We start from the raw sequence: 56753 nt of genomic DNA, 5'->3' as shown, positions 1-56753 counted from the left end.
GACAGCCCGTTCGTCAACGAGATCTTCAGCCCCGAATTCACCGATGTCGTCTATGCGCAGCCGCATGACGCGCGCCGCGCGCTGCTCGACCGCTATCGCGACACGAACTACGCGGTGGTCGACCGGCCGCTGATCGAACAGATCTACGAAATGCTGTACCTGCAGCGCATCGACGGCACGCCGCGTCATGCGCTGCTCGCGAACAGCGCGATCGAGGCCGCGGTGCGCACCGCCGACGGCCGCGTCGAGCTGACGGTGCGCGACCGGATGAGCGGCGCGACGCGCGTCGAGCGCTTCGACGCGCTCGTGCTCGCGACCGGCTATCGCCGCGACACCCATTCGGCGCTGCTCGAAGGGCTCGCGCCGCACCTGGGCGATGCGCTCGCGCGTGGCGACGTGACGCGCGACTACCTGCTCGCGACGCCCGCGCACTTCGCGCCGCGCATCTACCTGCAAGGCTGCTGCGAAGACAGCCACGGTTTGTCCGACACGCTGCTGTCGGTGCTGGCACGCCGCGCGGACGAAATCTGCGCGTCGCTCGAAGACGGGATCGCGCCCGCCCATGACGAAGGCGCGGCCAAGGCAAGACAGGAAAACGGGGTGAGCGCGGGCCGGATGGCTTTCGCTCTTTGACAAAGGCGCGGTCGGAGACCGCATGAAAAAAGTGGAGCAGAGAAAGATGGAGTGGGCAACAGGCACGCGTTTGCGTGCGATCGCAGCCGCGGCAAGCGTGGCGTTCGGTGCGGCGGCGGGGCAGGCATATGCCCAGACGGCGCCGGCCGTGAACGCAGGCGCCGCGGCGTCGGCCAGCAGTGCGCAGGGCGGTGCGGCGGCCAGTGCGTCGACCGGTACGCTGCCGACGATCAACGTCAACGCGGCCTCGGAAGGGGACGGCACGGTCGGGCTCGTCGCGAAGCGCAGCCGGACCGGCACGAAGACCGATACACCGATCAACGAGATCCCGCAGACGATCAACGTCGTCACCGCGCAGCAGATCGAGATGACCGGCGCGACCGACGTGAACGCGGCACTGCGCTACGTGCCGGGTTTCTCGTCGTACGGTTCGGACAACCGTTCCGACTGGTACGCGGCACTGCGCGGCTTCACGCCGACCGCCTACGTGAACGGGCTGCAGGTGCCGAACACGATCAACCTTGCGAGCTGGCGCGTCGATCCGTACATGATCGACAGCATCACCGTGCTGCGCGGGCCGACCTCGGTGCTGTACGGCGCGGGCGATCCCGGCGCGATCGTCGACGTGCAGACCAAGCTCGCCGACGGCGAGCGCGTGCGGGAGGCCGGCGTGCAGATCGGCAACTACGCGCGCAAGCAGTTCATGATCGACGTGGGCGACAAGCTCGACCCGGATGGCAAGTACGCGTACCGGTTCGTCGGCGTCGCGCGTGACGGCAATGCGCTGACGGGCCCGAACAACGACCAGCGCGTCGCGCTCGCGCCGTCGTTCCGCTGGCGCCCGAACGCGGATACGTCGCTGACGCTGTCCGCGACGTACCTGCAGGACTGGGGCGACATCTCGTCGAACTTCCTGCCCGCGCAAGGCACGGTGCTCCCGAACCCGAGCGGCCAGATCAACAAGGACGTGTACGAAGGCGACCCGAACTTCAACTACTACCGCAAGAAGCAGTGGTCGGTCGGCTACCAGTTCGAGCAGAACCTGACTTCGGCGTGGAAGTTCCGGCAGAACGTCCGCCTGATGCACCTGTCGCTCGACAACGGTTCGGTGTGGGGCAACGGCTTCGTCGACGGCAGCACGACCGATGTCAGCCGCTGGGCCGGCGTGTTCCAGATGAACTACAGCCGCTTCGACATCGACAACAACGTCGAAGGCCGCTTCGCGACGGGCCCGCTCCAGCACACGCTGCTGCTCGGCTTCCAGTACAACCGGCAGACCGCAACCGACAGCGAGTGGATTGCCGCCGCGCCGCCGCTGAACATCTACAACCCGGTGTACACGCCCGTGACCACGTCGGTGTTCTCCAATCCGGAGACCACGGGTCGCACCAACACGTACACGGCGATGAACACGTTCGGCCTGTACGCGCAGGACCAGATCAAGTGGAACCGCTGGACGCTGACGCTCGGCGGCCGCGAGGACTGGGTCAACATGCGCCAGGACGACCGCGCGGGCGGCACGTCGACGAAGGCGGACGTCACGGCGTTCACCGGCCGCGTCGGCCTCACGTACCAGGGCGACTACGGGCTGTCGCCGTACGTCAGCTACGCGACGTCGTTCAACCCGCTGATCGGCGTGAACCTGCTCGGCGGCGGGCTGCCGCAGCCGACGCGCGGCAAGCAGATCGAGGCCGGCCTGCGCTGGCAGCCGCCCGGCAAGAACCTGATGCTGAACGCGGCGATCTACCAGATCAACCAGACCAACGGCATCACGCCGGCGCTGCCGAGCCAGGACGACAGCGGCACCAAGTCGGTACAGTCCGGCGAGGTGCGTTCGCGCGGGATCGAGCTGAGTGCGACCGGCAAGGTCACACCGAACCTGTCGATGATCGCTTCGTACGTCTACCAGGACGTGAAGGTCATCAAGGCGAACGACAACTCGCTGAACAACTGGCCGGTCGACATTCCGCGTCCGCGCCAGATGGCGTCGCTGTGGGCCGACTGGACGTGGCATACGGGGGCGCTCGCGGGGCTGGGCTTCGGCGGCGGCGTTCGCTACCAGAGCGCGTCGGCCGGTGGGTCCGACAACTCGCTGACGGTGTCGAGCGTCACGCTGTTCGACGCGGGCGTGCATTACGACACGCGCAACTGGCGCTTCGCCGTGAACGGGACGAACCTGGCCAACCGCCACTACATCAGCGGCTGCCAGTCGGTAAACGTCTGCGTGTTCGGCACCGACCGCACGGTGATCGCGACCGCGAAATACAACTGGTGACGATGCGCGCCGCGGCCCGCCGGCCGGCCTTCGTGGCCGGCACGGGCCGGCCGCGGCGCCTTCGTCCGCTTTTCCACGACGCATCCATGCCGAAGAAAAATCTCGTCTACATCCAGTCGCTGCGCAACGGCGCGGCCGATCGCGCCGGCCAGCCGGTCGCTTATCAGGGCGGCACGCGCTACATGAAGGCGCCGCTCGAATTCCTCGTCGAGCGCCTGAACGACTCGCCGCTCGGCGAGCGTTACACGCTCAAGGGCGTGATCGTCGACGACGACGACGGTTCGCCGGCCGACCGCGCGAAGGTGGCCGACTACGGTTTCGCGCGCACGCCGGGCCGCCCGTGGATCCTGCCGGAAGGGTTGACGGTGCAGGGCCGGCCGGTCGACGAACTGTTCTGCACGATTGCGTCGACGTACCGGCGGCTGCCGCGCGACGCACGCGAGCGTGCAGCCGGCAAACAGGCGTTCGAGCGCCGCCTGCTCGAGCGCCTGCTCGAACTCGAAGCCGATGTCGTCGTGCTCGACGGGCTGCTCGTGATCCTCGACGAGCTCGTGCGGCCCGGCGCGCGCTTTCACCGGCGCATCGCCAACATCCACCCGGGCATCACCGCCGACGGTTCGCCGTACCAGCGGCGCGGCGCATGGGCGACGCTCGACGCGCTGCACGGCGCGCGCGGCGAACGGGTCGACTGGGCGAGCGGCGCGACGTCGTCCGTCGAGCCCGTGATGATGACGGGCGCGTCGTTCCACTACGTCGACAACGGCATCGATTCCGGCGAGGTGATCTGCGACGTGCTCGACACGCCGATCGCACCGGACGACACGATTCTCGAACTGCGCTGGAACAACTTCCAGCGCAGCCTGTTTCCGGCGCTCGAGCGGGGGCTGCACGTTCTCGCCGATCGCCACGACGCGGGAGCACTGTGATGCAAGACACGCTGACGAAACCGGCCGGCGCCGCCGACGCCGTCGAAGGTGAAGTGGCCGCGGCGCTCGACGGCGCCGCGCACGGGCCGGCGATGACGGTCGCCGAGCGCTCGCTCGACGCGTGGCGGCCCGACGATTCGCCGGAGACACTGCTCGCGGCGTTCGTCGCGCTCTTCAACACCGACACGCGATACGACGCGGCGACGATCACGGTGCCGCTCGGCGGCGCCGATGCGGCGGCCGTTGCGTCGTACGTGGCGCGCGCGGTGCGCGAGGGCGTGATCGACGGCGCGCAGGCCGAGGGCGACACGCTGCGGTTCACCGTATCGCGCACGACCTTCTGGCAGAACCCGCGACCGTGGCTGAAGGCGCCCGCGTCGGGCGGGATGCCGCTGCGCCATGCGATCACGAACGGGCACCGGCACCCGGTGCGGCCGCCGTCGCCGGCCGGCGAGATCTATGCACGCCATATGCCGCAGGTCGGGATGACGTTCAGCCTGCGCACCGTCGACATCGACGCGCATGCGGACCTGTTCAGCGGCTGGATGAACCTCGATCGCGTCGCGCATTTCTGGGACCAGCGCGGCACGCGCGACGAGCACGCGGCGTATCTTGCCGAGCGGCTCGCCGATCCGCACATGCACCCGATGATCGGCTATTTCGACGACACGCCGTTCGGCTATTTCGAGTTCTACTGGGCGAAGGAGGATCGTCTCGCGCCGTTCTACGATGCGCACGACTACGATCGCGGGCTGCACCTGCTGATCGGCGATTCGCGGTTCCAGAGCGCCGGCAAGCTGCATGCATGGTGGAGCGGGGTGCTGCACTACATGTTCGTTGACGAACCGCGCACGCAGCGGCTCGTCGGCGAGCCGCGCGTCGATCACGTGCGGCACATCGCGTACATGCACCGGCTCGGGTTCCACACGCTGAAGGAGTTCGATTTCCCGCACAAGCGCGCGGCGCTCACCGTGATCGAGCGAGACACATTCTTCGACACTTTCCGGTTGCCGTGACGGCGCGGGTGCGCAGCGTCGGTGCGACGTTGCGCGCGGTGCGGTGCCGCACCGGCATCGGCCGTTCGGGATATGGACCGCGTGTCCTGCGTCGTGAAGAATGGATCGCTCTCCTCATCGACGACAGGCCGGCAACATGACAAAAACACCCGTGGCAGCGTGGGGCGCGACGTCCGATTTGCGTTCCCTCAATTTGACATATGCTAGCATATGTCTAGAATGGGCGCATCGTACTCCCATGGAGTGGCTCATGCGCACCGTTTCCATTTTCAAGAACGCCCGTAACCAGGCAATCCGCATCCCGAAGGACATGGAGTTCGAGGGGGTGACGGAACTCGAGATCCGTCGCGAGGGCGACACGCTGCTGCTGCGGCCCGTGCGGCCCACGTGGCTCTCGTTTGCGAGCGAACCGCTGGCCGACGCCGATTTCCTCGCCGAACGCCCGGCCGTGATCGAGTCCGGCCGCTTCGACCTTTCCGGCGGCGCCGCGCCGACGGAGTCCGGCCAGTGACCACGCTCTACATGCTCGATACGAACATCTGTTCGTTCATCATGCGCGAGCGGTCGCCGGTAGTGCTTTCGCGGCTGCAATCGTGCGTCAATGCGCAGCACCGGATCGTCGTGTCGGCCATCACTTATGCCGAAATGCGGTTCGGCGCAGTCGGCAGGAAGGCTTCGCCGAAGCATGCGGAACTCGTGACGGCCTTTGTCTCGCGGCTCGATGGCGTGCTGTCGTGGGATACGGCGGCCGTCGATGCAACGGCCGCGATTCGTGCCGATCTCGCCGCGCGCGGCATGCCGATCGGCGCGAACGATGCGTCGATCGCCGGGCATGCGATCGCGGCCGGTGCGGTGCTCGTCACGAACAACGGGCGGGAGTTCGGCCGGGTGGCCGGGTTGTCGCTCGAAGACTGGGCAGCCTGAGCGCGGCAGTGCGAAAGCGGGATGACGCGGCGGCGCCACAGCGTCGTGTCATGCGTGCGGTGCGGGTGAATCCTCGAGAAAGGCGTCGCGAAATGCGTCGAGATACCGGTTGGCGTCATCGCTGAATTCACCCGGCAACAGCGCGAACGCACGTGCCAGCAGATCCTGGCCGAGCGTGGCATAGGTCGCTTCGTCGGACAACAGCACGCGGATCGCGTCGCGCGTGTGCGGCGAGGCAATCCGTTTCGCGTCTCGCGCGAGCAGCGCGGCGGCGGCAAGGCCGGGCTGGAACGCATGCCGTTCCAGCAGGTCGGGGGCGGCATCCCAGATGCGCTCGCGATTGCTAGCATCGTGAAAATTCCGCAGCAGGAACAGCAGGTCGTACGCATCGCTGTTCTGGCGTGCACGCCGGTCCTTCCAGGCGAGCAGCTTCAGCAGCGCGAGCGCCGGCAGGCTGGCCACCGGCACGACGGTGCGTGCGTCGATCGACACCGGCTGCGCGGTGTCCACCGCTTCCTGGAAGCCGAGCACATTCAGCACGAATTCGCCGCCCGGCGGCCACGCGATCTCGCCCGGCGGCGTTTCGAGCGGCCCGAACGGCACGAGATCGAGTTCGGTGCGAAAACCGTGCGTGCCGCTGTCGAACAGCAGTTTCTGCTGTTGTTTCGGTGCGCGCGTGAATTGCCCGGTCGCAACGAGCGCATCGACGAGCTGCGCGTGAAACGGCCAGCTCACCGCGCACACCGCGACGTCGACGTCCCGTGTCGCACGCACCGGCCGGATGCCGTGGACGTGCCACATCAGGATGTCGCGCGCGGTTGCGCCGGCGACGACGAAGGCCGCCTCGACGCGCGCGCAGGCATGGCTCACCGCTTGCAAGAGCGCGACCGCCGCCGGGTCGAGCGGCCGGCGCGCGTCGACTTCAAGCGGGCGGATGGGCGAGGTATCGGTCATGGATCCGTTCGGCGGCGGCAAGGTTGCGGCTGTCCCCGGAGGAGACGAGATCCGCATAGATCAGGAGCGGCGGTACGAGCGGCACGCGCGGCTCGTGCCAGTCGAGCGCGGGCGAGTGCGGCCAGAATGCTTCGACGATTTCGACGTCGCCGTGGTCGTCCGGGCGCAGGCGGGCCTGGAGCAGCAGGCGATTCGATGCCGCGCCGTGCGTATAGACGGTGATTTCGGCCGGCTTCAGGTCGTGCGTCAGCAGGTCGGCCGCCGGTTCGCCGCCGAGCCGCGCATCGAACGACGCGAAATCGAAATCGCGCCACCAGTCGGGCGCGAGGCTGGCATAACGACGGCTCGGCAGTTTCGCGCGCAGGCGGCTCGGGTACAGCGCAACCCATTCGTGCACGAAGCGCGGCCAGTCGGGTATCAGGCGTTCGCCATTGCGGCGCTGCCCGACGAGGCCGCGCGCGATCAGGTCGTCCATCGCGAGGTTGACCGTGCCGAGCGCGACACCCGACGCGGCCGCAATCGTCCGATAAGGCTGTGCGACGAGGCCCGGCTGTGTCGCGACCGCGAACATCACGGCCAGCCCCTTCGGCGTCGTCGCGCGCGATGCCTGCCGGCGCGGCGTGCGTGCGGGTTTCGGCCGGCCCGCGATCATCACGGTCGCCTCCGGCTGAATCAGGCATGCGTTGCCCGCGGTGTCGAGAAACGGGATGCCCTGGTCGGTCAGGCCGGCGGCCAGTTCGGCCGAAAGATAGGGGGCGATCAGCATCAGCGGCCGCTCGCCGGGTGTCGCGATCGCGACGCCGCGGCGGCGCAGTGCCGCGAGTGCGCCCGGCAGCGATTCGACGCGCAGGCTCACGGCGGCCGGCATCTCGAACACCTGCCCGGCAACGTCGAAGCGGATCATCGCGTCGGTTTGCCCGGCATACGCGGCCGGCACGCGCACGGGCCGCGCGCCGAAGCGCCGGGTCGCGCGTTCGAACGCGGCGCAGGCTTCGTCGAGCACGTGCTGTTCCGACATCGGAAGGGGGGCGTTCTCGGGCATCGGAGGCGATTGCTTGTTCACTTCCTCATCAGCGTACACAAAAAATGTACATGTGTCAAAAAGTGAACAATTACCTGTAACACGTTGATGTGTCGGCATTATTCCGGATGCTTGAACGGTCATCGTCGAATCCTGGCGCTCGTCAAATCGCTGTCAAGCCCACAGTCTCGCTCGCCCGAACCGTGTGTGGCAGTCATCCGGATGGCCGGTCAGCTCATATCGTGTGCGGTACCAGATACGGCAACCGTCGGTTGCTACCGCGACGACTTTTCGTCTGTCCGGTTGCTGGCGAACCGACTATCCTTGCCTGCACATTCCCCGCAGAAACAGGAGACGACACCGTGACGCACAGCGTGATTCCCGCAGGCCTCGCCGACGAAATGATCGAGATCCGGCACCGCATCCATGCCCACCCCGAGCTTGGCTTCGAGGAATTCGCGACGAGCGACCTCGTCGCCGAGCAACTGCAGTCGTGGGGCTACACGGTGCATCGCGGGCTGGGCGGCACTGGCGTCGTCGCGCAGCTGAAGGTCGGCAACGGCACGCAGCGCCTCGGCCTGCGCGCCGACATGGATGCGTTGCCGATCCACGAGGCCACGGGCCTGCCGTACGAGAGCAGGATCGCCGGCAAGATGCATGCATGCGGTCACGACGGCCACACGGCGATGCTGCTCGCCGCCGCGAAGCATCTTGCGCGCGAGCGCCGCTTCTCGGGCACGCTGAACCTGATTTTCCAGCCGGCCGAGGAAGGGCTCGGCGGCGCGAAGAAGATGCTCGACGAAGGGCTGTTCGAGCTGTTCCCGTGCGACGCGATCTTCGCGATGCACAACATGCCGGGCTTCCCCACGGGCAAATTCGGCTTCCTGCCGGGGCCGTTCATGGCGTCGTCCGATACCGTCGTCATCGACGTGCAGGGCCGCGGCGGCCACGGCGCGGTGCCGCACAAGGCGGTCGATTCGGTGGTCGTGTGCGCGCAGATCGTCATTGCGCTGCAGACGATCGTGTCGCGCAACGTGTCGCCGCTCGACATGGCGATCGTCACGGTCGGCGCGATCCACGCGGGCGAGGCGCCGAACGTGATTCCCGATCGCGCGCAGATGCGCCTGTCGGTGCGCGCGCTGAAGCCGGAGGTGCGCGACCTGCTCGAGACGCGCATCAAGGAAGTCGTGCATGCGCAGGCCGCCGTGTTCGGCGCGACCGCGACGATCGACTACCAGCGCCGCTACCCGGTGCTCGTCAACGACACGGACATGACCGCGTTCGCGCGCGGCGTCGCGTGCGAGTGGGTGGGCGAAGCGAACCTGATCGACGGGATGGTGCCGCTCACCGGCAGCGAGGATTTCGCGTTCCTGCTCGAGAAGCGGCCGGGCTGCTACCTGATCATCGGCAACGGCGACGGAGAGGGCGGCTGCATGGTGCACAACCCCGGCTACGACTTCAACGACGCGGCACTGCCTACCGGCGCGTCGTACTGGGTCAAGCTGGCCGAGGCGTTCCTGGTGTGATGCGGCGGCGCGGCGGCGTGCGAGCTGCCGCGCCTGCAAGGCCGGAGCCGACACAACAGGCTCATTCGCATTGGAAACGCGCCAAAGGCGCTACGCACGAGCCGGCGCAGATCCCCGCCCAGGCTCATGTTCCACTGGAAAGCGCGCCGTGACCGCATTTGACGCTCCTTGACATCGACGGAACAGGTCGCGTGCTACGCTGCGCGCGACGCCGGACCGGCACGATGAATACAGGTGTGGATGAAATGCGAAAACAGCTTCTGACCGTGCTGACCGCCGGTGCGGTCGCCATTCTGGCAGCCGGGTGCGACGACCAGAAAGTGGCTGACGCGGTGAATGCGATCAAGCCCGATCCGATGGCGTTCGGCAATCTGCAGCCGGGCGTGTCGACGACCGAGGACGTGCTCCGCCAGGCGGGCAAGCCGGAAATGGTCAGGCAGGGCGACGACGGCTCGCAGCGGTTCGAATATCCGCGCGGCCCGTACGGCACGAGCACCTACATGCTCGATTTCGGGCCCGACGGCCGGCTCGTGTCGATCACGCAGGCGCTGACGGCGGCGAACATCGCGAAGGTCGTGCCCGGGATGTCGAAGGACGACGTGCGCCAACTGCTCGGCAAGCCGACCGAGATCGCGCAATACGCGCTGAGCCACGAAGAGGTGTGGAGCTGGCACTGGGCCGAGGGCGGCGTATCGGGCGACGCGATGTTCAACGCGCATTTCTCGCCCGACGGCACCGTGATCCGCACTTCGCGCTCGGAAGCGCCGGGCCGCGAAAAACCCTGACATCGCGGCGCCTCGCCGTTTTTTCGGTCAGAACGCCGTGCCGCCGAACAGCGCCACGACCGCCTCCGGATTCGACGGCCAGTACAGGTGCATGTACGTCGCGACGATCGCGCCGTGGCGATAGACGGCTTCGCCGCTGCCCGGCTTGCCGTCGGGGCGCGCCGCGTTCGCGACCGGTTCCAGCGGCGTCGCGAGCGTCGAATAATGAAACGTATGGCCGCGCATCGGCCCGGTACGCGTATCGAGCTGCTGCATGCCGAGCGCCGCGAACCGGCGCTGCATCGTCGCCCGCCCCGGCAACAGCCCGAGCATCGATGTCGTGACACCGTCGACGTCGGTCAGCGATTCACACAGATACACCATCCCCCCGCATTCCGCGACGATCGGCCGGCGAGCCGCCGCATGTGCGCGAATGGTGCGTGCGGCGGCGTCATTCGCCGCGAGCGTCGCCGCATGCAGTTCCGGATAGCCGCCCGGCAGGAACAGCGCGTCGCAATCGGCCGGCACGGGTTCGTCGGCGAGCGGCGAGAAGAAGCGCAACTGCGCTCCAAGTGCGTCGAGCAGCGCGAGATTCGCCGGATAGATGAACGAAAACGCCGCGTCGCGCGCAATCGCGATCCGCTTGCCGGCGAGCGCACGCGGCAGCGGCGCCGCGGCGTCCGGTTCGGCGAACGCGACGGCGGGCGGCAATTCGGCGAGCGCCGTCTGCGCGAGCACGTCGGCCGCGCGATCGAGCCGTGCGTTGAGATCGCCGATGTCGGCCGGCTGGTGCAGGCCGAGATGCCGCTCCGGCAGCGCGATGCCCGCATCGGCCGGCACGTGCCCGAGCCAGCGCAGGTCGTCGGGCAGCGCCTGTTGCAGCAGTTCCGCGTGCCGGGCCGAGCCGACGCGGTTCGCGAGCACGCCGTGAAACGGCAGCCCCGGCCGGAACCGGGCGAGCCCGAACGCGATCGCCGCGAACGTCTGCGCCATCGCCTTCGCGGAAATCACCGCGACGACCGGCACGCCGAACGCAGCCGCGAGGTCGGCACTGCTCGGCGTGCCGTCGAACAGCCCCATCACGCCTTCGATCAGGATCAGGTCGGCATCGCGTGCGGCATCGGCAAGCAACGCGCGGCAGCCGGCCTCGCCGACCATCCCGAGATCGAGCGCATGCACGGGGGCGCCGCTCGCGCGTTCGAGCAGCATCGGATCGAGAAAGTCGGGCCCGGTCTTGAACACGCGCACACGGCGGCCGAGCCGGCGGTGCAGCCGCGCGAGGCCGGCCGTCACCGACGTCTTGCCCTGGCCCGACGCGGGCGCACTGACGAACAGCGCGGGGCAGGCGGGCATGCTCAGAACTCCACGCCGCGCTGCGCCTTCACGCCTTGCTCCTTGTACGGATGCTTGACGAGCCGCATCTCGGTGACGAGGTCGGCCGCGTCGATCAGCGCATCGGGCGCATGCCGCCCGGTCACGACGACGTGGACCGAATCGGGACGCGCGGCGAGCGTCGCGAGCACTTCGTCGAGCGGCAGGTATTCGTACTTCAGCACCGTGTTCAACTCGTCGAGGATCACCATCCGGTAATCGCCGCTTTCGATCATCCGGCGCGCCTCGTCCCAGCCCTTGCGCGCGGTCGCGATGTCGGCGTCGCGGTTCTGCGTGTTCCACGTGTAGCCGTCGCCCATCGTCACGAAATCGCATTCGGCAACCGCGCCGAGGAAGTCGCGCTCGGACGTGTGCAGCGCGCCCTTGATGAACTGCACGACACCGAGCCGCATGCCGTGGCCGAGCACGCGCACGGCCATGCCGAACGCGGCCGTGCTCTTGCCCTTGCCGTTGCCGGTGTTGACGATCAGCAGGCCCTTTTCGTTGACGGCGGCGGCCTGCTTCTTCTCGTGGCCCGCGCGGCGGCGTTCGGTCATCCGTTGATGGGATTCGGCGTCGGTTTTCATCGGATTCGTCCTGTCGAAAGAAAGCGAAACAAAGGGTTCAGAGCGGGCCGGCGAGTGCGACCGTCACACCGTCCCGGATGGATTTGGGGCCCAGCAGCCGGCCGTGCGGCGCCGCGAGCTGCGCGCACGCCTCGGCCACGCCCGCGACGCCGAAGCGGGCGAGCGCGGCATCCGACGGGCCGCTCACGGCCAGTTCGGGGCGGCTCGCGAGCTGTGCCGCGTCGAACGCGACGAGCGGCCAGCCGCGTCTCGCGCACAGCGTGCGCAGCGCGCGTGCGCGCGCCTTGTCGGCGAGCGTGGCGACGAGCGCCGGTTCGGCAGCCGGGTACCGCATCAGCGCGACGCGGATCGCGGCATCGAGTTGCGCGGCCGTCACGTCCGCGCGGAAACCGACACCGATCGCGACGCGCATCATGCGCGGCTGCCGAGTGCGGCGCGCACCGCGGGATCGTCGGCGAACGCCGCGACGCGGCCGATCACGACGATGGCCGGTGAACCGATGCCGGTCGCGCCGACCTGTTCGACGAGCGTGTCGAGCGTCGCGAGCACGTGCCGCTGTTCGGGGCGCGTCGCATTCTCGATCGCCGCGCACGGCGTGTCGCCGGGCAGGCCGCCTTCGCGCAGCGCGGCTGCAATCGTGTCGAGCCGGCGGATGCCCATGTAGACGACGATCGTCATGCGCGTGGCCGCGAGCGCGCGCCAGTCGGGTTCGTCGGCGCCCGCACCGTGGCCCGTGACGAAGATCACGCCCTGCGCGTCGCCGCGCTGCGTGACCGGAATGCCGAGCGCGGCCGGCGCGGCGATGCCCGCCGTGACGCCGCTCACGACCTCGACTCGAAATCCCGCGGCGCCGAGCGCGGCCAGTTCCTCGCCGCCGCGGCCGAACACGAACGGGTCGCCGCCCTTGAGCCGTGCGACGCTGCGGCCCGCGCGCAGATGCGCGAGCATCGCCGCGACGATCGCCTCCTGCGGCGTCGAGGCATGGCCGCCGCGCTTGCCGACGTGCTCGATGTGCGCGTCGGCGCGCGCATGGCGCAGCACGTCGGGGTTCACGAGATCGTCGACGAGCAGCACGTCGGCCGAGCCGATCGCGTGGACGGCCTTGAGCGTCAGCAGGTCGGCGTCGCCGGGGCCGGCGCCGATGAGCCAGGCGCGGCTCATTGGACGCGGCACGGCGCGCACCGTGTCGAAACAGTGGAAAGGGGAAGGCGGGCGGCACATCGGCGGCCGGCAGACAGGCAACGCATAACGGATCGGGCGAAGCCCGCGCGAACGCGGGCGGAATGCGCACCCGGTCCGTCCCCCGCGGATCGGGCGTTCGGCGAGCATCGGGCTCGCCCCTTGCGTCGGCCGGTATCCGGGCTGGCCGCTTGCCAGGCCGCAGCCTTCCCGCCCGGTGGAAGGGCAGTGGCATCGTGGGCGGCATGGGCGCGTGCGCGGGGAAGCGCGTCGCGCGGGCGGCGTACCGTTGCGGGGACAGCACAGGCAGGGCGGCAATCCACCTCCTGTTTCCCGTTTAACTGCATGCGCGGAATGCGCATGCGAGCACCGAACGCGGCGCATACGATAGCACAGCGCACCGGCGCAAACGCATGCGGGGTGGGCGCTTACCCGTCGTCGGTCTTTGCGACGCTCGGCGAACATGTCGCCGAGCAAATGAAGGCCATGCCCCGATCCCGGAAAGCGCGGCGGCGCACAGTCGCCACGTGTTTCAAGTAAGGCTTCAGCAACCGCCCGCGCCGCAGGATCCACTGCCGCCTGAACCTCCGGACGAGCCGGAACTGCCGCCGATGCCGCCGCGATTCGGGCCACAGACCGCGGCACCGGCGAGTGCGCCGACGGCCGAGGCGGCTCGATGCCGATTGCGAAACAGGTGCGATATACGCGATCGGCTCTTTGTCGCAGCGGGCTGCTTCACAAGCACCGCTTCGATTCCCGTAGCGTTTGCAGAATGCAGTACGACCACATCAGTACTTTCGCGACCGTTGCAAGAGGGGAATCCATCCCCTTCAGGGCAAACGGAAACAAGAGCGCCATCGACAGCCATACGACGATGGCCACATACAACCGGGCAATATTCATGGTCTGAACGAATGTGTCGCAGTGGTTTATCCCGATCATCGAAAACCGGCTGAAGCGGACAATCGAATACCGGCCGCGCGACGTCAATCATCCGAATCTCCAAGGAGCATGAACGTTTCCGCGCCCAACCCACGCTGCACCTGCTGCGGCGCGGGCCTTGCTATTACGGACAACGTGTACAACCGTCAATTCTGAAAAACCGCTTCGGATGGCGAGTTGTACTACTTCGCGTTCGATCCCGCACGGGGTTGTCGGGTGCGCCAGGCAGTCGAACGATTTCCCCGGCATACCCGCGCCGGATCGCTGCCCGCCGGTTCATCCGGCCGGCCTGGCCACCCGCCGCCTTGACGCTCCCGCCCCCGGCGCCTACACTCGCACGCGTTTTGGTGCTCGCGCGCGCCGCTCCGGCGCGCGCAGTTAAACGGGAAACAGGGAGCCTGCCTGCGTCGCAGTCGAGCCAACCTGTGCTGCCCCCGCAACGGTAAGCGAACGCATCGTGCCCGCCGCGATGCAGCGCCGCTTCGCCGCATGCCGCGCGCATGCGGACGACCGCCACTGGATGCCTTGCGCATCCGGGAAGGCGAAGCGGCGTGTTCGTCAGCCCGGATACCGGCCTAAACGTTGGGGTTCAGCGCCGCGGGGAGGCGGCGCATCGTCCACGGCCGCAGCGTGCCCGACACCCGAGCGTTTCCCGATTCCCGACGTCCGGCCGCCTGCGCGAGCGCGCATGTTCCGGTGCGACGAAGGGCCGGATCGCGCGGGGCCGCGCAGCGACGGCCGTGTTGGCATTCTTCATGTCGACCGTTCGCAAGGGAGCGTCATGCTCGATTCGCTGTTTCGCCTGTTCAACGACAGTCCGTCCGGGTTGCGCGGCAAGATCGTCGCGATCTATGCGCTGCTGATCGCCTTCAACGCAGGCGCATGGATCTGGGCATTCGCCGCCTTCCATGGCCAGCCCGTGCTGCTCGGCACCGCGCTGCTCGCGTACGTGTTCGGGCTGCGTCATGCGGTCGACGCCGACCACATCGCGGCGATCGACAACGTCACGCGCAAGCTGATGCAGGAGGGCCGCAGCCCGCTCGGCGCGGGCCTGTTCTTCTCGCTCGGCCATTCGACGGTCGTGATCGTGATGTCGGTCGTGGTGACGCTCACGGCCGCGTCGCTCGCACGCTTCGAGAGCATGAAAGCGTGGGGCGGTGTGATCAGCACGAGCGTGTCGGCATTCTTCCTGCTGGTGCTCGCGATCGCGAACCTGCTGATCCTGATTTCCGTCTACCGGACGTTTCGCGCCGCGCGGCGCGGCGAGCCGATCGTCGACGCCGATCTCGACATGCTGCTGAACCAGCGCGGCGTGCTTGCGCGCCTGTTCCGTCCGCTGTTCCGGCTCGTGTCGCGCAGCTGGCACCTGTATCCGGTCGGGTTCCTGTTCGGCTTCGGCTTCGACACGGCGACCGAGATCGCGCTGTTCGGCATCTCGGCGGCGCAGGTGCAGGGCGGCCTGTCGTTCTGGTCCGTGATGGCGCTGCCCATGCTGTTCACCGCGGGCATGACGCTCGTCGACACGACCGACGGCATCCTGATGATGGGGGCGTATCGCTGGGCGTACGTGCGGCCGATCCGCAAGATCTACTACAACATGACGATCACCTTCGTGTCGGTGCTGGTCGCCGCGCTGATCGGCGGCATCGAGGTGCTGGCGCTGCTCGCGGACAAGCTGTCGCTGCAGGGCCCGGTATGGGACTTCGCGTCGATGGTGGCGTCGCACTTCGGCATGCTCGGTTATGTCGTGATCGGCCTGTTCCTCGCCTGCTGGCTCGTGTCGGCCCTGATCTACCGGCTGAAGCGCTACGACGAGATCGACGTGACGATCTCGGCGTGACTCTCCCTTACCAACCTGGATATTCCATGACCCTACGCAAGCTTCCCGTCACGATCGTCACGGGCTTTCTCGGCAGCGGCAAGACGACGCTGATGCGCCACATCCTGCAACACGCCGAAGGCCGCCGCATCGCGGTGATCGTCAACGAATTCGGCGAACTCGGCATCGACGGCGAAATCCTCAAGGGTTGCGGCATCGGCTGCGAGGATGCCGACGGTGCGCAGGGCGAAGCGTCGGGCCAGCTCTACGAACTAGCGAACGGCTGCCTGTGCTGCACCGTGCAGGAAGAGTTCTATCCGGTGATGGAAGCGCTCGTCGAGCGCCGCGCGGACATCGACCACGTGCTGATCGAGACGTCCGGGCTCGCGCTGCCGAAGCCGCTCGTGCAGGCGTTCAACTGGCCGACGATCCGCAACAGCTTCACGGTCGACGCGGTCGTGACCGTCGTCGACGGGCCGGCTGCCGCTAGCGGCCAGTTCGCGGAAAACCCGCAGGCCGTCGACGCGCAGCGCCGCGCCGACCCGAACCTCGACCACGAATCGCCGCTGCACGAGCTGTTCGCCGATCAACTGTCGTCCGCCGATCTCGTGATCGTGAACAAGGCCGATCTCGTCGGCGACGCGGAATTCGCGCAGATCGAAACCGCGATCCGCGACGAGATTCCGCCGCAGGTGAAGATCGTGCGCGCGACGCGCGGCGAGCTCGATCTCGCGATGCTGCTCGGCCTCGAATCGGCATCGGAAGAAACGATCCACCTGCGCCACGACCATCACGGCTCGGCCGACGACGGCAATCACGATCACCACCACGACGATTTCGACTCGGTGGTCGTGTCGGGCGACGCCGGCACGCGCGAGGCGACGATCGCCGCGCTGCAGCGCGTCGTCGAAGCGCACACGATCTACCGCGCGAAAGGCTTCGCCGCGCTGCCCGGTGCGCCGATGCGGCTCGTGATCCAGGGTGTCGGCCGCCGCTTCGACAGCTATTTCGACCGTCGCTGGCAGGACGGCGAAACGCGCGCGAGCCGCTTCGTGCTGATCGGCGAGGATCTCGACGCGGCCGCGCTGCAACGCGCGTTCGACGCCGCGTGCGCGGCCGAACCGCAACAGGCGTAACGCACGATGCATCTGCTGCGCACCACGCCGGGCGGTTTCGTCGACGATACGCAGGGTGTCGTCCGGATCGACCAGCAACCGGCCGACATCGTGATCCTGAGCTCGGCCGACACGACGCTGTCGCTGCTTGCCAGCGTCGTGCCGCACCTGCCGGCCGGCTTCCCGAGCGTGCGGCTCGCGAACGTCACGTTCCTGCGGCAGCCGGCGTCGGTCGATTTCTACGTCGACGACGTGTTGCAGCACGCGAAGGCGGTCGTGATCGACCATCTCGGCGGCGAGGCGTACTGGCCGTACGGGATCGAGCAGGCCGTGTCGCTCGCGTCGAAGCGCGCGCAGCAGCTCGCGATGTTCTCGGGCGACCTGCAGGAAGACCCGAACCTCGTCGCGAAGAGCACGGTCGCGCCCGGCCTGTGCCGGCTGTGGTGGCGCTACCTGCGCGAAGGCGGCGTGCACAACGCCGAGGCGCTGCTGCGCAGCATCGCATTCCACACACTCGGGTTCGGCGACGAACCCGAACCGCCGCGCCCGTTGCCGGCCGCCGCGCTGTATCACCCGGCGCGCGACCGCGCGAGCGTCGACGACTGGCGGCCGCGCTGGACGCCGGGCGCACCGGTCGTCGCGATCGTGTTCTATCGCGCGCACTGGCAGGCCGCGAACACGGCCGTGTTCGACGCGCTGGCCGATGCGCTCGTTCAGGAGGGGCTGAATCCGCTGCCGATCGCGGTCACGTCGCTGAAGGATGCGGTGAGCCGTGAAGTCATCACGCAGCTCTGCGACACGCACGACGTCGCACTCGTGCTGAACACGACCGCGTTCGCGGCCGGCGCGATCGACAGCCCGGAACACGACGTGCTCGCCGGCGACGCGCCGGTATTGCAGGTGATCCTGTCCGGCGGCAATCGCGACGCGTGGGTAGCCGACAACCAGGGCCTGCATGCGCGCGACATCGCGATGCACATCGCGCTGCCCGAGGTCGACGGCCGGATCGTCACGCGCGCGGTGAGCTTCAAGGGGCTCGCGTACCGCTGCCCGCATACCGAGGTCGACGTCGTGCGCTACCAGCCGGACGCCGAGCGGATCGCGTTCGTCGCGGCGCTCGCGCGCGGCTGGTGCCGGCTGCGCACGCTCGACAACGCGAGCAAGCGCGTCGCGCTGATTCTCGCGAACTATCCGCAAAGCGAAGGGCGGATCGGCAACGGTGTCGGGCTCGATACGCCGGCGTCCGCGCTGCGCGTGCTCGCGGCGCTACGCGACGCGGGCTACGCGGTGGCCGACCTGCCGCCCGACGGCGACGCGCTGATCGCGCGGCTCACCGAAGGCGTGACCAACGACGCGGCCGTGCATGCGCTGCGCCCCGCCTTCCAGAGCTTCCCGCTGGCCGACTACGTTGCGCATTTCGCGCGGCTGCCGGCCGCCGTGCGCGATGCGCTGAACGAACGCTGGGGCCCGCCCGAAGCCGATCCGACGCTGCGGCAAGGGCGCTTCACGATCGCCGGCTGGCGCGCGGGCAACGTGTTCGTCGGCATCCAGCCGTCGCGCTCGCGCGGCGAGAACGACTACGCGAGCTACCACGACGCGGATCTCGTGCCGCCGCATGCGTATCTCGCGTTCTATTTCTGGCTGCGCGATGCGTATCGCATCGACGCGGTCATCCACCTCGGCAAGCACGGCAACCTCGAATGGCTGCCGGGCAAGAGCGTCGCGCTGTCCGACGCGTGCTGGCCCGACCTGACCCTCGGGCCGCTGCCGCATCTTTATCCGTTCATCGTCAACGATCCGGGCGAGGGCAGCCAGGCGAAGCGCCGCGCGCAGGCCGTGATCGTCGATCACCTGATGCCGCCGCTCACGCGCGCGGAAAACTACGGCCCGCTGCAGGATCTCGAGCGGCAGGTCGACGAATACTACGAAGCGTTGATGGTCGATGCGCGGCGCGCGAAGCTGCTGCGCAAGACGATCCTCGCGACGATCGCCGAGCATCGTCTGCACGACGAGCTGAGCGTGTCGCCGCCGCGCGACGCGGGCGACGAGGATGCGCTGCTGACGCGCGTCGACGCGTGGCTGTGCGAACTGAAGGAAGCGCAGATTCGCGACGGGCTGCACGTGTTCGGCGTGTCGCCGGCCGGGCGCCAGCGGCGCGACACGCTGCTGGCGCTCGCGCGCTTTCCGGTCGGCGACGGCAAGGGCGCACGCGCAGGACTGATCGGCGCGCTCGCGCGCGATCTTGCGCTCGGCGATGATTTCGACCCGCTCGCGGCCGACTGGGCCGCGCCGTGGGTCGGCCCGCGACCGGCGATCCTGCACGCGCTCGACGCATCGCCGTGGCGCCATGCCGGCGATACGCGCGAGCGGCTCGAACGGCTCGCGCAGCAATGGCTGGACAGGCTGTGTGCAGCCGACGGCAGCCATACGGGCGCGGAAGACGCGCCGCCCCCCGGCGACTGGCCGCACACGCTCGCCGTGATCGAGCGCGTCCGCGCGACGCTGCTGCCGGCGCTCGACGCGTGCGGCGGCGAGGAAATGCGTCAGTTGCTGCGCGGGCTCGACGGCCGCTTCGTGCCGCCGGGGCCGAGCGGCTCGCCGTCGCGCGGCCGCCCCGACGTGCTGCCGACCGGCCGCAATTTCTACTCGGTCGACACGCGCGCGGTGCCGACGCAGGCCGCGTGGTCGCTCGGCCTGAAATCCGCGCAGCAGCTGATCGAGCGCCATCTGCAGGATCACGGCGATTATCCGCGCGCGATCGGGCTGTCGGTGTGGGGCACGGCGACGATGCGCACGGGCGGCGACGACATCGCGCAGGCGTTCGCGCTGCTTGGCGTGCGGCCGAAATGGGCGCACGGCAGCCACCGCGTGACCGATTTCGAGATCCTGCCGATCGAGATCTTCGACCGGCCGCGCATCGACGTGACGCTGCGCGTATCGGGTTTCTTCCGCGATGCGTTCCCGAACCTGATGCATCTGTTCGACGCAGCGGTGCAGGCGGTGGCCGCGCTCGACGAGCCGGAGGAACTGAACCCGATCCGCGCGCGCATCGAGCGCGAACGCGCGAAGTGGGTCGCACAGGGCGTGGCGCCGGACGAAGCGCGCCGCCGCGCCGGCTGGCGCGTGTTCGGCGCGCGGCCGGGCAGCTACGGCGCGGGCCTGCAAGACCTGATCGACCAGCGCCGCTGGCAGACCGACGCCGATCTCGCGGAGGCGTACCGCCAGTGGGGCGGCCATGCGTATGCGCAGAACAGCGCGGGCGACGCCGCGGCCGACGTGTTCGGCGAGCGGCTCGCGACGATCGACGTGGTCGTGCAGAACCAGGACAGCCGCGAGCACGACATCCTCGATTCGAACGACTATTACCAGTTCCAGGGCGGGATGACCGCGGCGGTGCGGCACCTGTCCGGGCAGCAGCCGAGCATCTACCACGGCGACCACGCGAACCCGGTCGCGCCGAAGATGCGCACGCTGCGCGAGGAAATCGCGCGCGTGATCCGTTCGCGCGTCGTCAACCCGAAATGGCTCGACGGCGTGAAGCGCCATGGTTACAAGGGCGCGGCCGAGCTGGCGGCGACCGTCGACTACCTGTACGGCTATGACGCGACCGCGCGCGTGCTGTCCGACCACCAGTACGCGCTCGTCGCCGACGCGTACCTGTTCGACGACGCCACCCGCGCGTTCCTCGAACGGCACAACCCGAAGGCGCTGCACGGCATCTGCGAACGCTTCGTCGAGGCGATGCAGCGCGGCCTGTGGCAGCAACCGGGCGACTATCGCGAGCGGATCGAAACGGTCTGGCTCGACAGCGAACAACTCCAGGAAGGGGGACGGCGATGACCGATCCGACGACGCACCGCGCGCGCGCGGTTTTTCCGTTTGCGGCGCTCGTCGCACAGGACGCGCTGCAGCAGGCGCTGCTGCTCGCCGCGATCGACCCGTCGCTCGGCGGCGTGCTCGTGAGCGGCCCGCGCGGCACCGCGAAATCGACCGCCGCGCGCGGCCTCGCCGAGCTGTTGCCCGAAGGGCAGTTCGTCACGCTGCCGCTGTCGGCGAGCGACGAGCAGGTGACGGGGACGCTCGACCTCGCGCATGCACTCGCCGACAACGGCGTGCGCTTCCGGCCGGGCCTGCTCGCGCGGGCGCATCTCGGCGTGCTGTATGTCGACGAGGTGAACCTGCTCGCCGACGGGCTCGTCGATACGCTGCTCGACGTCGCCGCGAGCGGCGTGAACATCGTCGAACGCGATGGCGTGTCGCACGCGCACGACGCACGCTTCGTGCTCGTCGGCACGATGAATCCCGAGGAGGGCGAGCTGCGTCCGCAACTGCTCGACCGCTTCGGCCTGATGGTCGAACTGGAGAACTGCTTCGACGCCGCGCAGCGCGAGCGGATCGTGAAGGCGCGGCTTGCATTCGATCTCGATCCGGAGGCGTTCCGCGCGCGCCATGCCTCCGCGCAGCGCGCACTCGGCGAACGGATTCGCGCGGCGCGCGCCCGGCTGGCGACGCTCGATTTCGGCGATGCGGTGCATGCGCACGTCAGCGCGCTGTGCATCGACGCGGCCGTCGACGGGCTGCGTGCCGACCTCGTGATGTTGCGCGCGGCGCGCGCGCTCGCCGCACTGGAGCAGGCCGATGCGGTGACGGTGTCGCATGTGGCGCGCGTGGCCGAAGCCGTGCTGCGGCACCGGCGCCATGCCGGTGCGCCGCCGTCGTCCGGAGCGTCGCAGCCGGATCGCGCGCGCGACGACCGTTCGCCGCCGGACGCACGCCAGCAGCCGGACGATCAACCGGCCACAAGCGGAAACGGCGCCGCCGTCGCGCAGGCCGACTGGGGCTACCTGCGGCCCGAGCCGGCGGGGCTGCGCGACGTGAAAAGCGTGGTGCCGCTGCCGCTAAAAAAACACTGAGCCATCGAGCCGGCGCCGCCGCGAACGCCGTTCGCGGTCCTCGATGGCAGCCAGGCGCAGCCGCGCGCGTGCCGGGTACGGCGCGCACCGGCACGGCCGTCGCATGGCCGGCGACGTTCGCCGCGAAGCGCGGCGATCCGTTGCATCGCGGCCATCTGCGCTTCCGCAAGCGGGCTGGCGCACCGGATGCGCTGCATTGCTTCGTGCTCGACTGTTCGGCGTCGATGCTGTCGCACGGGCGGCTCGCACTGGCAAAGGGGCTGATCGTCGCGTATTTCGACGAGGCCGCGCGCGATCGGGTCGAAACCGCGCTGATCTGTTTCGGCGGTGACGGCGCGGCGCGGCGCTTCGGCCCGGCCGTGCCGCGCTGGTGGAATGCGCGCTGGCTCGAACCGGTCGACGGTGGCGGCGGTACGCCGCTCGCGGACGGCATCGCGGCCGCCGCGCAGTTGCTCGCGCGCGCGGCGCGGCGCGACCCGGACAAGCAGCGCTGGCTGTGGGTGCTGTCCGACGGACGCACGCGCGAGATGCCGGCCAAACCCGCGGCGGCCGATCACGTCGTGTTCGTCGACTTCGACGATGCGGCCGTGCGGATCGGGCAGGGCGAGCGGCTGGCCGCCGCGTGGGGCGCGCAGTGGGTGACGGCCGACGCGCTGTGCACGGGCCGCGCCGGCTGATCGCCGGCCGCGGTGCGCTATGATCGCCGCTTCTGCTTCTGCCCACTGGAAAAAACCGCCATGCAAGTACTGGTCGATGCCGACGCGTGTCCCGCCGTCATCAAGGACATGCTGTTTCGCGCCGCGCGTCGTGCCGAAATCTGCGTGACGCTGGTCGCGAACCAGTTCCTGCGCACGCCGCCGTCGCCGTTCATCAAGGCGGTGCAGGTGCCGGCCGGCTTCGACGTGGCCGATGCGCGGATCGTCGAGCTGGCGGAAGCCGGCGACCTCGTGATCACCGCCGACATCCCGCTGGCCGCCGCCGTCCTCGACAAGGGCGCGCATGCGCTCGACCCGCGCGGCAACTGGTTCAGCCGCGAGAACATCGAGGAACGCCTGTCGACGCGCGCGATGATGGACCAGTTGCGCAGCGCCGGGATCGACACGGGCGGACCGGCGCCGTTCAGCGCGCGCGACGGCAAGGCGTTTGCATCGCAGCTCGACCGGTTCCTGGCCCGGCACGGCAAGCCTTGAGGCCGGGCAGCAACGGCCGCGCGCCGTGATCGTCTTGCGGTAGGGGAACACGCGCACGCTTGCGTCACCTTGCCGGATCGTTGAATCCGCATCGAATCGCGCTCATCACCCGGGCCGGGATGCACGTTTGCACCGACGCTGCTATCGTGGCGCAAACGACAACCCGACCCAGGAGCGCACGCGTGACACCGACCCAACTTCTCGTTCCGACCTTCACCCACATGCTGCGCGCACAGACCGCGTGGCTCGACAAGGCCGCTGCGCACCGGCAGGCCGCGGGCGACGCGCCCGACACGGCGATGACGTTGAAGCTGGCGCCCGACATGTATCCGCTCGCGGCACAGGTGCGCTTCTCGTGCTTCCAGGCCATGGAGCCCATCCACCGGCTGCGTGGCGAACCGTTGCCGGCTGCGCTGCTGGCCTTGCGCGAGGCGGGATGGAATGCGGATGCGCAGCCCGGCTCGCTCGCCGATGCGCAGGCGATCATCGCCGGCACGCTCGCATTTCTCGGCGAACTCGCGCCGGATGCGCTCGACGGCGGCGGCGCGCTGCCGATCGCGCTCGAGATGCCGAACGGGATCGCGTTCGACATGACGGGCGAACAGTACGCGCGCGACTGGGCACTGCCGCAGTTCAATTTCCACGCGATCACCGCTTACGGGATCCTGCGTCACCATGGCGTCGAACTCGGCAAGGCCGACTACGTGCCGCACATGCTTGCGTACGTCCGGCCGGGCACGATTCCGCAAGGTTGAACCTCGCGGCGACGTGACGCGGGCACTCTTCGTCTGCAGCCGCAACCGGCTGCGCAGCCCGACAGCCGAAGCGGTATTCGCCGCGTGGTCGGGTGTCGAAACCGATTCGGCGGGCCTCGCGCCCGATGCGGACACACACGTGTGCGCCGAGCAGCTCGACTGGGCCGATGTCGTGTTCGTGATGGAGCGCGCGCACAAGACCAGGCTGGCCGCGCAATTTGGTACGCATCTGCGGCACAAGAAGGTCGTCTGCCTCGACATTCCCGATCGCTACGCGTACATGCAGCCCGAACTCGTCACGCTGCTCGAACGCAAGGCCGGCCCGTTCCTGCGCACGTGACGCGCGCGGGCGGGATCGACGTCAGCGCAGCCGGCCGTTCGCGATCGCCGAAAAACAGTCGAGCCGCAGCAACTCGATGATCTTGCGCGTCGGCACGCTCGCCCGGAGCGTGTCGAGCCGGTCGGCGGTGAACCACTTGCAGCGGGCGATCTCGTTGCTCGCGCGCGGCGTCAGGTGCGCCGGCACGTCGGCCACGAACACGTGGTGGAGCTTCGTCAGCCCGCCGAACTGCACCGCGTAGTCGAGTGCGAGCCCCTCCAGCCGTGTTTCCTCGGCAAGCTCCCGCAGTGCGGCGTCGAGCGGCGTCTCGCCGCGCCGGATCGTGCCGCCCGGCAGCGACCAGCGCGACGCGGTGCGGGCGACCAGCAGCACGCTGCCGTGCTGGCGGCACACGATCGTGGCGCGTTCCTTGATGACGGCGAGGGTGTCCGGCCCGGTACTCATGTTCGGCAAAACAGGTGCTGAATCGTGGAGAAAGTGCGCATCGGCGGCGCGTTGCCCGGCGGCGGGCCGCGACGGCTTGCAGGCAGCCGCAGCGATCCTACCGGTCGTTCATGACAGTTCCATGCACGGCGTCGCGCAACGGACGCCGGGTCACGTGTGCTTATAGATCCCGCTGCGCGTCGGCTTCACGTGGCGCGGATGGCGGCGCTTGTGAACGGTACGCCGATGGTGGGGCGGCGGGCTCGCGTGCCGTGCGGTTGGCGCGGCGGCGTGCGGCGTTCCCCCGGGCATCTGCGTCTGTCCCTCGCCGAAGTGGTACGTCTGGGTCTGCGCATGTCCGACACCCAGCGTCGACGCCAGTACGAAGGCCGCCAGCAGCATCCGTTTCATGAATAGTCCGCCTGAATTTTTCGAGATTGAGGTTTCCCGCCAGCTTAGCGAAAGGCGGGGTGCCATCGCAACCGGCCTGTGTCGGGTGTCGTCTCCACCTGCGCACGGCGAAGTCTTCCGCACGGTCTCAGGGTGCCGCCGGGGTTGACAACATAATTCTCCAATGTGAATATAAATTCACACACAAGAATTATTCGTCGAATCCGGACGGTCGCGCCGCAGGCGCCGGACCTGCCGGAACCGGCAGTCCGATCAACCGGAACCAGGAGCGGGACGCATGGCGGAACACGAGCAGCAGGGCGCGCTGGCGGGATTGCGCATCATCGATCTGTCGCGGGTGCTGGGCGGCCCGTACGCCACGCAGATCCTTGCCGACCACGGCGCGGAGGTGATCAAGGTCGAACCGCCGTCCGGCGACGAAACGCGCACGTGGGGGCCGCCGTTCGACGGCGATACCGCGTCGTACTTCCTCGGCGTGAACCGCAACAAGCTCGGCATCGCGCTCGACCTGACGCAACCGGCCGACCGCGAGCGGCTGCTCGGCCTGCTCGAAGGCGCGGACGCCATCGTCGAGAACTTCAAGATCGGCACGATGGAGCGCTGGGGGCTCGGTTTCGACGCGCTGCATGCGCGGTTTCCGCGCCTCGTCCATTGCCGTGTGTCGGGTTTCGGTGCGGACGGCCCGCTCGGCGGGCTGCCCGGCTACGACGCGGCCGTGCAGGCGCTCGCGGGGCTGATGAGCGTCAATGGCGAAGCGGGCGGCGCGCCGCTGCGGGTCGGCGTGCCGATCGTCGATCTCGTCACCGGGCTGAACGCGGCGCTCGGCGTGCTGATGGCGCTGCGCGAGCGCGACGCGAGCGGCCGCGGCCAGTTCGTCGAAGCGACGCTGTTCGACTGCGCGCTGTCGATCCTGCATCCGCACACGCCGAACTTCTTCCATTCGGGCAACGCGCCCGTGCGCACCGGCAACGCGCATCCGAACATCACGCCGTACGACAGCTTTCCGACGGCGAGCGTCGACATCTTTCTCGCGGTCGGCAACAACGGGCAGTTCGCGGCACTGTGCGACGTGCTCGGCACGCGCGACTGGCCCGGCGACCCGCGTTTCGCGGACAACCGCGCGCGCAGTGCGAACCGCGCCGTGCTGCGCACGCTGCTCGAAACGGCGCTGGCCGCGCACGACGGCGCGGCGCTCGCCGAGCAGCTGATGCGCCGCGGCGTGCCGTGCGCGCCGGTGCTCGGGCTCGATGCGGCGCTCGATCATCCGCATGTCGCGCATCGGGCGATGAAAGTCGAGCTGGGCCGGCATCGCGGCATCGCGTCGCCGATCAAGCTCGGCCGCACGCCGGCCGCGTACCGGCGGCCGCCGCCCGCGCTGAACGAACACGCGGCGCAGGTATTCGCCGACGCCGGCACGACCGGCTGCACTGCCGAACGCGATAACGACCGCGATAACGCCCCGCGCCGGAACTGACCGGCATCGCGGCCGCCGGCGCGTACCGCGCGACCGGCGGCGCTGTGCCGCACGACCATTCGAACCCCCACGCCGAGCCACGCACGGGCGCACCGGCTGAAGAGGAGACGCATCATGCTTGCATGGATCGGCGCGATCGCCATCGTCGCGCTGTTCGGCCTGATCATCACGAAGCGGCTGTCGCCGCTCGTCGCGCTGATCGTCGTGCCGGTGGCCGCGTCGCTCGCGGCCGGTTTCGGGCTCGCGACCGGCAAGTTCATCGTGCACGGCGTACAGAACATCGGCCCGATCGCCGGGATGTTCGTTTTTGCGATTCTTTTTTTCGGTATCCTCACCGACGCCGGGATGCTCGACCCGATCATCGCAGGCGTGCTGCGCGTGATCGGCTGCCATCCGCCGCGCATCGTGATGGGGTCGGCGCTGCTCGCGCTGCTGATTCACCTCGACGGCTCCGGCGCCGTCACGTTTCTCGTCACGCTGCCCGCGATGATGCCGCTCTATACGCGGCTCGGAATGGATCGGCGCATCCTCGCGTGCGTCGCGTCGATGGCGGCCGGCGTCAATTTCCTGCCGTGGGTCGGGCCGATGCTGCGGGCGTCGGCGGCGCTGCACATTCCCGGTTCCGCGATCTTCATGCCGATGATTCCGGTGCAGATCGTCGGGCTCGTGTTCGTATTCGGCACCGCGTACGTGCTCGGCGTGCGCGAGGCGAAACGCCTCGGGCTCGATCGTGCCGGCGCGGCGCCGCTCGCGATCGCGCCGCGTGCGCTGACCGATGCCGAGCGCGCGTTACGCCGGCCGGAACGCTTCCGGATCAATCTCGCGCTGACGCTCGTGGTGCTCGTCACGCTCGTGTCCGGCATCGTCGACCCGATGGTGATGTTCATGCTCGGCACGGTCGCCGCGCTCGTGATCAACTACCCGGACGTGCAGGCCCAGCGCGAGCGGATCGACGCGCATGCGAAGGCCGCGCTGATGATGGCGAGCGTGCTGCTCGCGGCCGGCGCGTTCACCGGCATCATGTCCGGCACCGGGATGCTGAAGGCGATGGCGGACGTGGTGGTCGCGCACGTGCCGGTCGAGCATGCGCGCCACATGCCGTTCGTGCTCGGGCTGCTGTCGATGCCGCTCAGCCTGCTGTTCGACCCCGATTCGTTCTACTTCGGCGTGCTGCCGGTGCTCGCGGAAAGCGCGAAGCTGCTCGGTGTGCCGCCGATCCAGATGGCGCAGGCCGCGCTGCTCGGCCAGATGACGACGGGGTTCCCGGTGAGCCCGCTCACGCCCGCGACGTTCCTGATCGTCGGCCTGACCGGCGTCGAGCTCGCCGAGCATCAGAAATTCACGATTCCGTTCCTGTTCGCCGCCACGGTGCTGATGGTGTTCGCCGCGGTGATCGTCGGCGTGTTTCCGTTGTGAGCGCCCCAGGCCTGCCGCGCCGTGCCGGCGCCCCGACGGGGTCATCCCGCAAGGGGACGTTCCGCCGGGCGCAACCCCTGGCGCCGCCTCGCATTTTCCTCAGAGCGGCGCGGCCGCTCGGCCTTTTCCCGGAGAGCCATCCATGCAGTTCGACCTGACCGACGACCAGCGCGCAATCGAAAGCGCGATCGAGAAAATCTGTGCGCGCTTCGGCGACGACTACTGGCTCGAACGCGATCGCGCGGGCGGGTTTCCCGCCGATTTCCACGCGGCGCTTGCCGAGGCCGGCTGGCTCGGCATCGCGATGGACCCGGCGCACGGCGGAGCCGGGCTCGGGATGACCGAGGCCGCGCTGATGATGCGCACGATCAGCGCATCGGGTGCCGGCCTGTCGGGCGCATCGGCCGTCCACATGAACATCTTCGGGCTGAACCCGGTGCAGGTGTTCGGCAACGACGCACAGAAGGCGCGTTTCCTGCCGCCGCTGATCGCCGGGCGCGACAGGGCGTGCTTCGCGGTGACGGAACCCGATGCGGGCCTCGACACCACGCACTTGAGCACGCAGGCCCGCCGCGACGGCGACCACTACGTGCTGAGCGGGCGCAAGATCTGGATCTCGACCGCGCAGGTGGCGAACAAGATGCTGATCATCGCGCGCACGACGCCGCTCGACCGGGTCGCGAAGCCGACCGACGGGCTGAGCCTGTTCTACACCGATCTCGACCGGTCGCGCGTCGAGGTGCGCGAGATCGAGAAGATGGGCCGCAAGGCGGTCGATTCGAACATGCTGTTCATCGACAACCTGCGCGTGCCGGAAGGCGACCTGATCGGCAACGAAGGCGACGGCTTCCGCTATCTGCTGCACGGGCTGAATCCGGAGCGCATCCTGATCGCGGCGGAGGCGATCGGGCTCGGGCAGGCCGCGCTGCGCCGCGCGACGCAGTATGCGTGCGAGCGCGTCGTGTTCGGCCGGCCGATCGGGCAGAACCAGTCGATCCAGCATCCGCTCGCGCAGGCGTGGATGCAGCTCGAGGCCGCGTGGCTGATGGTGATGAAGGCCGCGACGCGCTACGACGCGGGGCAGCCGTGCGGCGCGGAAGCGAACGCCGCGAAATACCTCGGCGCGGAAGCCGCGTTCCAGGCGTGCCAGACGGCGGTCGCGACGCACGGCGGGATGGGCTACGCGAAGGAATACCATGTCGAACGCTACCTGCGCGAGTGTATGATTCCGAGGCTCGCGCCCGTGAGCCCGCAACTGATCCTCTGCTACATCGCGGAGAAGGTGCTCGGGCTGCCGAAGTCGTACTGACCGTACCGACCCGGCGGCCGGCCCGGCGCGCGGTTTCCCGTTCCGATTCAAGCGCTCGTCATGGACGTCAAACTCGTTGCCCGCACGCTCGACCTGTTCGAGCTGTTCGCTGCCGAACGGCGGCCGCTGCCGCTCACCGAACTCGCGCGCCTGCTCAATGTGCCGGCGTCGAGCTGCCTCGCGATGGCGCGCACGCTCGTGAGCCGCGGCTACCTGTACGAAGTGCGCAGGCGCGGCGGCTACTACCCGACGCGCCGCCTGCAGACGATCGCCGCGGCGATCGACGCGACCGACCCGGTCGTCGACATCGTCCATCCGCATCTCGTCGCGCTGCGCGACGCGAGCCGCGAGACGGCCGTGCTCGGCAAGATCCAGGGCGTGTCGGTCACCTACCTCGACGTCGTCGAATCGGAGCAGGCGATCCGTTATACGCGCGAGCCAGGCGAACTGCGCCCGCTGCATGCGAACTCGATCGGCAAGGCGATCTTCGCGGAACTGGCCGGCGACGCGCAGCAGGCGCTCGGCGCGCAGTTGCCGTTCGAGCGCTTCACCGACGCGACGGTGGCGGACCTGCCCGCGCTCGTCGCGCAAACCGCACGGTTTCGCGAACTCGGCTGGGCCGAGAACTTCGGCGAGAGCGCGCCCGAGCTGTCGGCGATCGCGGTTGCGCTGACGCTAGACGGCGACTGGTACGGGCTGTCGGTGGTCGGGCCGTCCGAGCGGATCCGCCAGCATCGCGATACGCATGCGGCGCTGCTCGTCGACGCGAAGGCCCGGCTGCTCGCCGAGCACGCGCGCGGCTGACGGCGGGCGGGGCGTGCCGGACGAGGGCCGGCAAGCGAAGCGGGCCGTCCGCCGGCGATCGGGCCGCGATCGCCGTGAACGGCCCCCGATGCACGTGCAGGCCTAGCGACGGCCGATCCGCGGCATCAAGACTTCACCCACACACCGCCCGCACTCGGGTTGTCGCCTTGCGTCCACCATTTCGCGCAGTATTTCGCGCCCTGGTACATCACGCAGGTGCCGCCTGAATACGCGGTGGTCGCCGACCACGTGGCCGTGCCGCCGCCCACCGGTTTCCACACGGCGGCCTGGCCGGGCACGTCGCCCTGCGTCCACCATTGCGCCTGATACGTCGTGCCCTGGTAGGTGACGGTCGCGCCGGCCGTGTAGACCTGGCCGGCTGCCCAGGGCGCGCCCGGTTGCGGCGTGCCGCCGTCCGAGCCGCCGCCGTAGTTCGGATCCTGCGTGACGCCCGCACCCCACTTGCCGTCGAGCTGCCTGAAGATCGTCGCGAACGCGTACGGCTGCTGCGCGACGCCCGAACAGGTCGGCGACGCATACGTGCCGCCGGACGGACACGCCTGGTCGCGGCCGACCGACCAGTTGCCGAAGAAGCCGTAGCCGTTGGCGACCGCCGCGTTCAGCACGCTCTGCGCATTCGCGAGCGTGAAGGTTTCGCCCTGCACGTCGTTCACGCCGATCATCGGCGTGACGCCGACCATCTGCCAGAGCTGGGCGTTGGTCTTCGGCTGGCCGGCCGACTTGAAGGCCGTATCGAGTTGCGCGTACAGCGCCTGCGCGGCGCTGATCGCGGCGGCCCCCATGTCGATGTTCGCGGGGCCGTAGTCCATCGCCATCACGTTCACCGCATCGAACACGGTCCGGTTCGAGATCGCCGCGTTGACGACGTTCAGGCCGTCCTGCGTGAGCCCGGTCGGCATCGTCGGCAGCGTCAGCGTGACGTGCAGCGGCTTGCCTTTCGCCGCATAACTCGCCTGCAGCTGGGCGACGGCCTGGAAGTTGCGCGCGACCGCGGCCGTGTCGAGCTGCGACGCGCCCTCGATGTCGAAGTCGATGTGCGTGAGGCCGTACGTGTCGATCACGGTCTGGTACGCGCCCGCCAGCGCGGGAACCGTCGAGCATGCCTGCATCAGCGGCGTGCCGTTCGCGCCGCCGAACGACACGGCGACTTCGCCGCCTTTCGCGCGATAGCTCGCGATCGACGTCGACAGCGCGGTCAGCAGGCCGCCGCTCGCGCCGTTGCCGATCGGCTGCACGCCGCCCCACGACGGCGTACACCCGTTGCCCGCGACCACGAACGCGAGCGTGAACTGCTGGATGCCTTGCCGGACGCCGATCTGGTCGACGAGCGGCGTCGGATAGAGCGTCACGTCGACATAGGGCGCATAGACGCCGGCGCCCTGGGACACGCTCGCCACGGCGAGCAGGCAACCCGCGGCAAACGCGCGCGGGATGAAACGCGGCAACACATTGTTGTGCATTGTGTTCTCCAAGTGGAAGAGGGATACGCTGGCCCGCGTATCGCCGCCGGTCGGGCGACCGGGCATGCCCGGCCGGCGGCGTGCCCATCTTGGAGGATTCGCGTCGAATAGTGAATGGTTAGTTGTTCTTTTTGTTATTTGATTCCCGATACGTAACGATCTTGCCGATTCGACATCGTTCCGTCATGCATCGGGCGCGGACCAGGACAAAATTGCCGACGATTTCGACATGAAATCGTCGCTTTCGACGCCCCTTGATGGCCGCCTCGATCATGTAATCACGTGTAATCGCTTTCGACGCATGCGCGGCATAACTTTGTCTTCGAGCGAAGTGCATTCGCGCGAGGCTCACTCAAGACCTTACGTCGTTCCATCCATCAGGAGCTCAACATGCTGGAAAGAATCGTAGCAAAGCAGGCAGTCGGAAGCGTTCAGGGCGGTAATCAGGATTCCTGGATCAACCCGCCTTTCAATGCGCAGATCACGTTTCCGGGCACGTTTTCGACCGCGCCCATTGTGGTCGTGACCGCCCTCCAGGACCCCAACGACGGATCCAGTTATCCGGACACGTTCTCGGTGACGGTGACCCAGGTCACGACGACCGGATTCAACGTCAACATCACCCGCGAAGACAGGGTGTTCCCGAATTATTCGGGCAGCGACTGGGGGCAAAACCTCTACGTTTCGTATATCGCCGAAGTTCCGAGCCAATAAAACCCGAACCGGAGTCATGCGGTCGCTGCCTCTTTCCCACTGCGCCGGCTTCACCGCCGGAAAGTTGACGAGGCAGTTCCGGCGGCGGGCCAGCCGCAGCGATTCACTGCGGCTGGCCGCCATCAGCGCCGCTCGCGGCGCCCGCCATTTTCGTCAGGAAAGTCGAAAAATGACAAGCACTCTACACATTCCGGCTGGCTACTTGACGCTCGGCCTGGACGCCACCGGCGCTGTCGTCGAACTCATCGATTCGCGCAGCGGCCGCAACTACATCTCGCCCGGGAAATCCGTCCCGCTCGTCAGGCTCGTGATCAACGACGTACTGGCGAAGCCCGCCGGCGTCCGATGGTCGTCCGCCGACAACACGCTGTCCTTCGTGAACGATGCCGGCCTCGCATTCGAGGTCGATGTCCGCGTCCTGCAGAAAAACGGATACGCCACCTTTGAAGTGACCCGCGTGTCGACCGATCCCGCTTCCGACGTTAAGACGCTGCTGTGGGGGCCGTTGCCTGTCGCGATCAACCAGACCGTCGGCGAAGCCGCGGGCGTGGTGCGAGACAACGAATTCGCGATCGGCCTCAAGCCGCTCAACGACCGTACCGAAGGCGCGTGGCCCAAGGAATATCCGCAATACGGCTGGGAAAGCGACGTCATCCCCAATCCTTACAACGTGGACGTGGCGGCGCTGGAGCCGTGGTGCGCGGCGGCGAAGACGTCATGGGGGGCCGTGCTGCGCGCCTTCACGTTCGACTATACGCGCCGGCGCGACCGGCTCAATCCCAATGACTATCCGATCCCGCTCGGCCCGCTCGACAGCGCGGGCTCGGTCATCGGATCGAAGATTGCGCTGTACGGCAGCGCACCGGAGCTCGTGACGACCCTGTTGTCGTTCATTGCCTCGGGTGAAAACCTCCCGTATCCGACCCAGAACGGCCAGTGGCAGAAAGTGGCGCAGGCCAGCGGCCAGTCGTCTTTCGTGCTGGACGATCTCGACACCGGCAATGTCGGCAAGGCCGCCCGCTTTGCCAATAGCGCTGGAATCAACTACCTCTACTCGCCCAAGTACGATCTCGGCCCCTGGCAATCCACCGGGCATTATCAGTTCGATTCCTCCTTCGGCGGCAGCGACAACGGGGCTGAAAAGCTCGTGGACACTGCGAAGGAGTGCGGTGTACGCGTCGGCGTTCATACCATGTCGGACTTCATCAGCGTCAGTCCGCCCGATCCCTACGTGTCGCCGCCTGCGGACCCTCGTTTGGCCTTGGGCGGTCAAGCCCCGTTGTCCCGGAACTTGAGCGCGACCAGCAACATGCTCTTTTTGGGCGGATACGTGCCGGTGCAGGACGGGATCAACAAGCAGATGCTGCGTATCGGCAATGAGTTCATCTCGTTCAACGCGGTCCAAAGGGGCGTCACCGAATGGAAAGTCAGTGGACTGACCCGAGGCCAGTGGGGCTCCGTCCCGGCCGAAGCTGCGCGTGGCACGCCGGTTGCGAGGGTGATCGTGAATTCGTACGACGGGGCCATCGGCGGCCTCGGCATCATCGACGAGATCGCCACCCGGCTGGGTACCATCAGGAACAAAGTCGGCATCCGGTACCACTCCTTCGACGGGGTGGAATCCGCCAGTCAGACCGGCTGGGGCAGCTTTGGCATTGCCCGGTTGATCAACGGCACCTACGCTGCCCATACCGGGCACGACGGTTACATCAGCGAGACGAGCCGGATGACCTCGAACGCGTGGGATACGCTGACCCGGGCGAACTGGAGCAACCTGGATATGGATCAGTTGTACCGCAACAACGCCTTCTACCAGGCCAACTACCTGCCGGGCATGCTTGGATGGTTCGATATCACGGGCGTCTCGTTGACCAGGATCGAAACCCGGCTCGCACGCGGCGCGGCGCTCAACGCCGGCATTGGCTTCCAGTCCACGATGGCATTCCTGCTCTCGGCAGATGAGACGCCGGATATCCTCGACAAGATCAAGCAGTGGGAAACCGCCAGGAATCTCGGCGCGTTCACCGAAAAGCAGAGGGCCGCGCTTCGCGACCAGACGACCTCGTGGACCCTGAAGTCCGTCACCCCCGGGCAAAGCTGGTCGTTGCAGCAGGTGAATGCCGAAGGCGTCCCGATCGGCGCGCCGCAGACCGTATCGGCACCCACACCGCAACTGGGCCCCGCCGTCCTGCCGGTCGCCACTCAAGGCGCGCTCTACGGCGCGAAAATCACGACGAATACGCCTGCGACCGTCCGCTTCACGGTGACCAACGGGGGTTTGCCCCCGGGCCTCCAGTTCAATCAGGATACGGGCGGGATTATTGGTACGCCGAGGAAAACCGGGCGGTACACGTTTACCGTGACGGCCACGAATGACGGGGGACTGGCCGACGCGCGAGCAGTTTACACCATCTTGGTGCAGTGAGGTAGTGAGCAGCCCTCATCGATTTCGCGGGCGACCGCGCCGGCATGCGGGACGCGCGTCACGGTGGCAGTGCGGCGCGCGTCATTCCGGCGATATCTGCGGCACCCGCGGCATTCGGTGAGGGCGCTCAACCGTTCCGGCAAACGTGATCGGTGTGGAAAAGGGTGTCGCGCAGCCGGAACACCGAAACCACGGGGAAGGTCGATCCGGATCGCTTGACTCGCGTCAAGCCGATGCGGGCTGCACAAGCGAGCGCGCGAGTGCGACGAAGCGTTCGACGCACGCCGACGCAAACGGCTCGCTCCACGACACGATCTGCTCGACCGCGCGCGCGTCGGCGAGCGGCACGTACACGACGCCCGGACGCTGCAGCGTCGCCGTGAAGCCCGGCACGATCGCGATGCCGCGTTCGGCGGCCACCAGCGATACGAGTGTCGTGATCTGTGCCGCGGTCGCGCCGATGCGCGGCGCGAATCCGGCCTGCGCACACAGGTCGTCCAGTGCGGCGGCCAATGCCGAGCCGTAACCCGGCGGAAAAGTCACGAAGGTTTCGTTCGCCAGCGCCGCGACGTCGACGCTCGCGCGGCCCGCGAGCGGATTCCCGGCCGGCACGGCGGCCACGAGCGGTTCACGCGACACGACGAGCGACGCCACCGGCACACTAGGCGCGTCGCCCCATGCCCAGCCGAAACCGATGTCCATCGTGCCGTCCGCGATCTGCCGGTGCTGGCTGGCGGTCGCCGCCTCGCGGAACGCGAATTCGACGTCGGGCATCGTGCGGCTCGCGGCGCGGATGACGTCCGGGAACGTGTCGGACATCGGAATGGCACTCGCATAGCCGATCACGATTCGTCCAGCGATGCCTTGCGCGAGCTTGCGCGCGCTCGCCTCGGCCTCGGCGGCCGCGCTGACGACGTTGCGCGCCTGTTCGAGGAACGCGGCGCCTGCCGGCGTCAGCCGCACCGCGCGCGTCGAACGCTCGAACAGCTGCACGCCGAGCTCGCTTTCCAGCGCGGCGATATGGCGCGTGAGCGGCGGCTGCGCGACGCGCAGGCGCAATGCCGCGCGGCCGAAGTGCAGTTCGTCGGCGACGACCACGAAATAGCGGAGGCGGCGCAGGTCGAGCATTGTTGTCGTTCCGGTATCAATCGCGATGAAAACGGTATTGGCGTGCGTACGGCGCGCTCGTCAGACTGTCGGCATCGACGACCAGGCAGCTCCGATGAACGACAGGACCACGCGCATCGCGTTCTTTCTCTGCGGCTTCGCCGCGTTTCTCAATCTGTATTCGACGCAGGGCATCCTGCACGAACTTGCGGCCACCTTCGGCGTCAGCGCGGAGCGCGCGGGGCAGGGCGTGAGCGCCACCACGACGGCCGTCGCCATTATCGCGCCGCTCGTCGGCGTGCTGGCCGCGCGCATCGAGCGGCGCATCGCGATCTCGCTGGCCGCGATGGCCGTCGCGCTGCCGGTCATGTGGTCCGCGCATGCGGCAGGTTTCGCGTCGTTTCTCGGCGCGCGCTTTGCCGCCGGCCTGGTCATGCCGTTCGTCTTCGCGCTGTCGATCGCATACATCGCCGAGCGCTTCGATCGCGGCACGTCGGCCGAGATCAGCGCGCTGTTCGTCGCCGGCACGACGCTCGGCGGTTTCGCCGGCCGCTTCGCGACCAACCTGATGACGTCGATGTGGGGCTGGCGGCATGCGCTCGACGTCGTCGCGGCGCTGTGTCTCGTCACGGGCATCGCGATCTACGCGAGCCTGCCGGCGTCCGGCGCGATCGCGCGGCGTGTCGAACCCGACACGGACGCCGGTGCGGGGCCGGCCTGGCGCATCGTCACGCGCGGCCCGCTGCTCGCGTCGTTCGCGATCGGCGCGTGCGTGCTCGCGTCGCAGGTCGCGACGTTCACGTTCGTCGGCCTGCGCCTGGCCCGCGCGCCGTTCGGCTTCGGCACGGTCGGGATCGGCGCGATCTATGCGGTGTTCCTGGTGGCGGTGGTCGTGACCCCGCTGGCAGGGCGCCTCGCGCGGCATCGCGGCCCGCGCGCACCGGGGCTCGCCGCAGCCGCGCTCGCGATCGGCGGAGCGCTGCTCACGCTGTCCGACCACGTGCCGGTGATCCTGGCCGGCCTCGCGCTCAGCTCGACCGCCGTGTTCGTCGAACAGGCGTCGGCCAACACGTTCATTTCACAGGCGGCGTCGAGCGCGCGCTCGACGGCGATCGGCATCTACCTGTCCTGCTATTACTTCGGCGGCAGCCTCGGCTCGATCCTGCCGGTGCCCGGCTGGCACCGGTGGGGATGGGCCGGCTGCGTCGCGTTCGTGGTCGCTGCGCAGGCCGTCGTCGGCGTGCTCGTGTACCGGTTCTGGGGGGCGGGCGGCACGGCGTATGCCCGCGCGCACGGCGTCAGGCCGGCGCGCTGACCGGGTTCAGCGATACCAGCGCGGCGTATAGACCCACTCGCGCCCCTCGCCGATCGCGAAGCGGCGCGTGGTCGACGAGCCGACGATCACCATCGTGCGCATGTCGACCTGGTCGCTGCGCAATGCACCGAGCGTCGTCGTCGCGAGCGTCGCGCCCGGCCGGCCGATGTCGCGGCCCAGCACGACCACCGTATCGGCCGTGCGATGCGCGCGCACGACATCGAGCGCGCGATCGAGCTGCCACGGCCGCGCGCGCGAGATCGGGTTGTAGAACGCCATCACCAGATCGGCTTGCGCCGCATGCCGCAGGCGCGTCTCGATCACGTCCCACGGCTTCAGGTTGTCCGACAGCGAGATCGCGCAGAAATCGTGGCCGAGCGGCGCGCCGGCCTGGGCGGCCGTCGCGAGCGACGCCGAGATGCCGGGCTCCACGCGCAGGTCGACCGCGGCCCAGTGCGGGTCGCGCGCTTCGTCGAGTGCCTCGAGCACGGCCGCGGCCATCGCGAACACGCCCGGGTCGCCGGACGACACGACCGCGACGCGCCGGCCCTCGGCCGCGAGTTCGAACGCATGGCGCGCGCGCTGCATCTCCTCGCGGTTGTCGGTGCAGTGCACGCGCTGGTCGTCGCGGAACGGGCCGGCCATGTTCACGTAGGTGGTGTACCCGAGGATGTCGGTCGCGTCCGCGAGCGCGGCGCGCGCGGCCGGCGTGAGCCACGCGGCGCCTCCCGGGCCGAGCCCGAGCACCGTCAGGCGGCCGCGCGCACGGCCGAGCGTGGCGGGATCGACCGGATGCGACGCGACCGCGCATGCGATGCCGTTCGTCGTGGCCCGCAGCGTGTGCACGACACGCAACGCGCGGCCGAGCAGCGCGGCCGCATCGGCCGCATCGGCCGGTACGCCGCCGTCACCGTCACCGTCGACGTCTGCATCGACGAAACGAAGCGGCACGCCGAGCGTGTGCGCCGCATCCTCCAGCGCGGCATCGCCGATCGCCGCTGCGGGCGCCACAATGGCCGCGAGCGCCATTCGGGCGAGCCCCTGCGCGTCGAGCGACGCCGCGATGCGTGCCGCGAGCGCACCATCCGCGTGAACAGCGTGCGCATCGACGCCCACCACCACGCTGCGCGGATGAATCACGAGTTCGTCATGCGTGCCGCGCCAGGCTTCGGGCGTCACGCGAATCGCATGCGCCGCGGCGTCGTCGCGCGGCAGCGCGACATTGTCGAGCCACGGCGCCGCGCCGTCGATGCGCGTCGATGCACCCGCGAGCAGATCGGACACGAAGCGCTTGCCCTGGGCGAGATCGGCGAGCGCATAGCCTTCCGGCGGATTGAGCACGCATGCGCCGAAGCGCAGTTCGCCGCTCGTCGTGATCGCCGGCGCGACGCCGACGCAGGCGGCGATTTCGCGCGCCATCACGTTGACACCCGTCAGCCCGCCGAGCAGCGGCACGACCGCCGAACCGTCTTCCGCCACCGCGAGCACGGGCGGTTCGACGCCCTTGTCGGCAAGCGCCGGAGCGATGCAGCGGATCACGATGCCGGCCGCGCACAGCGCGACGATCGGCAGGCCGCGTGCATAGAGTTCGCGCAAGTGCGTGCCGAGATCGTCGAACGGCACGTCGGCGGCGACGCGCGATGCGAGGCCGTGCACGCGGGCCCCCGGATAACGCGCCTGGATGCGCCGCGCGGTATCGAGCGCGCCCGCGCCGAGGATCACGATCGCGGGCGGGGTCGTCATCCTTGCCATTTTTCCCCCGGTACGACGAGCAGCGAGAAATACGGCGACGCCATCGGATCGACTTCATCGAGCGGCACGATGCGCTGGCTCGCCATCGTCGCGCGCTCGACATACAGCGCGCGCTTCGCGAGCCCCAGCTCGTCGAGCACGCGCCGCACCTTGTCGAAATTGCGGCCGAGCTTCATCACGACGGCCGCATCGGCCTGCGCGAGCCGCGTGCGCAACTCGTGCTCGGGCAGCACGCCCGACAGCACCGACAGGCTCTGGTTGCGATAGACGAGCGGCTGGCCGAGCACGGCGGTGCCGCCGAGCATCGCGCATACGCCGGGGATCACCTCGGTGTCGTAGCGCGGCGCGAGGCGGTCGTGCAGGTACATGTACGAGCCGTAGAAAAACGGGTCACCTTCGCAGATCACCGCGACGTCGCGCCCCGCATCGAGGTGCGCACCGACGACCTCGGCGGCCGTGTCGTAGAAGTCGGCGATCACCGTCTCGTAGCAGAGCGGCGGCGGCAGTGCCTCGGTCGTCACCGGATAGACGAGCGGCAGTTGCGTCTGCCCGTCCCGCAGGTGCGCCTCGACGATGCCGTATGCATTGCCTTTCTTGCCCTTCGCGACGAAATACGCGACCACGGGCGCGGCCTGCAGCACGCGCAGCGCCTTGATCGTCATCAGTTCGGGATCGCCGGGGCCGACGCCGACCCCGAACAGGCGTCCGCGCGCGCTCGTCATTCGACCTCCGTCGCGAGTGCGTTGACCGCCGCAGCGGCCATCGCGCTGCCGCCGCGGCGGCCGAGCAGCGTGACGTACGGGACGCCGCGGCTGTCGGCATCGAGCAGCGCCTTCGATTCGGCCGCACCGATGAAGCCGACCGGGAAACCGAGGATCAGGGCGGGGCGCGGCGCGCCGGCGTCGATCATGTCGAGCAGGTGGAACAGCGCGGTCGGCGCATTGCCGATCACGACGACGCTGCCGGCGAGCTGCGGCCGCCACAGTTCGAGCGCGGCGGCCGAACGCGTGTTGCCGAGATCCCGCGCGAGATCGGGCACTTCCGGCTCGCCGAGCGTGCAGATCACGCGGTTGCCGGCCGGCAGCCGCGCGCGCGTGATGCCTTCGGCGACCATGCGCGCGTCGCACAGGATCGGCGCGCCGGCCGCGAGCGCCGTGCGGCCCGCCGTGCCGGCACCGGCCGAGAAGCGCAGGTCATAGACGACGTCGACCATCCCGCACGCATGGATCACGCGCACCGCGAGTTTCTCGAGGTCGGGCGGAACCTGCGACAGGTCGGCCTCGGCGCGGATCGTCGCGAACGACTGGCGGTAGATTTCCTGCCCGTCGCGAATGTAGTCAAGCATCGGTGGTGTCCTGGCTGTGCCGCGTGCCCGTCAGTCGGGCCGCGGCCTGGTCAATCGTCAGATGGCGCGCGAGCGGGGCGCCGAGGCCCGCGGCCGCATCGCGCCGGTAAAGGTCGTAGTGCGCGGGCGCAACCGCGACGAGCGTGTGCGTCGCGGGATGCGGCAGCGCGCAATGGCGCTCGCAGCCGGTCAGGTGCACGTCGACCGCATGGCCGATGCGCGCGGCGAGCGCGAGCGCGTCGTGTTTCGTGTCGGCGCGCGCCTTCGCGCAGCCCGCGCTGCCGGTGCACGCGACGAGCGACGCCAGCGGGTCGGACGACGCGCAGACGAGGCCGAGCGACGCCAGCGCATCGAGCGTGGCCGGCGCGCGTTCACGCGGGACGCGATGCATGAAGACGCCTTGCCAGGGCGTCATCGACAGCGTGCCGTCGCCGTCGGTTTCGGCCAGCGCGGCGAGCCGTTCCAGTTGCGTGGCGTCGAGCCGGCCGACCGGGAATTGCGCGCCGACGTGGCAGCGCGCCGCATCGCGCGACGGGTGTACGCCGAAACGCCGTGCCGGATCGGTGCGCGCGCGGCGCCAGCCGGCGAGCGCCGGATCGGCCGCAAGCGCGAACGGCACATAGTGCCGCGCGCGCTCGAGCAACGCGCGTTCGCCGCAGGTTGCAAGCAGGGCACGCATCCGCGTGACGTCCGCCGGCGCGAGATCGAGGAACGCGAGCAGCAGCGCGCGGACCAGCGCGACACCTTGATCGGGCGCGACATCGACCGACGCCGGTCGGGCGTCGTGCGCAACCGGCGGGCAGCCGGCCAGCCCGGCCGCGATGCGCACCGCACCGTCGCCGCGACGCCATGCGGCCAGCCAGATGTCGTGCGGATGATCGAGCGCCGCAACCGATTCGCCGCCGTCGAGCTGGATCGAGAATTTCGGCGACAGCTCGCCACGGCGCGGCTCGCGCGCCAGCATGTCGAGGAGCGGCGCGGCGAGCGCGCGGCTGTCGACGAGGGTGGCGGGATCGTCGCCGGCGAGCGGGCTGAGCATCACGTTGCGGACGTCGTCGCTCGCGGCGAGCGCGGCGGTATCGGCGACGGCATCCGCGGTTGCGTCGACGGACGGGCCGAGGCCCGCGTCGAGCAACGCGAGTATCAGCGCGTCGGCCGCGTCGGCGCGAATGCCGCGCAGCTGGAGATTCGCGCGATTGGTCGCGTCGATCGCGCCGGAGCCGCAGGCACGCGCGGCGGCGGCGATCGCGCGCGCCTGACGCGCATCGAGCCGGCCGCCCGGCAGCTTGATCCGGCACAGCCCGCCGTCGGCGGCCGCGACCACGCGCACGAGCCCCGGGCAAGCCGACGGGCGCACGACGGGCGACGCAGGAATCGAATCGGGGGCGGAACTCACGGGTACGGGGGCAGTGTCGCGCCGCGGCCAACGCGTCGGTACACCCCGCCCGACGCCGACTGGCACGCACGCACTTTCTGGCCGGCAGGTCTCCTGGCTGACAGGTCGGCGCCGGCTCCCGGCCTTCCCGGTGAAACCAGTGGCATGAGGGGGAGATCGGCTCGCTGTCTACAGTTGCGGGGGCAGCCACAGCGGCGCGTGGTGCGCCCTGTGTTCCCTCTTCGGCCCCGAAGGGCACCGGCGAACGAACGGCCGTAGGATACCCGATTTTCGCGACGATCCGGCATCGGCGGTGCGTCGCGCAACCGCGTCGCAGCATGGCCGCAGACGGTTTTGCACTGTCTCGCAAATGGTAGGATTGGCGCCTCGACATCAGATCGGCGAGCGCCGGCATCCGCCATGAAACTCGGCAGGACGGAACTGTTCGGCATGGGCATCGCACTGGGCCTGCTGGCCATCCCCGCATGGGTCCTGCTCGCATGCGTGCTGATCCCGCTTGCACCGTCGGCCGAGTGGCCGAAGAATGTCGGGCTCGCCGGCCTCGGCGTGCCGATCGTCGCGGGCGGCACGCTCCTGTACAGGAAAAGCGGGGCGCGGCCGCTCATGTGGCTGCTGCTCGGCTGGCTGCTGATCGCGTCGATCGGCGGCATGGTTCTGGCCTTGCTGACGTTTGTCGTCGGCGTGCCGCTCGGCTGACGTCGTAGCCGTGTCGCACCGGCCGTCGGGCGACGCGCACGGCATGGAAACGAATCAACGCGCGGCGCTCCGGCAGCCGCGCATCGCAACAAACGGGATGGAATCGAACGATGGGGAAGGGTGCATGACGGCGTGGCTGACGGTAGTGGGCATCGGCGACGACGGTTACGCGGGGCTCGGCCGCAGCGCGCGCCGCGCGCTGCTCGACGCGACGCTCGTCGTCGGCGCGAAGCGGCATCTCGACATGCTGCCCGCACGGCTGCCGGCCGCGCGCGAAGCGTGGCCGTCGCCGTTCGACCTTGCGGGCGTGCTTGCACGACGCATGTCGCCCGTCTGCGTGCTCGCCAGCGGCGACCCGATGCTGTTCGGCGTCGGCGCCACGCTCGCGCGCTCGCTGTCCCCTGACGAATGGCGCGTGCTGCCCGCGCCGTCGTCGCTGTCGCTGGCGGCCGCCCGCCTCGGCTGGGCACTGCAGGATGTCGGCGCGGTTTCGCTCGTCGGCCGTCCGCTTGCGGCGCTCGCGCGCCACCTGCTGCCGGGCCGCCGCCTGTTCGTATTGAGCGCCGACGGCCGGACGCCGGCCGCCGTCGCGGCCGAACTCGTCGCACGCGGCTTCGGGCCGACGCGCATCAGCGTGTTCGAGCATCTGGGCGGCCCGCTCGAGCGGCGTCTCGACGGGCTCGCGCAGGACTGGCGCGTCGCCGAAACGGCCGCGCTCAATCTGGTCGCGCTCGACTGCCGGGCCGGCCCCGACGCGCCGCGCCGCGCGCTCACGCCCGGCCTGCCCGACGATGCATACCGCCACGACGGCCAGCTCACCAAGCGCGACCTGCGCGCGATGACGCTTGGCCGCCTCGCGCCCGTGCCCGGCGAGCTGCTGTGGGACGTCGGCGCCGGCAGCGGCTCGATCGGCATCGAATGGATGCGTGCGCATCCGTCATGCCAGGCGATCGCGATCGAAGCGCATGCGGAGCGGCAGCGCTTCATCGAGCACAACCGCGACGCGCTCGGCGTGCCGGGCCTGCAACTCGTCGCGGGCCGCGCGCCCGAGGCGCTCGCGGGGCTCGCCGCACCCGACGCGATTTTCATCGGCGGCGGGGCGACCGCGGCCGGCGTGCTCGACGCGTGCTGGGCATCGCTGAAGCCCGGCGGCCGGCTGGTCGCGAACGCGGTCACGCTGCAGGGCGAGCTGGCGCTCGCCGCGTGGCGCGAGACGCACGGCGGCACGCTCACGCGCGTGTCGCTCGCGCATGCCGAGCCGCTCGGCCGCTTCGACACGTGGCGCCAGCCGCTGCCGGTCACGCTGTACGACGTGCGCAAGCCGGAAACGGTCGACACGGCGGCATCGCCGGCCGCGACGCATACGACGGACGCGTGATGCGCGACGAGACCCCCGAACAGCCCGCGCCGCTACGCTTCGGCTACACGACCGGCAGTTGTGCGACCGCGACGTCGCTCGCCGCCGCGCGGCTGCTGCTCGCGGGGCGTGCGCACGACGCGGTCGAGATCGTGCTGCCGAAGGGGCAGCGCGTGATGATGCGGCTCGAGTTCTGCCGGACGACGGCCGACGGCGCGGAAGCCGGCACGATCAAGGATGCCGGCGACGATCCGGACGTCACGCACGGCGCGCTGATCTTCGCGCGTGTCGCGCTCGCGGCGGCGCCCGGCGTGCGTTTTCATGCGGGGCCGGGCGTCGGCACGGTCACGCGCGCGGGGCTGACGCTGCCGGTCGGCGAACCGGCGATCAACCCGGTGCCGCGCCAGATGATGACGACGCACCTGGAAGCGCTGGCGGCCGAGCACGGTTATGCGGGCGGCTTCGACGTGACGATCGGCGTCGAGGGCGGCGAGGCGCTCGCGCTGAAGACGATGAATCCGCGCCTCGGTATCGTCGGCGGGTTGTCGATCCTCGGCACGACCGGCATCGTGCGGCCGTTCTCGTGCTCGGCCTATATCGCGTCGATCCACCAGGGCATCGACGTCGCGCGGGCGAACGGCATCACGCATATCGCCGCGTGCACGGGCAACGCAAGCGAGGATGCGATGCGCGCGCACTATCACCTGCCCGACATGGCGCTGATCGAGATGGGCGATTTCGCGGGCGCGGTGCTCAAGCACCTGCGGCGCGCGCCGGTCGCGCGGCTGTCGATGTGCGGCGGCTTCGGCAAGCTCAGCAAGCTCGCGGCCGGCCACCTCGACCTGCACAGCCGCCATTCGAGCATCGACCTGCCGCTGCTCGCGCAGTGGGCGGCCGAGGCCGGCGCCAGCGACGCACTGCAGGCGGCGATGCGCGCTGCGAACACGAGCCAGGAAGCGCTGAAGCTCGCGCACGCCGACGGTGTGCCGCTCGGCGATCTCGTCTGCGCGCACGCGCTGCGCGTCGCGCGCGACATCGTGCCGCCGTCGGTCGCGGTCGAGATGTTCGCGATCGACCGGCAAGGCCGCTTCGTCGGGGCAGCGCGATGAGCGCGCGCATCCTGCTGCTGGGCGGTACCGGCGACGCACTGAAGATCGCGCGCGCGCTCGGCCCGCATCATGTCTATAGTCTCGCCGGCCTCGGCAAGACACCCGACGACCTGCGCTGCGACGTGCGGGTCGGCGGTTTCGGCGGCGCGGCCGGGCTGGCCGCGTATCTGCGCGACGCCGGCATCGGCCTCGTGATCGACGCGACGCATCCGTATGCCGCGCAAATCAGCGCGAATGCCGCCGCCGCGGCGCGTGAAGCGGGCGTGCCGCTATGGGCGCTGCGCCGCGCGCCGTGGTCGCCGCAACCCGGCGACGACTGGCGCATGGTCGACGACTGGGCCGGCATCGAAGCCGCGCTCGCGCCGTTCCGGCGGCCGCTGTTCACGCTCGGGCGCGAACCGCTCGCACATCTCGACGCGATCCCGCCGCACCAGTTCTGGCTCGTGCGCTGCCTCGACCCGCATCCCGGCAACGCGCGTGCGCAGGTCGTCGCCGCACGCGGGCCGTTCACGCTGGAGGGCGAGCGCGCGCTGTTCGCGCTGGCGGGCATCGACGTCGTCGTCAGCAAGAACAGCGGTGGCGCGGCCACCGAAGCCAAGCTCGACGTCGCGCGCGAACGCAGGCTGCCGGTCGTGATGCTGCGCCGGCCGCCGCTGCCCGACGCCGACCGCGCGTTCGACTCGACCGCGGCGCTCGTCGACGCGCTCGATCCGGCCGCGCGCGCATGACGCCGCGCGGCCGGTCATTCCATGAATTGACGGAGATTTTTCGATGACGGTGTATTTCATCGGCGCGGGCCCCGGCGACCCGGAGCTGATCACGGTGAAGGGCCAGCGCCTCGTGCGCACGTGCCCGGTGATCCTGTATGCGGGTTCGCTGGTGCCGGCCGCCGTGCTCGACGGCCATCGCGCGGAGCAGGTCGTCAACACGGCCGAGCTCGACCTCGATGCCATCGTCGCGCTGCTCGCCGCTGCGCACGCGAAAGGGCAGGACGTCGCGCGCGTGCATTCGGGCGACCCGTCGCTGTACGGCGCGATCGGCGAACAGATCCGCCGTCTCAAGACACTCGGGATTCCGTACGAAATCGTGCCCGGCGTGACGGCCACGGCCGCATGCGCGGCGACGCTCGGCGTCGAGCTGACGCTGCCCGGCGTCGCACAGACGGTGATCCTCACGCGCTTCGCGGGCAAGACGACGATGCCGGAAGGCGAAGCGCTCGGCTCGCTCGCCGCGCACCGCGCAACGCTCGCGATCCATCTCGGCGTGCGCCATCTCGCCCGCATCGTCGACGAAGTGCTGCCGCATTACGGTGCCGATTGCCCGGTCGCGGTGATCTATCGCGCGAGCTGGCCGGACGAAGAACGCGTGACCGGCACGCTCGCCGACATCGTCGGCAAGGTGCAGGGCACGCAGATCGAGCGCACCGCGCTGATCCTGATCGGGCGCGTGCTCGACGCCGAAGGGTTTGCGGATTCGACGTTGTACGCGAGTGAGGGTTGATCACGCACGGGCACGGCGTTCGCGCAGGTGCGTGCAGAGCGCCGCGTCGATCGTGATCGCACCGCCGGCGAAGTAGATCGGCGCGGCCGATTCGCCGAGGATCAGGATCGGCGCGGCGATGCCGACGACGGGGACCGGGTTGAGCACGACCACGCTCCAGTACGATGCGTTGTCGCGTGCGCCGCGAACGTTGCTTCCGCGTCAGGGTCGACGATTTGCGTTCGGTGTCGCGCGTGCCGTCGCGCCGCAGTCAATCACAAGGACATTGCTGAATGAATCACCGTATTCGATCGGTCATTTTCGGCCTGGCGGGATTGACGTCCGCTTTGCTGGCGGTATCCGCAGCGCAAGCCACCGCCGAAGCAAACGAAGCCCGCGCCATACCGTTCGTCGAGGTCGCGAAAGCCGCCGTGCCCGATCGCGACTGGATACCCAGGGTCTGCCAACTGGTTTCGGCACCCTGCGGTACGGCAGGCCAGCCAAGCGACGCAAGCAAGGCGCCGTCGCTGTACCGGGTCAGGAACGACGCGCCCGGCAATTACTATGCGATCCTGCCCGGCCCGCAGTTGCTGAAGGTGAGCTTTGCGTCCGCCACCGGCTGGAAAGTCCTGCAGCGGTGGGATTTCTCCGACTACCAGCCCGCCGACCGCGTCGACGGCGATGGCGAGGCGCCACCGCTCGGGATCTACCCGGCGCTGTACCCGCTCGGCAGCGAGCGCTTCGCGGTCGCGGTGCTGGCCGGATGGTCCGAAAGCTATTCGGGCGGCGGCGGAAGCTGGGAAAATGCCGACTTCGTCGAACTGCGGCCGAATGGCGGGCATGCGGGCACGCCGCGGATATCGAAGCTGCCGTTCAGTTGCGACAAGCAGATTCGCGCATGCTTTTCCGAACGCGAGTACCAGCACTCGCCGCATTGCAGCGAAGACTTCGACGGCTCGCTGCGGCTGCGCTTCGTGCCCGGTGCGAGTGCCGGCAAGCTCGACTGGATCGCTACCTGGAAAGAGACGCATTGGCCGGGGCTGAAGCCGAAAAGCACGACCGAGCACACGTCGGTTTCCGTGACGTTGCCGGCAGGGCAGGATCCGGTTGCCGCCGGCAAGGCGCTGCGCGACAAGGTGTCTTTCTGCGAGCCGGTCAACTGAACGGCGGCCGCAACCGAACGGCAACGGTCGTGTTCCCCGGCCCGCGCTAGGCACGCGCAACACGCCGCGCGAGCCGCGGCGCAAACCCCGCGGCCAGCGCGAACAGCGCAACGCACAGGCAGGCCATCGCGACCCACGCGGGCGTCAGGTCCGCGAGATGCTGGCGCACGATGCCGGCCGCGAACGGAAACAGCCCGGCGATCAGGTAGCCGATGCCCTGCACGAACCCTGTCAGCGATGCGGCATCGGCCGGCGTCGCCGCATGGTCGACCGTGACGATCAGCGACAGCGGAAACAGTGCGCCGATCCCCGCGCCCATCAGCAGCGCGGCGGGCAACGCGAGCGCTTCGGGTGCGGCCAGCATTACCAGCAAGCCGACGAACAGCGCCGCGATCGCCGCATGCAGCGCGGGCCGGCGATCGGGCAGGCGATCGATCGTCGCCGAGATCGTCAGGCCCGCGACGACCTCCGCGAGCGTCACGCCGCCGAGCAGGCTGCCGGCCGCCGTCGGCGACCAGCCGAGCCGCATGTAGTAGGGCGGCAGCCACGCGAGCACGAGCGTGTACGCGCCGGTCGCGATGCCGAAGAACAGCGCGAGCCGCCACGCGCGCGGCGAGCGCGACGGCCGCGCCTGCGTTGCCGACGCCGGCCCGGCGGCAAGCGTGTTGCCGCCGCGGCTGGCCAGCGGCCACGCCAGCGCGGCCACCGCGGCCGGCAGCGCCCAGCCCGCGAGCGCGGCGAGCCAGCCCCAGCGGGCCGCGGCGAACGGCGCGACGACGCTCGCGAGCACGGCACCGCCCATGATCGACGTCGAATAGACGCCCATCGCGCCGCCGATCCGCGTCGCGAAATGGGCCTTCACGAAGCCGGGCAGCAGCGCCTGCACCATCGCGATCCCGACACCCGCGCAGCAGGCGCTCGTGAGCAGCAGCCACGCGTGCTGCGCGCCGACGCGCGATGCGCAGGCCAGCCCGATCAGCGCGACGCCGAGCCACACGCCGCCCGCGATGCCGGTCACGCGTTGCAGGCGCCGTGCACTCAGCGCGCCGAGCCCCATCAGCAGGATCGGGATCGTCGTCAGCAGGCTGGCCGCGCCGTCGCCGATGCCGGTCGCGCGCTGGATCATGTCGAGCAGCGGGCCGACCGCGGCGAGTGCCGGCCGCAGGTTCAGCCCGACGAGCACGATGGCGGCGAGCCGCCATCCGGGGGAAGTGAAGCGATTCATCGCAAGGCCCTCGAAATCGGTGCGCGGCCCCGGAAGGGCGCCGCGCGATTTTCATGTAAAGTATCTCGACATCAAGATAAACGCCGATTTATCTCGACGTCAAGATAACTGGCAGGCCGAGGAGGGTTAATGGATCAGGTGGATCGAGCTGCGCATGCGCTCGCGCAATGGCGTAACGAGCGCCCGGATCTCGACGCGTCGTCGATGGTGGTGATGGGGCGGTTGCAGGAAGCGGCACTCGTGATCGCGCGCGACCGCCTCAATCCGCTGTTCGCGCGCTACGGGATGCAGCCGGGCGAATTCGACGTGCTCGCGACGCTGCGGCGCGGCGGTGCGCCGTTCGCGCTGACGCCGACGGCGCTGTACGACGCGCTGATGATGTCGTCGGGCGGGATGACCGCGCGCATCGACCGGTTGCAGAAAGCCGGCTGGGTCGAGCGCCGGCCGAACCCGGCCGACGGGCGCGGCACGCTCGTCGCGCTGACCGACGCCGGTCGTGCGCTGATCGACGAAGCGGTCGTCGCGCACATCGACAACCAGCGCCAGTTGCTGGCCGTGTTGTCGGATGATGAGCAGGCGCAGTTGTCGGAACTGCTGGGGAAACTGCTGGCGGGGGTGGGAGGCAGGGCGCCGGGAGAGTTGGGAGGCAAGTAGCGTCGCTGAATGCGTCACGCAAATGCACGCTGCGGGCAAAAGCACGGTTCTGCGTGAATTTTCGTGGATGTCGCTTGGCGACCCAGAACGGCCGGACGAGGGAGCGAGATCGACGCCTGTTACCAGTCACTCATATGGTTCGAGCCGGCTCCTCGCCCTTTCGCAATGCGTTCCCCAGGCTTCATGCCTCGATTAGGGCAAGCGCCCGCTCGAAGAATGTTTTGCCTCCGGAAGAAAAACCGCCGGAATCTTGCTTGGCGATTCGCTCTCTCGCGACATCAACAGCAGAACTCATTTCTCCCCGCAGCATGTGCACGAGCAGACGCTCCTTCCAGACGGTTACCGCCGCACATGGGTGCTTCTGCATGAAGATTTCGTACTCTCTATCGAGGAAACGAATGTAGGAGTCCAGGGAGTCAACCGCAAGCGCTACCTCTTCAGCCCTAGATGCCGCTTGTCGGGTGGCGATCTCGAGCTGCTGTTCCAGCACCCCTGGTTCCCACATAAGATCACGGACTGTGAAACGTTGAATTTCCCACCCGGTAAGCACGAAGGCTCCGTTGGCGTGAAGACTGAAGGGTGCGTTCTCGTTGCTTGACATGCCGAGGACGTGCCAGAGTAGATGATCAAGTTCAAGCCACTTGAAACCCAGCCACGAGTGAAATGAACCCTCCTTCGCCCCCGAGGACAAGGTCATGGAGAAGAAGAGAGGGCCATTGGTCCAGTAAGGCGTTGCGCCGACTGACTTCCAGCGCCTCGCTTTAGCTTCTGCCTTTACCAGCAGTCGAAGTTCTCGGTCGATTTCGGATTGTTTCATTGGAGGAAGTCGAGTTCTCTTACATCAATTCTTGATCGATTGGGCCGGCAGGTACCGGTCATCCGACAACGGCTGCTCTTGGCCGGCCTCGTCCTTACGAAGAAGGTTTGAGGCAATCACTTCGACGGATCAAGACCCTTACCGCGCGCATGAGGTGATGGTTTATCGTCGGAATCAGTGTTGCCGGAATCTCATAAGGGCCAGCGGTCCGAAAATCGGCTGCATGCAAAATGTGAGCCCGCCCACCGTTGAACTGAACGAACGCTTCGATCGTCGGATCGTCCCGCATAGCCGCTTTCATTTCATCTTCCCCGAACCAGGGTGACGAATAAAGGGTGAACGTCGGTCCATCGAATGGCGGTAGCGCTCGGAAACCCGCGTGAACGAGCCAGTCGAATTGCGCCCGATTCACCTTGACGATACTGGACGCGCCGTAAAGACTGCTACCGCTGCGCGCGAGATAGTCGATCCACCAGTCGTTTTGCCATGGCTCGTAACCAAGCAAAGCACCCTCCAGCCGCTCCATGTTTTCGTAGCCGTCGCCTTGTCGGTTGAGGTTCTGGCGGAAAAACTCCAGGGCAGGGATGCGCCACTCCTCGCCTTTGAGCGTATATAGAACTTGCCCGATTCGACGTGCTGGACGGCCTTGAAGCACCGGTGCGTCGACGATGATTTCCTGCGAGTGCAAGACACCTTGAGCCACATACTCGTCAAAGCGAGCCTTCAGTTTGACCGACGGCCGGCATTCGCTGTCGAAATCGATGAACCCGAATGGTTTACGCCCTTGCACCATCAAAGCCAGTTCGTAACCGGTATGGACAAGGTACGGTACGGGAACACGGGCTTCTACATACTTCGTGAGAATGGCTTCGCGTGAACTGTGTTCAAAGTCGATCGCGAAGAATTCGCAAACGTCGGCGACCTGTATCGGCGACAGAAGATACCAATCGTCAAGCGCGGCATCCTCCGGGGCGTCCGGGTCGACCAGCTGCCGCAGCGCCGCAACATCGTCGATTTCGAATCGGATCTGAAGGCAGGGGTACAGAAGATCAGGATCGATCGCCGACAGAATGAACGAGTTTCTCGGATCTCTCATGGCAGCTTCCCGTGCGTCAGTGCGAAGACTTCGATTCAATACGCGCGAAGATTGTCGATGATCTACTGGCCCACACGCAATCAGAAACGATCTGGACTTCGGCGCCAGATTTACCTTTTAACGTCCGTCCTTGGCTGAACGCGGTCGCCCAGCATTAGGCGTCACATCAGGCGAAACCAAGTTCGAGAAGCTCAAATTGGATACTCGAACATTCCGATGTAGACCAGTTCGAATCCTTCGCCTTGCACTGACCTTGGCGATTTTATCTGTTCGCAATTTATGAAAATCAGCGCGTTCGCATCTCCCAAATTTGCGGCGCGCGCCGCTTCACATAGCGCTTCCGACCATTTGTCCGAGTACGAGTGAGGTGCAAAGAACTCTTCCAGTGAAGTACCCGGCTGTCGCAGCCCTGTTTCCATGAAATCATGGTCACAGAAGAACTCACCCTGAGAGCCGTAGAACTCGGAAACTGGTCGACTTTCATCTTCGCCGTAGTGTTCTGCGAGAAAGCTTGAAAATCGGGAGGCGTCAGTTATCCGGCCAAGATAGAAATGAGAAGCTTCCATTCTATGCATCGTTGGTTGGCTCCCCTTGAGCGCAAAGAAAATTGTATTCCTTCACCTACTGAGCGGCTGCCTCTGGCCGAACACCGCCCGTCTCCCCCAGCATTCCCCGGAAATTCGCAATGCCTCCCGAAAGCCCGCCGCCCAATGCGAGCGTTTCAAGTCCGCAGCCGCGCGGGCCGCACAACGCATAGCGCGCGACCCGCCCAACCGCTCAGCCCCGTGCCGGAATATTGAGCCCACGCGCAACGGCCGGACGCGCAACGAACGCATCGAGCACCCGCTTGACGTTGCGGAATTCACTGAAGCCGACCAGGTCGCCCGCTTCGTAGAAACCCACGAGATTTCGCACCCACGGGAAGATCGCGATGTCGGCGATCGTGTAGGTATCGCCCATCACCCACTGGCGGTTCGCGAGACGCGCGTCGAGCACGCCGAGCAGGCGCTTCGACTCGTCGACGTAGCGGTCGCGCGGGCGCTTGTCCTCGTAGTCGCGGCCGGCGAACTTGTGGAAGAAGCCGACCTGGCCGAACATCGGCCCGATGCCGCCCATCTGGAACATCAGCCATTCGAGCGTCGCATAGCGTGCGGCCGGATCGGTCGGCAGGAACTTGCCGGTCTTCTCCGCGAGGTAGATCAGGATCGCGCCCGATTCGAACAGCGAGATCGGCTTGCCGCCGGGGCCGTCCGGATCGACGATCGCGGGGATCTTGTTGTTCGGGCTGATCTTCAGGAATTCCGGCTTGAACTGGTCGCCTGCGCCGATATCGACCGGATGGACACGATAGGCGAGGCCCGTTTCCTCGAGCATGATCGACACCTTGACGCCGTTCGGCGTCGGCAGCGAGTAGAGCTGGAGACGGTCGGGATGCTGGGCCGGCCACTTTTGCGTGATCGGGAAGGCGGACAGATCGTGCATGAAGGTTCGCTCGTCGAAGTGAATGACTTGCGCACCGTCCTTGCAGCCGCGCGCCACGGTCGATGGCGCGGCGGCGGGACGGCGCGCGCCGAAAACGACCACTGTAGCCGATCCCGGCGATCGCTGCTGGCGGCGGCCGCGCGCGGCGGTCGCCAAGCCACCAATGGCCATCGCACGTCCACCACATGCCCCGCAGCCGTCAAAAGTTGTGCCGCAGCCCGACCATCGCGGCCGTCGTGCCGACGCCCGGCGCGACCGGTTGCCCGTACACGAGCATCTGGTCCATCGTGCCGCGGTTGTTCACGTGGCCGACCTGCGCATAGACCGTCGTGCGCTTCGACAGGCTGTAGTCGGCCGCGAGCACGACCGACGTCGACTTGTTCGCCGAGACGTTGCGATCCTTCAGGTAATACACGGCCGAGCTCACCTGAAGGAAAGGCGTGAAGCGATAGCCGATGCCGGCCGACAGCATGTCGAGGTTCACCTTGTCCGCATGCGACGGATTCCGGCCGTTGCCGTACGACGCCGACACCGAGAAATCGCGGATCGTGTATTTCGCGCCGACGTAGACGAAGCGGTTGTTGTCGACGCCGGTCGGCGCAACGCCCGGTGCCGGGTTCGTGTCGTGCCCGTTGTAGTACACGGCCGACGCGTTCAGCCCGTAGTTCGCATACTTGAGCACGACCGATTCGCGCGTGCCGCCCTGGAACTGCCCGGCCACGCCACCCGGCGCGTATTCGAGCGCGATCGACGCGCCCGCGAACACCGGCGACTGGTAGACGAGCGCATTGCTGTCGTACAGCGCGCCGATCGCGCCGTTGGTGCTCGTCCCGGGCCAGCCGGCCGCCGTGTTCAGGCCGAGCCACGCGGTCAGCACGCTGCCGAAGAACTGCGCGTTGCGCACGTCGGTGTCGGCCATCGCATAGATCATCGGCACGATCTGGCGGCCGGCCGTGAAGGTGCCGAACGGGCCCGACACGCCGAGCGACGCGACCTGGTTGAAGATCGCGACGGCGCCCGGCGTATCGCTCAGCTGCAGCTTGCCGGTGCCGCTGTCGAACGACCCCTGCAGCTTGAAGTTGACCTTGTAGCCGCCGCCGATGTCCTCGCTGCCCTTGATGCCCCAGAAGCTCGAGTAGATGCCGCCGTCCTTCATGCGGAACACCTTGCCCGTATTCGGCGCGGTCGGGCTGAACGACGCCGCCGACGTGCTCTGGTACAGCAGGCCCGTGTCGATCACGCCGTAGAGCGTGACGGAGGATTGCGCGTGCGCGAGCGCCGAACAGCCGGCAAGCGCCGCGAGCGCGGCCAGTTTCGTCTTCATGAAGTCTCCAGGGTCGTATTGGACCGGACGGGATCGAGCCCGTCCGGGTGAAACGGGGAAGCAACGAGGCGGGCGGGAAGACGTGACAGGCGGCGCCCGCGTGAGCCATGCGGAAAGACTACGCAACGGCGGGCGGCCGCTCCCCCCCATGCGCGGGGGGCAGGGTTGCGGAGAATCGCGGGAGGTGGAGGTGAAGGCGGGGGCGCCGTCCGGTCGGCGGAACCGGCGTTACGGCGCGCTTTCGAGCAGGCCGAGCACCAGCGCGCGGCGTACCGCATGCTTGCGCGAGCTGGCGTCGAGCTTGCCGAACAGGTTCTTCAGGTGCCACTTCACGGTTTCCTCGCCGACGGCGAGCGCCACCGCGATCTCCTTGTTCGACAGGTTGCGCGCGAGCAGCTCGAGAATCGCGCGCTCCTTCGGCGTCAAGACGACGCTCGGCACCGCGCGCGGGCTGGCCGCGCCGCGCGGGGCGGGCGGCACGATGCGCGGCGGCGGCAGCGCGTGGCGCGCGGGGCCGGCGCCGGCGGCCGCTTCGTCGCCGGCGCGGCGCGCCCAGTCGGCGATGGCCGGATGCGCGTCGGCGAGCGTGCGCGTGAGCCCGAACAGCTCCGCGAGGTTCATTGCCTCGTCGAGCAGCGCGCGGCCGTCGCCCCCGGACTGTTCGCGCGCGAACGCGCCAAGCGCCATGATCTCGATGCGCGCCTGCCCCATGCTCATTTCACGGGCCAGCACCGCCGCTTCGTCGAGCGCCGCGCGCGCGTCGTCCCAGCGGCGCGCGGCCAGCGCCGCACCCGCATGCGCGCTCGCCTGCAGCAGCACGACCGGGCGCCGCCACAACGGGCCGTGCGACGGAAACTCGGCGGCCGCGATCGCATCGATTCGCTCGACGAGCGCATGGCAGGTCGCCTCGCGATAACGCGCCGCGTGAATACGCACCTGTTCGGCGAGGCTCGCGACCGACAGGCGCGGCAGGCGGCGCGCGACGCCCATCGCGTCGAGCGCTTCGAGCAGGTCGATCGCGCGGTGCTCGACGCCGCGCAGCAGCGCGATGCGCGCGGCGGTGCGATAGCCGAGCAGCACGGTATCGGGCGTGCCCGCGTGTTCGAGCACGTCGAGCCGGTTCGCGAGCAACGCGGCGGCCTGGTCGACACGGTCGGCCTCGTACGCGAGCGCCGCGCACATCGCCGCGAGCATGCAGGTGAGCGGATGGCGGCGCCCTAGATCGGCTTCCGCGCGTGCCAGCGCCGGCGACAGCGTGTCGTCGGCCAGCCGGACCTGGCCTTCGCGCAGGTAGCTCAGGCCCGTGATCAGCTCGCCCCAGCGCGCGACGTAGCCGAACCCGGCCGCCGTCTCGCCGCGCGGTGCGGCGTGCTGGAAGCGGCGCGCCTGCGCCGGTTCGCCGACGATGATCGCGCGCGCCGACAGTCGGTTCGCGTGCATTTGCGCGAGCCAGGTCGCCGCCGGCGGCGTGAAGTCGGCCCACGGTTCGAACAGCTCGACGAAACGGTCGATTTCGTCGGCGTAATACGCGGCCGCGCTGAGGATCAGCGCGCATTCGTAGCGCATCGCCGCTGGCGTGCCGGTGTCCGCGAGGATGCCCGCGATCTGGCGCTGCGCCTCGACGTGGCGCTCGCCGAGCGCCAGTGCCCACGCGACCGCGATGCGCAGCGTCGGGCGCTTGTCGAGCTCCGCGTCGGGCAGCAGCGCGAGCCAGTCGAGCACGTCGTTGATGCGGCCCTGCTTGATCGCATCCTCGAGGCAGCGCTGCGCGAGCCCGTACGCCACCTCGAACTGGCCGGCCGCATACGCGTGGCGCGCGGCTTCCTCGGTCATCCCGTGCGCGTCGAGCCAGGCGGCCGCACGCGCATGCAATGCGTTGCGCCCGGCGTCCGCGGCCAGGCGGTCGCGCAGCGTGTCGCGCACGAGCGGATGCAGGCGGCACCAGTCCGAATCGTCCGACGCGATGAACAGCGGCGTGTCGCGGGCGAGCCGCGCGAGACGGCCGGGCGCGTCCGCGTCGTCGAGCAGCGCGGCGCACAGCGACGGATGCAGTCGATCGGCGACGCTCGTGCGGATCAGGAACGCCGTGTCGTCGGCCGACAGGTTCGCGAGCAGCAGTTCGACGAGGCGGTCGCGCGTGCCGTCCACGCGGGCGGCGAGCGCGTCGACCGCCTGGCGCGGATCGGCCGAGCGCGCCATCGCGGCCATCGCGAGCTGCAGGCCGAGCGGCCAGCCGTCGACGCGTTCGAACAGCCGCGCGCACGCGTCGGCATCGACCCGCTGCGCAAAGCGCGCGCCGACCAGCGCGATCGTCTCGTCGAGCGTGAAGCGCAGCCAGTCGGGGCCCGCGAGCGTGCATTGCCCGCCGGCGAGCAGGTCGCCGGCCGTGTGGTCGAGCCCGCGCCGCGCGGCGACGACGACATGCAGGTTTTGCGGCGCATTGTGCAGCACGTAGGTCAGCGCCTCGAGGCCGGCCGGCGGCAACCGCTCCGCATCGTCGACGATCAGGAGCGCGTCGATCGACAACTGCGCGACCTCGGCCAGCCAGGCGGTCACGCCCTCGAGCGCACGCGCCGCGTCGGCCGCGCCGGGCGGGATCAGGCGCCCGAAGCCGGGCCGGGCGCAACCGGTCCGCACCGCCTGCACGAGGCCCTGCAGCAACCGGGGCGCATCGTCGCGCTCGGCCGCGCGGTCGTATGGCCGCGCGGCCGAGCGCGACGATGCGCCCC

General features: G+C 68.8%; 52 protein-coding genes and 3 riboswitches (1 of these 55 running past the window's edge). Of the genes, 30 read left to right on the top strand and 22 right to left on the bottom strand.

The features are described 5' to 3' along the window. The 6 genes from FOZ70_RS30515 to FOZ70_RS30490 form a co-directional block, all read left to right on the top strand. On the top strand, window positions 1-633 hold the 3' portion of the coding sequence (locus tag FOZ70_RS30515; RefSeq protein ID WP_219707467.1) for a lysine N(6)-hydroxylase/L-ornithine N(5)-oxygenase family protein. It extends 723 nt beyond the left edge of the window; only the last 633 of its 1356 coding nucleotides appear in the window; the start codon falls outside the window, past its left edge; the stop codon is at window positions 631-633. A gap of 22 nt (window positions 634-655) precedes the next feature. Beyond that, on the top strand, window positions 656-2908 hold the full coding sequence (locus FOZ70_RS30510; RefSeq protein WP_219707466.1) for a TonB-dependent siderophore receptor: 2253 nt from the start codon (window positions 656-658) through the stop codon (window positions 2906-2908). 86 nt (window positions 2909-2994) lie between these two features. Further along, window positions 2995-3834 (top strand): formyltransferase family protein, encoded by an 840-nt coding sequence (locus FOZ70_RS30505; protein WP_042975471.1) that lies wholly within the window; start codon window positions 2995-2997, stop codon window positions 3832-3834. Continuing rightward, entirely contained in the window at window positions 3834-4850 is a 1017-nt protein-coding gene (locus tag FOZ70_RS30500; protein ID WP_059496031.1) for a GNAT family N-acetyltransferase, read from the top strand. The genes FOZ70_RS30505 and FOZ70_RS30500 overlap by 1 nt, the downstream gene beginning before the upstream one ends. Before the next feature lie 250 nt (window positions 4851-5100). Further along, window positions 5101-5361 carry a type II toxin-antitoxin system VapB family antitoxin gene (vapB, locus tag FOZ70_RS30495; protein ID WP_021160097.1) on the top strand — a complete coding sequence of 87 codons (261 nt, stop codon included), beginning with the start codon at window positions 5101-5103 and terminating at the stop codon, window positions 5359-5361. Continuing rightward, complete coding sequence (locus FOZ70_RS30490; protein WP_219707465.1) at window positions 5358-5774, top strand: PIN domain-containing protein; 417 nt, start codon at window positions 5358-5360, stop codon at window positions 5772-5774. The genes vapB and FOZ70_RS30490 overlap by 4 nt, the downstream gene beginning before the upstream one ends. 48 nt (window positions 5775-5822) lie before the next feature. On the opposite strand, the gene FOZ70_RS30485 is transcribed toward FOZ70_RS30490, so the two are convergent. Next, window positions 5823-6728 (bottom strand): nucleotidyl transferase AbiEii/AbiGii toxin family protein, encoded by a 906-nt coding sequence (locus FOZ70_RS30485; RefSeq protein WP_219707464.1) that lies wholly within the window; start codon window positions 6726-6728, stop codon window positions 5823-5825. Beyond that, window positions 6697-7770 carry a type IV toxin-antitoxin system AbiEi family antitoxin gene (locus tag FOZ70_RS30480; protein WP_219707463.1) on the bottom strand — a complete coding sequence of 358 codons (1074 nt, stop codon included), beginning with the start codon at window positions 7768-7770 and terminating at the stop codon, window positions 6697-6699. Before FOZ70_RS30480 ends, FOZ70_RS30485 begins: the two co-directional genes overlap by 32 nt. 341 nt (window positions 7771-8111) lie before the next feature. On the opposite strand from FOZ70_RS30480, the gene FOZ70_RS30475 reads away from it, so the two are divergent. Continuing rightward, window positions 8112-9275, top strand: coding sequence for a M20 aminoacylase family protein (locus FOZ70_RS30475; protein ID WP_219707462.1), 1164 nt, complete (start codon window positions 8112-8114; stop codon window positions 9273-9275). A gap of 245 nt (window positions 9276-9520) precedes the next feature. Next, window positions 9521-10060, top strand: coding sequence for an outer membrane protein assembly factor BamE (gene bamE, locus FOZ70_RS30470; RefSeq protein WP_048020589.1), 540 nt, complete (start codon window positions 9521-9523; stop codon window positions 10058-10060). 27 nt (window positions 10061-10087) lie between these two features. On the opposite strand, the gene FOZ70_RS30465 is transcribed toward bamE, so the two are convergent. The 4 genes from FOZ70_RS30465 to cobA are packed head-to-tail and all read right to left on the bottom strand — an operon-like array spanning window position 10088 to window position 13218. Continuing rightward, the gene (locus tag FOZ70_RS30465; protein ID WP_219707461.1) at window positions 10088-11392 is read right to left on the bottom strand and encodes a cobyrinate a,c-diamide synthase; all 1305 of its coding nucleotides are present in this window, start codon (window positions 11390-11392) and stop codon (window positions 10088-10090) included. A 2-nt stretch (window positions 11393-11394) separates the two neighbouring features. Beyond that, window positions 11395-11997 carry a cob(I)yrinic acid a,c-diamide adenosyltransferase gene (gene cobO, locus FOZ70_RS30460; RefSeq protein WP_021160089.1) on the bottom strand — a complete coding sequence of 201 codons (603 nt, stop codon included), beginning with the start codon at window positions 11995-11997 and terminating at the stop codon, window positions 11395-11397. 37 nt (window positions 11998-12034) lie between these two features. Beyond that, on the bottom strand, window positions 12035-12412 hold the full coding sequence (locus FOZ70_RS30455) for a cobalamin biosynthesis protein (RefSeq protein WP_219707460.1): 378 nt from the start codon (window positions 12410-12412) through the stop codon (window positions 12035-12037). Beyond that, the gene (gene cobA / locus FOZ70_RS30450) at window positions 12409-13218 is read right to left on the bottom strand and encodes a uroporphyrinogen-III C-methyltransferase (RefSeq protein WP_185730851.1); all 810 of its coding nucleotides are present in this window, start codon (window positions 13216-13218) and stop codon (window positions 12409-12411) included. The genes FOZ70_RS30455 and cobA overlap by 4 nt, the downstream gene beginning before the upstream one ends. 109 nt (window positions 13219-13327) lie before the next feature. Beyond that, a riboswitch (cobalamin riboswitch) is annotated at window positions 13328-13565 on the bottom strand. A gap of 881 nt (window positions 13566-14446) precedes the next feature. Continuing rightward, window positions 14447-14712: riboswitch (cobalamin riboswitch) on the top strand. Window positions 14713-14899: 187 nt separating this feature from the next. Between cobA and FOZ70_RS30445 the strand changes: the two genes are divergently transcribed. From FOZ70_RS30445 to FOZ70_RS30410, 8 genes are all read left to right on the top strand, one after another. Continuing rightward, window positions 14900-15958 (top strand): HoxN/HupN/NixA family nickel/cobalt transporter, encoded by a 1059-nt coding sequence (locus FOZ70_RS30445; RefSeq protein ID WP_042975467.1) that lies wholly within the window; start codon window positions 14900-14902, stop codon window positions 15956-15958. 26 nt (window positions 15959-15984) lie between these two features. Beyond that, a complete protein-coding gene (cobW, locus tag FOZ70_RS30440) occupies window positions 15985-17073 on the top strand; it encodes a cobalamin biosynthesis protein CobW (protein ID WP_219707459.1) in 1089 nt (362 codons plus the stop codon). A gap of 6 nt (window positions 17074-17079) precedes the next feature. Then, on the top strand, window positions 17080-20892 hold the full coding sequence (gene cobN, locus FOZ70_RS30435) for a cobaltochelatase subunit CobN (RefSeq protein ID WP_219707458.1): 3813 nt from the start codon (window positions 17080-17082) through the stop codon (window positions 20890-20892). Then, window positions 20889-21965, top strand: a complete 1077-nt coding sequence (locus FOZ70_RS30430; protein WP_219707457.1) for an ATP-binding protein — start codon at window positions 20889-20891, stop codon at window positions 21963-21965. The genes cobN and FOZ70_RS30430 overlap by 4 nt, the downstream gene beginning before the upstream one ends. Before the next feature lie 68 nt (window positions 21966-22033). Continuing rightward, a complete protein-coding gene (locus tag FOZ70_RS30425) occupies window positions 22034-22642 on the top strand; it encodes a VWA domain-containing protein (protein WP_059653242.1) in 609 nt (202 codons plus the stop codon). A gap of 60 nt (window positions 22643-22702) precedes the next feature. After that, window positions 22703-23155: a YaiI/YqxD family protein gene (locus tag FOZ70_RS30420; RefSeq protein ID WP_021160082.1), complete on the top strand. Its 453-nt coding sequence runs from the start codon at window positions 22703-22705 to the stop codon at window positions 23153-23155. Window positions 23156-23337: 182 nt separating this feature from the next. Continuing rightward, window positions 23338-23910 carry a DUF1993 domain-containing protein gene (locus tag FOZ70_RS30415; RefSeq protein ID WP_122982944.1) on the top strand — a complete coding sequence of 191 codons (573 nt, stop codon included), beginning with the start codon at window positions 23338-23340 and terminating at the stop codon, window positions 23908-23910. A gap of 13 nt (window positions 23911-23923) precedes the next feature. Next, a complete protein-coding gene (locus FOZ70_RS30410) occupies window positions 23924-24250 on the top strand; it encodes a low molecular weight protein tyrosine phosphatase family protein (RefSeq protein ID WP_219707456.1) in 327 nt (108 codons plus the stop codon). Between the two features lie 21 nt (window positions 24251-24271). Here the strand turns inward: FOZ70_RS30410 and FOZ70_RS30405 are convergent, their stop codons facing one another. Both FOZ70_RS30405 and FOZ70_RS30400 read right to left on the bottom strand, forming a co-directional pair. After that, complete coding sequence (locus FOZ70_RS30405) at window positions 24272-24694, bottom strand: NUDIX hydrolase (protein ID WP_048020570.1); 423 nt, start codon at window positions 24692-24694, stop codon at window positions 24272-24274. A 150-nt stretch (window positions 24695-24844) separates the two neighbouring features. Then, entirely contained in the window at window positions 24845-25084 is a 240-nt protein-coding gene (locus FOZ70_RS30400) for a hypothetical protein (protein WP_060221761.1), read from the bottom strand. Between the two features lie 277 nt (window positions 25085-25361). On the opposite strand from FOZ70_RS30400, the gene FOZ70_RS30395 reads away from it, so the two are divergent. The 4 genes from FOZ70_RS30395 (at window position 25362) to FOZ70_RS30380 (ending at window position 30087) form a co-directional block, all read left to right on the top strand. Next, entirely contained in the window at window positions 25362-26558 is a 1197-nt protein-coding gene (locus tag FOZ70_RS30395) for a CoA transferase (protein ID WP_258025774.1), read from the top strand. 114 nt (window positions 26559-26672) lie between these two features. Next, window positions 26673-27974: a citrate:proton symporter gene (locus FOZ70_RS30390; RefSeq protein WP_059496004.1), complete on the top strand. Its 1302-nt coding sequence runs from the start codon at window positions 26673-26675 to the stop codon at window positions 27972-27974. A gap of 142 nt (window positions 27975-28116) precedes the next feature. Continuing rightward, entirely contained in the window at window positions 28117-29283 is a 1167-nt protein-coding gene (locus FOZ70_RS30385; RefSeq protein WP_059677740.1) for an acyl-CoA dehydrogenase family protein, read from the top strand. Window positions 29284-29343: 60 nt separating this feature from the next. Further along, the gene (locus FOZ70_RS30380; protein WP_021160072.1) at window positions 29344-30087 is read left to right on the top strand and encodes an IclR family transcriptional regulator; all 744 of its coding nucleotides are present in this window, start codon (window positions 29344-29346) and stop codon (window positions 30085-30087) included. A gap of 125 nt (window positions 30088-30212) precedes the next feature. Here the strand turns inward: FOZ70_RS30380 and FOZ70_RS30375 are convergent, their stop codons facing one another. Further along, the gene (locus FOZ70_RS30375) at window positions 30213-31568 is read right to left on the bottom strand and encodes a chitinase (RefSeq protein ID WP_021160071.1); all 1356 of its coding nucleotides are present in this window, start codon (window positions 31566-31568) and stop codon (window positions 30213-30215) included. A gap of 390 nt (window positions 31569-31958) precedes the next feature. On the opposite strand from FOZ70_RS30375, the gene FOZ70_RS30370 reads away from it, so the two are divergent. Further along, window positions 31959-32282 carry an H-type lectin domain-containing protein gene (locus tag FOZ70_RS30370; protein ID WP_059496002.1) on the top strand — a complete coding sequence of 108 codons (324 nt, stop codon included), beginning with the start codon at window positions 31959-31961 and terminating at the stop codon, window positions 32280-32282. Between the two features lie 16 nt (window positions 32283-32298). After that, entirely contained in the window at window positions 32299-34707 is a 2409-nt protein-coding gene (locus FOZ70_RS30365) for an Ig domain-containing protein (RefSeq protein ID WP_219707455.1), read from the top strand. Window positions 34708-34932: 225 nt separating this feature from the next. Here the strand turns inward: FOZ70_RS30365 and FOZ70_RS30360 are convergent, their stop codons facing one another. Further along, window positions 34933-35835, bottom strand: a complete 903-nt coding sequence (locus tag FOZ70_RS30360; RefSeq protein ID WP_219707454.1) for a LysR substrate-binding domain-containing protein — start codon at window positions 35833-35835, stop codon at window positions 34933-34935. Between the two features lie 94 nt (window positions 35836-35929). Between FOZ70_RS30360 and FOZ70_RS30355 the strand changes: the two genes are divergently transcribed. Then, window positions 35930-37129, top strand: a complete 1200-nt coding sequence (locus tag FOZ70_RS30355) for an MFS transporter (RefSeq protein ID WP_219707453.1) — start codon at window positions 35930-35932, stop codon at window positions 37127-37129. A gap of 6 nt (window positions 37130-37135) precedes the next feature. Here the strand turns inward: FOZ70_RS30355 and cobJ are convergent, their stop codons facing one another. From cobJ to cobG, 4 genes are read right to left on the bottom strand one after another with little or no spacing between them, the layout of a single operon-like run. Continuing rightward, complete coding sequence (cobJ, locus tag FOZ70_RS30350) at window positions 37136-38872, bottom strand: precorrin-3B C(17)-methyltransferase (RefSeq protein WP_219707452.1); 1737 nt, start codon at window positions 38870-38872, stop codon at window positions 37136-37138. Continuing rightward, window positions 38869-39603: a precorrin-2 C(20)-methyltransferase gene (locus FOZ70_RS30345; protein ID WP_021163557.1), complete on the bottom strand. Its 735-nt coding sequence runs from the start codon at window positions 39601-39603 to the stop codon at window positions 38869-38871. The genes cobJ and FOZ70_RS30345 overlap by 4 nt, the downstream gene beginning before the upstream one ends. After that, window positions 39600-40226, bottom strand: coding sequence for a precorrin-8X methylmutase (locus tag FOZ70_RS30340; protein WP_027787410.1), 627 nt, complete (start codon window positions 40224-40226; stop codon window positions 39600-39602). Before FOZ70_RS30340 ends, FOZ70_RS30345 begins: the two co-directional genes overlap by 4 nt. After that, window positions 40219-41583, bottom strand: a complete 1365-nt coding sequence (gene cobG / locus FOZ70_RS30335; protein ID WP_346656423.1) for a precorrin-3B synthase — start codon at window positions 41581-41583, stop codon at window positions 40219-40221. The genes FOZ70_RS30340 and cobG overlap by 8 nt, the downstream gene beginning before the upstream one ends. A gap of 104 nt (window positions 41584-41687) precedes the next feature. Beyond that, a riboswitch (cobalamin riboswitch) is annotated at window positions 41688-41879 on the bottom strand. A 142-nt stretch (window positions 41880-42021) separates the two neighbouring features. On the opposite strand from cobG, the gene FOZ70_RS30330 reads away from it, so the two are divergent. The 5 genes from FOZ70_RS30330 (at window position 42022) to cobM (ending at window position 46284) form a co-directional block, all read left to right on the top strand. Next, window positions 42022-42318: a hypothetical protein gene (locus FOZ70_RS30330; RefSeq protein ID WP_021163554.1), complete on the top strand. Its 297-nt coding sequence runs from the start codon at window positions 42022-42024 to the stop codon at window positions 42316-42318. Window positions 42319-42442: 124 nt separating this feature from the next. Beyond that, complete coding sequence (locus FOZ70_RS30325; RefSeq protein ID WP_059858472.1) at window positions 42443-43696, top strand: bifunctional cobalt-precorrin-7 (C(5))-methyltransferase/cobalt-precorrin-6B (C(15))-methyltransferase; 1254 nt, start codon at window positions 42443-42445, stop codon at window positions 43694-43696. Next, entirely contained in the window at window positions 43696-44784 is a 1089-nt protein-coding gene (locus FOZ70_RS30320) for a cobalt-precorrin-5B (C(1))-methyltransferase (protein ID WP_219707450.1), read from the top strand. Before FOZ70_RS30325 ends, FOZ70_RS30320 begins: the two co-directional genes overlap by 1 nt. Then, window positions 44781-45512, top strand: coding sequence for a cobalt-precorrin-6A reductase (locus FOZ70_RS30315; protein ID WP_060230676.1), 732 nt, complete (start codon window positions 44781-44783; stop codon window positions 45510-45512). The genes FOZ70_RS30320 and FOZ70_RS30315 overlap by 4 nt, the downstream gene beginning before the upstream one ends. A 43-nt stretch (window positions 45513-45555) precedes the next feature. Then, window positions 45556-46284: a precorrin-4 C(11)-methyltransferase gene (cobM, locus tag FOZ70_RS30310; protein ID WP_059653212.1), complete on the top strand. Its 729-nt coding sequence runs from the start codon at window positions 45556-45558 to the stop codon at window positions 46282-46284. On the opposite strand, the gene FOZ70_RS30305 is transcribed toward cobM, so the two are convergent. Further along, on the bottom strand, window positions 46285-46431 hold the full coding sequence (locus tag FOZ70_RS30305) for a hypothetical protein (RefSeq protein ID WP_219707449.1): 147 nt from the start codon (window positions 46429-46431) through the stop codon (window positions 46285-46287). A gap of 125 nt (window positions 46432-46556) precedes the next feature. Here FOZ70_RS30305 and FOZ70_RS30300 point away from each other — a divergent pair, with 125 nt between their 5' ends. After that, a complete protein-coding gene (locus FOZ70_RS30300; protein WP_021163548.1) occupies window positions 46557-47426 on the top strand; it encodes a hypothetical protein in 870 nt (289 codons plus the stop codon). 46 nt (window positions 47427-47472) lie between these two features. Here FOZ70_RS30300 and FOZ70_RS30295 read toward each other — a convergent pair whose 3' ends face one another. After that, window positions 47473-48651, bottom strand: coding sequence for an MFS transporter (locus tag FOZ70_RS30295; RefSeq protein WP_219707448.1), 1179 nt, complete (start codon window positions 48649-48651; stop codon window positions 47473-47475). 138 nt (window positions 48652-48789) lie between these two features. Between FOZ70_RS30295 and FOZ70_RS30290 the strand changes: the two genes are divergently transcribed. Further along, window positions 48790-49305: a MarR family transcriptional regulator gene (locus FOZ70_RS30290; protein ID WP_042978338.1), complete on the top strand. Its 516-nt coding sequence runs from the start codon at window positions 48790-48792 to the stop codon at window positions 49303-49305. 181 nt (window positions 49306-49486) lie between these two features. Here the strand turns inward: FOZ70_RS30290 and FOZ70_RS30285 are convergent, their stop codons facing one another. The 6 genes from FOZ70_RS30285 to FOZ70_RS30260 all read right to left on the bottom strand — a co-directional run. Beyond that, window positions 49487-50122 carry a hypothetical protein gene (locus FOZ70_RS30285; RefSeq protein ID WP_059677732.1) on the bottom strand — a complete coding sequence of 212 codons (636 nt, stop codon included), beginning with the start codon at window positions 50120-50122 and terminating at the stop codon, window positions 49487-49489. A 94-nt stretch (window positions 50123-50216) separates the two neighbouring features. Next, entirely contained in the window at window positions 50217-51218 is a 1002-nt protein-coding gene (locus tag FOZ70_RS38275; RefSeq protein ID WP_226817214.1) for a hypothetical protein, read from the bottom strand. Between the two features lie 191 nt (window positions 51219-51409). Then, entirely contained in the window at window positions 51410-51784 is a 375-nt protein-coding gene (locus tag FOZ70_RS30275; RefSeq protein WP_175904056.1) for an immunity 22 family protein, read from the bottom strand. A gap of 211 nt (window positions 51785-51995) precedes the next feature. Further along, window positions 51996-52700 carry a glutathione S-transferase N-terminal domain-containing protein gene (locus tag FOZ70_RS30270; protein ID WP_219707447.1) on the bottom strand — a complete coding sequence of 235 codons (705 nt, stop codon included), beginning with the start codon at window positions 52698-52700 and terminating at the stop codon, window positions 51996-51998. A 199-nt stretch (window positions 52701-52899) separates the two neighbouring features. Beyond that, window positions 52900-54024, bottom strand: a complete 1125-nt coding sequence (locus FOZ70_RS30265; RefSeq protein WP_059488534.1) for a porin — start codon at window positions 54022-54024, stop codon at window positions 52900-52902. A gap of 228 nt (window positions 54025-54252) precedes the next feature. Beyond that, the coding region (locus FOZ70_RS30260) for a LuxR C-terminal-related transcriptional regulator (protein WP_219707446.1) at window positions 54253-56753 on the bottom strand (2501 nt) is incomplete at its 5' end.

Source organism: Burkholderia sp. COPS, from assembly GCF_019425585.1.
Lineage (GTDB): Bacteria > Pseudomonadota > Gammaproteobacteria > Burkholderiales > Burkholderiaceae > Burkholderia > Burkholderia cepacia.
Note: the sequence above shows the minus strand (reverse complement) of the source record. Positions and strands in the feature narration are given on the sequence as shown.

What these genes read in the sequence shown, in the direction of transcription:
- FOZ70_RS30395 (WP_258025774.1), top strand. Translation starts at nt 25,362, where the DNA reads ATGGCGGAACACGAGCAGCAGGGCGCGCTGGCGGGATTGCGCATCATC.
- bamE (WP_048020589.1), top strand. Translation starts at nt 9,521, where the DNA reads ATGCGAAAACAGCTTCTGACCGTGCTGACCGCCGGTGCGGTCGCCATT.
- FOZ70_RS30300 (WP_021163548.1), top strand. Translation starts at nt 46,557, where the DNA reads ATGAATCACCGTATTCGATCGGTCATTTTCGGCCTGGCGGGATTGACG.
- FOZ70_RS30265 (WP_059488534.1), bottom strand. Translation starts at nt 54,024, where the DNA reads ATGAAGACGAAACTGGCCGCGCTCGCGGCGCTTGCCGGCTGTTCGGCG.
- cobN (WP_219707458.1), top strand. Translation starts at nt 17,080, where the DNA reads ATGCATCTGCTGCGCACCACGCCGGGCGGTTTCGTCGACGATACGCAG.
- FOZ70_RS30500 (WP_059496031.1), top strand. Translation starts at nt 3,834, where the DNA reads ATGCAAGACACGCTGACGAAACCGGCCGGCGCCGCCGACGCCGTCGAA.
- FOZ70_RS30385 (WP_059677740.1), top strand. Translation starts at nt 28,117, where the DNA reads ATGCAGTTCGACCTGACCGACGACCAGCGCGCAATCGAAAGCGCGATC.
- cobW (WP_219707459.1), top strand. Translation starts at nt 15,985, where the DNA reads ATGACCCTACGCAAGCTTCCCGTCACGATCGTCACGGGCTTTCTCGGC.
- FOZ70_RS30485 (WP_219707464.1), bottom strand. Translation starts at nt 6,728, where the DNA reads ATGACCGATACCTCGCCCATCCGCCCGCTTGAAGTCGACGCGCGCCGG.
- FOZ70_RS30405 (WP_048020570.1), bottom strand. Translation starts at nt 24,694, where the DNA reads ATGAGTACCGGGCCGGACACCCTCGCCGTCATCAAGGAACGCGCCACG.
- FOZ70_RS30510 (WP_219707466.1), top strand. Translation starts at nt 656, where the DNA reads ATGAAAAAAGTGGAGCAGAGAAAGATGGAGTGGGCAACAGGCACGCGT.
- FOZ70_RS30360 (WP_219707454.1), bottom strand. Translation starts at nt 35,835, where the DNA reads ATGCTCGACCTGCGCCGCCTCCGCTATTTCGTGGTCGTCGCCGACGAA.
- FOZ70_RS30345 (WP_021163557.1), bottom strand. Translation starts at nt 39,603, where the DNA reads ATGACGAGCGCGCGCGGACGCCTGTTCGGGGTCGGCGTCGGCCCCGGC.
- FOZ70_RS30480 (WP_219707463.1), bottom strand. Translation starts at nt 7,770, where the DNA reads ATGCCCGAGAACGCCCCCCTTCCGATGTCGGAACAGCACGTGCTCGAC.
- FOZ70_RS30285 (WP_059677732.1), bottom strand. Translation starts at nt 50,122, where the DNA reads ATGAAACAATCCGAAATCGACCGAGAACTTCGACTGCTGGTAAAGGCA.
- FOZ70_RS38275 (WP_226817214.1), bottom strand. Translation starts at nt 51,218, where the DNA reads ATGAGAGATCCGAGAAACTCGTTCATTCTGTCGGCGATCGATCCTGAT.
- FOZ70_RS30505 (WP_042975471.1), top strand. Translation starts at nt 2,995, where the DNA reads ATGCCGAAGAAAAATCTCGTCTACATCCAGTCGCTGCGCAACGGCGCG.
- FOZ70_RS30365 (WP_219707455.1), top strand. Translation starts at nt 32,299, where the DNA reads ATGCGGTCGCTGCCTCTTTCCCACTGCGCCGGCTTCACCGCCGGAAAG.
- vapB (WP_021160097.1), top strand. Translation starts at nt 5,101, where the DNA reads ATGCGCACCGTTTCCATTTTCAAGAACGCCCGTAACCAGGCAATCCGC.
- FOZ70_RS30420 (WP_021160082.1), top strand. Translation starts at nt 22,703, where the DNA reads ATGCAAGTACTGGTCGATGCCGACGCGTGTCCCGCCGTCATCAAGGAC.
- FOZ70_RS30400 (WP_060221761.1), bottom strand. Translation starts at nt 25,084, where the DNA reads ATGAAACGGATGCTGCTGGCGGCCTTCGTACTGGCGTCGACGCTGGGT.
- FOZ70_RS30390 (WP_059496004.1), top strand. Translation starts at nt 26,673, where the DNA reads ATGCTTGCATGGATCGGCGCGATCGCCATCGTCGCGCTGTTCGGCCTG.
- FOZ70_RS30270 (WP_219707447.1), bottom strand. Translation starts at nt 52,700, where the DNA reads ATGCACGATCTGTCCGCCTTCCCGATCACGCAAAAGTGGCCGGCCCAG.
- FOZ70_RS30445 (WP_042975467.1), top strand. Translation starts at nt 14,900, where the DNA reads ATGCTCGATTCGCTGTTTCGCCTGTTCAACGACAGTCCGTCCGGGTTG.
- FOZ70_RS30430 (WP_219707457.1), top strand. Translation starts at nt 20,889, where the DNA reads ATGACCGATCCGACGACGCACCGCGCGCGCGCGGTTTTTCCGTTTGCG.
- FOZ70_RS30380 (WP_021160072.1), top strand. Translation starts at nt 29,344, where the DNA reads ATGGACGTCAAACTCGTTGCCCGCACGCTCGACCTGTTCGAGCTGTTC.
- FOZ70_RS30295 (WP_219707448.1), bottom strand. Translation starts at nt 48,651, where the DNA reads ATGAATCGCTTCACTTCCCCCGGATGGCGGCTCGCCGCCATCGTGCTC.
- FOZ70_RS30315 (WP_060230676.1), top strand. Translation starts at nt 44,781, where the DNA reads ATGAGCGCGCGCATCCTGCTGCTGGGCGGTACCGGCGACGCACTGAAG.
- cobJ (WP_219707452.1), bottom strand. Translation starts at nt 38,872, where the DNA reads ATGACGACCCCGCCCGCGATCGTGATCCTCGGCGCGGGCGCGCTCGAT.
- FOZ70_RS30465 (WP_219707461.1), bottom strand. Translation starts at nt 11,392, where the DNA reads ATGCCCGCCTGCCCCGCGCTGTTCGTCAGTGCGCCCGCGTCGGGCCAG.
- cobM (WP_059653212.1), top strand. Translation starts at nt 45,556, where the DNA reads ATGACGGTGTATTTCATCGGCGCGGGCCCCGGCGACCCGGAGCTGATC.
- FOZ70_RS30330 (WP_021163554.1), top strand. Translation starts at nt 42,022, where the DNA reads ATGAAACTCGGCAGGACGGAACTGTTCGGCATGGGCATCGCACTGGGC.
- FOZ70_RS30375 (WP_021160071.1), bottom strand. Translation starts at nt 31,568, where the DNA reads ATGCACAACAATGTGTTGCCGCGTTTCATCCCGCGCGCGTTTGCCGCG.
- cobA (WP_185730851.1), bottom strand. Translation starts at nt 13,218, where the DNA reads ATGTGCCGCCCGCCTTCCCCTTTCCACTGTTTCGACACGGTGCGCGCC.
- FOZ70_RS30275 (WP_175904056.1), bottom strand. Translation starts at nt 51,784, where the DNA reads ATGGAAGCTTCTCATTTCTATCTTGGCCGGATAACTGACGCCTCCCGA.
- FOZ70_RS30325 (WP_059858472.1), top strand. Translation starts at nt 42,443, where the DNA reads ATGACGGCGTGGCTGACGGTAGTGGGCATCGGCGACGACGGTTACGCG.
- FOZ70_RS30340 (WP_027787410.1), bottom strand. Translation starts at nt 40,226, where the DNA reads ATGCTTGACTACATTCGCGACGGGCAGGAAATCTACCGCCAGTCGTTC.
- FOZ70_RS30355 (WP_219707453.1), top strand. Translation starts at nt 35,930, where the DNA reads ATGAACGACAGGACCACGCGCATCGCGTTCTTTCTCTGCGGCTTCGCC.
- FOZ70_RS30455 (WP_219707460.1), bottom strand. Translation starts at nt 12,412, where the DNA reads ATGATGCGCGTCGCGATCGGTGTCGGTTTCCGCGCGGACGTGACGGCC.
- cobO (WP_021160089.1), bottom strand. Translation starts at nt 11,997, where the DNA reads ATGAAAACCGACGCCGAATCCCATCAACGGATGACCGAACGCCGCCGC.
- FOZ70_RS30370 (WP_059496002.1), top strand. Translation starts at nt 31,959, where the DNA reads ATGCTGGAAAGAATCGTAGCAAAGCAGGCAGTCGGAAGCGTTCAGGGC.
- FOZ70_RS30320 (WP_219707450.1), top strand. Translation starts at nt 43,696, where the DNA reads ATGCGCGACGAGACCCCCGAACAGCCCGCGCCGCTACGCTTCGGCTAC.